The organism is Microbacterium sp. NPDC056569, from assembly GCF_042793475.1.
GTDB lineage: Bacteria > Actinomycetota > Actinomycetes > Actinomycetales > Microbacteriaceae > Microbacterium.
The window spans coordinates 1-41,213 of the sequence record NZ_JBHTUV010000024.1; the positions used below are offsets into that span (position 1 = coordinate 1).

The 41,213-nt window shown below is 70.5% G+C and carries 40 protein-coding genes; 22 read left to right on the forward strand and 18 right to left on the reverse strand.

Annotation, left to right across the window (positions count from 1 at the left end):
* Positions 1–141: 141 nt before the first annotated feature.
* A complete protein-coding gene (locus tag ACFQ7C_RS19615) occupies positions 142–1,188 on the reverse strand; it encodes a substrate-binding domain-containing protein (protein ID WP_378905400.1) in 1,047 nt (348 codons plus the stop codon).
* Between the two features lie 313 nt (positions 1,189–1,501).
* Here ACFQ7C_RS19615 and ACFQ7C_RS19620 point away from each other — a divergent pair, with 313 nt between their 5' ends.
* From ACFQ7C_RS19620 to ACFQ7C_RS19655, 8 genes are all read left to right on the forward strand, one after another.
* Positions 1,502–2,977 carry a sugar ABC transporter ATP-binding protein gene (locus tag ACFQ7C_RS19620; protein ID WP_378905403.1) on the forward strand — a complete coding sequence of 492 codons (1,476 nt, stop codon included), beginning with the start codon at positions 1,502–1,504 and terminating at the stop codon, positions 2,975–2,977.
* A complete protein-coding gene (locus tag ACFQ7C_RS19625) occupies positions 2,974–4,038 on the forward strand; it encodes an ABC transporter permease (protein ID WP_378905406.1) in 1,065 nt (354 codons plus the stop codon). Before ACFQ7C_RS19620 ends, ACFQ7C_RS19625 begins: the two co-directional genes overlap by 4 nt.
* Before the next feature lie 80 nt (positions 4,039–4,118).
* Positions 4,119–5,300, forward strand: coding sequence for an ROK family transcriptional regulator (locus tag ACFQ7C_RS19630; RefSeq protein ID WP_378905409.1), 1,182 nt, complete (start codon positions 4,119–4,121; stop codon positions 5,298–5,300).
* Positions 5,301–5,560: 260 nt separating this feature from the next.
* Positions 5,561–5,800 (forward strand): Sec-independent protein translocase subunit TatA, encoded by a 240-nt coding sequence (gene tatA, locus ACFQ7C_RS19635; RefSeq protein WP_378905412.1) that lies wholly within the window; start codon positions 5,561–5,563, stop codon positions 5,798–5,800.
* A gap of 58 nt (positions 5,801–5,858) precedes the next feature.
* On the forward strand, positions 5,859–6,611 hold the full coding sequence (tatC, locus tag ACFQ7C_RS19640; RefSeq protein WP_378905510.1) for a twin-arginine translocase subunit TatC: 753 nt from the start codon (positions 5,859–5,861) through the stop codon (positions 6,609–6,611).
* Positions 6,608–6,979 (forward strand): Sec-independent protein translocase TatB, encoded by a 372-nt coding sequence (locus ACFQ7C_RS19645; RefSeq protein ID WP_378905415.1) that lies wholly within the window; start codon positions 6,608–6,610, stop codon positions 6,977–6,979. The genes tatC and ACFQ7C_RS19645 overlap by 4 nt, the downstream gene beginning before the upstream one ends.
* A gap of 199 nt (positions 6,980–7,178) precedes the next feature.
* Positions 7,179–8,333, forward strand: coding sequence for a sugar phosphate isomerase/epimerase family protein (locus ACFQ7C_RS19650; RefSeq protein ID WP_378905418.1), 1,155 nt, complete (start codon positions 7,179–7,181; stop codon positions 8,331–8,333).
* Positions 8,334–8,469: 136 nt separating this feature from the next.
* Entirely contained in the window at positions 8,470–11,223 is a 2,754-nt protein-coding gene (locus tag ACFQ7C_RS19655) for a PQQ-dependent sugar dehydrogenase (protein ID WP_378905421.1), read from the forward strand.
* Between the two features lie 121 nt (positions 11,224–11,344).
* Here the strand turns inward: ACFQ7C_RS19655 and ACFQ7C_RS19660 are convergent, their stop codons facing one another.
* Positions 11,345–12,349, reverse strand: coding sequence for an acyl-CoA thioesterase (locus ACFQ7C_RS19660; RefSeq protein ID WP_378905424.1), 1,005 nt, complete (start codon positions 12,347–12,349; stop codon positions 11,345–11,347).
* A gap of 98 nt (positions 12,350–12,447) precedes the next feature.
* Here ACFQ7C_RS19660 and purU (ACFQ7C_RS19665) point away from each other — a divergent pair, with 98 nt between their 5' ends.
* The gene (gene purU, locus ACFQ7C_RS19665; RefSeq protein WP_378905427.1) at positions 12,448–13,323 is read left to right on the forward strand and encodes a formyltetrahydrofolate deformylase; all 876 of its coding nucleotides are present in this window, start codon (positions 12,448–12,450) and stop codon (positions 13,321–13,323) included.
* 33 nt (positions 13,324–13,356) lie between these two features.
* On the opposite strand, the gene ACFQ7C_RS19670 is transcribed toward purU (ACFQ7C_RS19665), so the two are convergent.
* The 10 genes from ACFQ7C_RS19670 to ACFQ7C_RS19715 form a co-directional block, all read right to left on the reverse strand.
* Positions 13,357–14,148, reverse strand: coding sequence for an IclR family transcriptional regulator C-terminal domain-containing protein (locus tag ACFQ7C_RS19670; RefSeq protein ID WP_378905429.1), 792 nt, complete (start codon positions 14,146–14,148; stop codon positions 13,357–13,359).
* 136 nt (positions 14,149–14,284) lie between these two features.
* The gene (locus ACFQ7C_RS19675; RefSeq protein ID WP_378905432.1) at positions 14,285–15,457 is read right to left on the reverse strand and encodes a thiolase family protein; all 1,173 of its coding nucleotides are present in this window, start codon (positions 15,455–15,457) and stop codon (positions 14,285–14,287) included.
* Between the two features lies 1 nt (position 15,458).
* Entirely contained in the window at positions 15,459–16,160 is a 702-nt protein-coding gene (locus tag ACFQ7C_RS19680) for a 3-oxoacid CoA-transferase subunit B (RefSeq protein WP_378905435.1), read from the reverse strand.
* Entirely contained in the window at positions 16,157–16,927 is a 771-nt protein-coding gene (locus tag ACFQ7C_RS19685) for a 3-oxoacid CoA-transferase subunit A (protein WP_378905438.1), read from the reverse strand. The genes ACFQ7C_RS19680 and ACFQ7C_RS19685 overlap by 4 nt, the downstream gene beginning before the upstream one ends.
* A gap of 272 nt (positions 16,928–17,199) precedes the next feature.
* Positions 17,200–17,601 (reverse strand): 4-carboxymuconolactone decarboxylase, encoded by a 402-nt coding sequence (gene pcaC, locus ACFQ7C_RS19690; protein ID WP_378905441.1) that lies wholly within the window; start codon positions 17,599–17,601, stop codon positions 17,200–17,202.
* On the reverse strand, positions 17,598–18,377 hold the full coding sequence (locus tag ACFQ7C_RS19695; protein WP_378905444.1) for an alpha/beta fold hydrolase: 780 nt from the start codon (positions 18,375–18,377) through the stop codon (positions 17,598–17,600). The genes pcaC and ACFQ7C_RS19695 overlap by 4 nt, the downstream gene beginning before the upstream one ends.
* On the reverse strand, positions 18,374–19,774 hold the full coding sequence (locus ACFQ7C_RS19700; protein WP_378905447.1) for a lyase family protein: 1,401 nt from the start codon (positions 19,772–19,774) through the stop codon (positions 18,374–18,376). Before ACFQ7C_RS19700 ends, ACFQ7C_RS19695 begins: the two co-directional genes overlap by 4 nt.
* Positions 19,764–20,339: a protocatechuate 3,4-dioxygenase subunit alpha gene (gene pcaG, locus ACFQ7C_RS19705; protein ID WP_378905450.1), complete on the reverse strand. Its 576-nt coding sequence runs from the start codon at positions 20,337–20,339 to the stop codon at positions 19,764–19,766. Before pcaG ends, ACFQ7C_RS19700 begins: the two co-directional genes overlap by 11 nt.
* Complete coding sequence (gene pcaH, locus ACFQ7C_RS19710; protein ID WP_378905453.1) at positions 20,339–21,208, reverse strand: protocatechuate 3,4-dioxygenase subunit beta; 870 nt, start codon at positions 21,206–21,208, stop codon at positions 20,339–20,341. The genes pcaG and pcaH overlap by 1 nt, the downstream gene beginning before the upstream one ends.
* A gap of 196 nt (positions 21,209–21,404) precedes the next feature.
* Positions 21,405–22,163, reverse strand: a complete 759-nt coding sequence (locus tag ACFQ7C_RS19715; protein ID WP_378905456.1) for an IclR family transcriptional regulator — start codon at positions 22,161–22,163, stop codon at positions 21,405–21,407.
* Between the two features lie 143 nt (positions 22,164–22,306).
* Between ACFQ7C_RS19715 and ACFQ7C_RS19720 the strand changes: the two genes are divergently transcribed.
* From ACFQ7C_RS19720 to ACFQ7C_RS19730, 3 genes are all read left to right on the forward strand, one after another.
* A complete protein-coding gene (locus tag ACFQ7C_RS19720) occupies positions 22,307–23,059 on the forward strand; it encodes an IclR family transcriptional regulator (RefSeq protein ID WP_378905459.1) in 753 nt (250 codons plus the stop codon).
* Positions 23,060–23,307: 248 nt separating this feature from the next.
* Positions 23,308–24,492, forward strand: coding sequence for a 4-hydroxybenzoate 3-monooxygenase (locus ACFQ7C_RS19725; protein WP_378905462.1), 1,185 nt, complete (start codon positions 23,308–23,310; stop codon positions 24,490–24,492).
* 172 nt (positions 24,493–24,664) lie between these two features.
* Positions 24,665–25,891: an MFS transporter gene (locus ACFQ7C_RS19730; protein ID WP_378905464.1), complete on the forward strand. Its 1,227-nt coding sequence runs from the start codon at positions 24,665–24,667 to the stop codon at positions 25,889–25,891.
* Positions 25,892–26,047: 156 nt separating this feature from the next.
* Here the strand turns inward: ACFQ7C_RS19730 and ACFQ7C_RS19735 are convergent, their stop codons facing one another.
* Positions 26,048–26,512 carry a MarR family winged helix-turn-helix transcriptional regulator gene (locus ACFQ7C_RS19735; protein WP_378905466.1) on the reverse strand — a complete coding sequence of 155 codons (465 nt, stop codon included), beginning with the start codon at positions 26,510–26,512 and terminating at the stop codon, positions 26,048–26,050.
* Between the two features lie 93 nt (positions 26,513–26,605).
* On the opposite strand from ACFQ7C_RS19735, the gene ACFQ7C_RS19740 reads away from it, so the two are divergent.
* The 6 genes from ACFQ7C_RS19740 (at position 26,606) to ACFQ7C_RS19765 (ending at position 32,197) form a co-directional block, all read left to right on the forward strand.
* Entirely contained in the window at positions 26,606–27,535 is a 930-nt protein-coding gene (locus ACFQ7C_RS19740) for an SDR family NAD(P)-dependent oxidoreductase (RefSeq protein ID WP_378905469.1), read from the forward strand.
* A gap of 51 nt (positions 27,536–27,586) precedes the next feature.
* Positions 27,587–28,474, forward strand: coding sequence for an amidohydrolase family protein (locus ACFQ7C_RS19745; RefSeq protein WP_378905472.1), 888 nt, complete (start codon positions 27,587–27,589; stop codon positions 28,472–28,474).
* A gap of 1 nt (position 28,475) precedes the next feature.
* Positions 28,476–29,666, forward strand: a complete 1,191-nt coding sequence (locus tag ACFQ7C_RS19750) for an acyl-CoA dehydrogenase family protein (protein ID WP_378905475.1) — start codon at positions 28,476–28,478, stop codon at positions 29,664–29,666.
* Positions 29,667–29,690: 24 nt separating this feature from the next.
* Entirely contained in the window at positions 29,691–30,143 is a 453-nt protein-coding gene (locus ACFQ7C_RS19755; RefSeq protein ID WP_378905478.1) for a MaoC family dehydratase, read from the forward strand.
* A 72-nt stretch (positions 30,144–30,215) separates the two neighbouring features.
* On the forward strand, positions 30,216–31,739 hold the full coding sequence (locus ACFQ7C_RS19760) for a long-chain fatty acid--CoA ligase (protein WP_378905480.1): 1,524 nt from the start codon (positions 30,216–30,218) through the stop codon (positions 31,737–31,739).
* On the forward strand, positions 31,736–32,197 hold the full coding sequence (locus ACFQ7C_RS19765) for a DUF3237 domain-containing protein (RefSeq protein WP_378905483.1): 462 nt from the start codon (positions 31,736–31,738) through the stop codon (positions 32,195–32,197). Before ACFQ7C_RS19760 ends, ACFQ7C_RS19765 begins: the two co-directional genes overlap by 4 nt.
* A 196-nt stretch (positions 32,198–32,393) precedes the next feature.
* On the opposite strand, the gene ACFQ7C_RS19770 is transcribed toward ACFQ7C_RS19765, so the two are convergent.
* The 5 genes from ACFQ7C_RS19770 to ACFQ7C_RS19790 all read right to left on the reverse strand — a co-directional run bounded on the left by ACFQ7C_RS19770 (position 32,394) and on the right by ACFQ7C_RS19790 (position 36,748).
* Positions 32,394–33,221 carry a PaaX family transcriptional regulator C-terminal domain-containing protein gene (locus tag ACFQ7C_RS19770; protein ID WP_378905486.1) on the reverse strand — a complete coding sequence of 276 codons (828 nt, stop codon included), beginning with the start codon at positions 33,219–33,221 and terminating at the stop codon, positions 32,394–32,396.
* Positions 33,218–34,021 (reverse strand): ABC transporter ATP-binding protein, encoded by an 804-nt coding sequence (locus tag ACFQ7C_RS19775; protein WP_378905489.1) that lies wholly within the window; start codon positions 34,019–34,021, stop codon positions 33,218–33,220. The genes ACFQ7C_RS19770 and ACFQ7C_RS19775 overlap by 4 nt, the downstream gene beginning before the upstream one ends.
* Positions 34,014–34,838, reverse strand: coding sequence for an ABC transporter permease (locus ACFQ7C_RS19780; RefSeq protein WP_378905492.1), 825 nt, complete (start codon positions 34,836–34,838; stop codon positions 34,014–34,016). Before ACFQ7C_RS19780 ends, ACFQ7C_RS19775 begins: the two co-directional genes overlap by 8 nt.
* On the reverse strand, positions 34,835–35,662 hold the full coding sequence (locus ACFQ7C_RS19785; protein ID WP_378905495.1) for an ABC transporter permease: 828 nt from the start codon (positions 35,660–35,662) through the stop codon (positions 34,835–34,837). The genes ACFQ7C_RS19780 and ACFQ7C_RS19785 overlap by 4 nt, the downstream gene beginning before the upstream one ends.
* Before the next feature lie 96 nt (positions 35,663–35,758).
* A complete protein-coding gene (locus ACFQ7C_RS19790) occupies positions 35,759–36,748 on the reverse strand; it encodes an ABC transporter substrate-binding protein (RefSeq protein WP_378905498.1) in 990 nt (329 codons plus the stop codon).
* A gap of 391 nt (positions 36,749–37,139) precedes the next feature.
* Between ACFQ7C_RS19790 and ACFQ7C_RS19795 the strand changes: the two genes are divergently transcribed.
* The 4 genes from ACFQ7C_RS19795 to ACFQ7C_RS19810 all read left to right on the forward strand — a co-directional run bounded on the left by ACFQ7C_RS19795 (position 37,140) and on the right by ACFQ7C_RS19810 (position 41,121).
* The gene (locus tag ACFQ7C_RS19795; RefSeq protein WP_378905513.1) at positions 37,140–37,982 is read left to right on the forward strand and encodes a methylenetetrahydrofolate reductase; all 843 of its coding nucleotides are present in this window, start codon (positions 37,140–37,142) and stop codon (positions 37,980–37,982) included.
* Positions 37,979–38,854, forward strand: a complete 876-nt coding sequence (purU, locus tag ACFQ7C_RS19800) for a formyltetrahydrofolate deformylase (protein ID WP_378905501.1) — start codon at positions 37,979–37,981, stop codon at positions 38,852–38,854. The genes ACFQ7C_RS19795 and purU (ACFQ7C_RS19800) overlap by 4 nt, the downstream gene beginning before the upstream one ends.
* A gap of 86 nt (positions 38,855–38,940) precedes the next feature.
* The gene (locus tag ACFQ7C_RS19805; RefSeq protein ID WP_378905504.1) at positions 38,941–40,347 is read left to right on the forward strand and encodes an aminomethyl transferase family protein; all 1,407 of its coding nucleotides are present in this window, start codon (positions 38,941–38,943) and stop codon (positions 40,345–40,347) included.
* A 192-nt stretch (positions 40,348–40,539) separates the two neighbouring features.
* On the forward strand, positions 40,540–41,121 hold the full coding sequence (locus ACFQ7C_RS19810) for a PadR family transcriptional regulator (protein WP_378905507.1): 582 nt from the start codon (positions 40,540–40,542) through the stop codon (positions 41,119–41,121).
* Positions 41,122–41,213 lie beyond the last annotated feature (92 nt).

Below are 41,213 nucleotides of genomic sequence, written 5' to 3' on the forward strand. Positions count from 1 at the left end.
CCACGGCGAGCGCGACAACGAGGGCGATGATGACGCCCAGAAGGATCAGCGAACGCCTTCGCTGCTGCGCGGCGCGGGCGGGGGCGCGCCGGGGGGGGGCGCCCCCGGGGGGGGGGGCCCCCCGCAGGTCTGTCGTCTGGCTTACTCGAAGGAGAGGCCGATGTACTCGTCGACGTTGTCCTTCGTGACGACGGGTGCGTCGAGCACGATCCGGTTCGGGATGCTGGGCGTGATCAGGTCGCTCATGGTCTTGCTCTGCGCGACCAGGCGGGCCAGCGCCACACCATCGGCCGCCTGCGTCGACGGGTAGATGACCGTGGCCTTCAGGACGGTGTCATCCGCCTCGATGGCCTCCATCGCGCTGCGGCTGCCGGCGCCACCGACCATGAAGAACTCGTCACGGCCGGCGGAGTCGATCGCCGCCAGGACGCCGACGCCCTGGTCGTCGTCGTGGTTCCACAGCGCATCGATCTGCGGGTTGGCCGCGAGCAGCTGCGAGGCGGCGGCCTCACCGCCGGCGACCGTGAAGTCGGCGGCCACACGGGCCGAGACCTCCAGGCCGCAGTCCTCGAGCGCGTCGGCGAAGCCCTGCGAGCGGTCCTGCGTCAGCGGCAGCGAGTCGATGCCGGCGATCTCGGCGACGACGGCGTCCGGGTTGTCGCCGAGCTCCTCGCAGATGTACGTGCCGGCGCTGACGCCCATGCCGTAGTTGTCGCCGAGGATGGTGGCGCGCGCCGCGAACGGGCTGGAGAACTCGCGGTCGACGTTGATGACGGGGATGCCCGCCTCCATCGCGGCGATGGCGGCCTCGGTGAGGGCGGCTCCGTCGGTCGGCAGGAGGACGATCGCGTCCACGCCGTCGTTGACGAACGTCTCGACGGCGGCGATCTGGGCGATGGGGTCGTTCGTACCCTCAGCGACGCGCAGCTCGACGTCGTCGAAGCTGTCGGCCGCGGCCTGAGCGCCCGAGTTGATCGCGCCGAGCCAGCCGTGGTCGGCGGCGGGGCCCGAGAAGCCGATGACGACCGTGTCGCCCGACTCGGCGTTCTCCTCAGTGGTCGTGCCCTGGTCGACGACGTTCTCCTCGTCGGCGCCGGAGCCCGTGCAACCTGCGAGAAGTCCGATGGCTGCGATGACGGCGGTTCCGGTGAGTGCGAGCCGAGTACGCGCCTTCAGGTGTGTGCGCATGTTTCCTCCTTGAATGTGATGCAGCTTGGCCGCGTGGATCCGCCGGGCTGGCTGTCCGCATCCGAGGGGGTCCACGCTGACGAGGATCACGATAACAGAAGTGTTCAGGGATTTACCATCTTTTGTTTTTTGCTCGTCAGAAGTGTCCTGCAGTCCCTGGTCCGGCGGAAGATCGCGGCTATTCAGAGAGGGCGGGCCCGTGACACCCACGAGCCGGGTTTTCGCTTCGGCCCTCGCGGGCGAGTCGCGTCCGTGTTATGTTCAGCGAGTGATCAAAGTTGACCAACAATCGGCATTACTCGACGTACGAGGCGTGACGAAGTCCTTCGCGGGGGTTCACGCGCTGCGCGGCGTCGACCTGCAGGTCCTCCCCGGAGAGGTCCACTGCGTGCTCGGCCAGAACGGCGCCGGCAAGTCGACGCTCATCAAGACCCTCGCCGGTGTGCATCGGCCCGACAGCGGCGAGATCGCCTGGCTGGGCGAGTCCGTCGAGATCCCCGATCCGCAGTCCGCCATCGAGCTGGGCATCGCGACGATGTACCAGGAGCTCGACGTGGTCGACGGCCTGACGATCGCCGAGAACATCTTCCTCGGGCACGAGCTCGCCCGCGGCGGGTTCACCAAGCGCTCCGAAGCCGCGAAGCAGACGCGAGAGCTCCTGCGCCGCCTCGGGCACCCCGGCCTGTCGCCGCACGCGGAAGTCGGGAGCCTGAGCGCCGCGAACAAGCAGATCGTCAGCATGGCGCGCGCACTGTCGCACGACATCAAGCTCATCATCATGGACGAGCCCTCCGCGGTGCTCGACACCGAGGAGGTGAAGAACCTCTTCCATGTCGTGAACGAGCTCACCTCCGAGGGCATCGCGGTCGTCTACATCACCCACCGCCTCGAGGAGATCCGCCAGATCGGCGACCGCATCACGGTCCTGAAGGACGGCCGCACGACCGCGGTCGGACTCCCCGTCGCCGACACCCCGACGTCGGAGCTCATCCGCCTGATGACCGGCCGCGAGGTCGAGAACGTCTTCCCCGCCCCGGTTCCGGTTCCCGCCGACTCGCCCACGGTGCTCGAGGTCGAGGGTCTCGCCCTCGCGGGCGCCTTCGAGGACGTCTCGTTCACCGTCCGCGCCGGCGAGATCGTCGGACTCGCCGGCCTGGTCGGGTCGGGCCGCTCGGAGATCCTCGAGACCGTGTACGGCGCACATCGCGCCACGGCCGGCACCGTGAAGATCGCCGGCAAGGCGCTGCGCCGCGGCTCGGTCGTGCACGCCGTCCGCGCGGGCGTCGGCCTCTCGCCCGAAGAGCGCAAGAGCCAGGGGCTCGTGCTGGACGAGCCCATCTTCGTCAACGTCACGCTCTCGTCGATGTCGCGGTTCGCCAAGGCCGGGTTCCTCGACGAGCGCACCGAGCGCAAGATCACGCGCGAGCAGATCGACGCGCTCGAACTGCGCCCCGCAGACCCCGATCGGGCAGCGATGACCCTGTCGGGCGGCAACCAGCAGAAGATCCTCCTCGCACGCTGGCTCGTCCACGGCACCCGGGTGCTCCTGCTGGACGAGCCCACCCGAGGCGTCGACGTCGGCGCCCGTGCCGAGATCTACGCGCTGATCCGCCGGCTCGCCGCGGCCGGCAACGCCGTGGTGATCGTCTCCAGCGAGATCGAGGAGGTCCTCGGCCTGGCCGACACCGTCCTCGTCGTCGCGGACGGCCGCGTCCTCAAGACCCTTCCCGCCTCCCAGATCGACGAGCACGGTGTGCTCGATCTCGTCATGAAAGGAACCGCCGCGTGAGCGAGCAGACCACTCAGGGGACCGCCGACGTTCCCACAGCCTCGGAGGCGCCGCCTCCCGCCGGCGCTCCGGGCACCTCCGGCAAGTCCGCCTTCCAGCGCATCATGTCCGGCTCGGTCGGCCGCAACCTCGGTCTGGTGGCCGCTCTGCTGCTGCTCGTCATCGTCGGCGCCGTCACCGCGCCGGACACCTTCCTCAGCGTCAGCAACACCCTCACGATCCTCCGGCAGGCGTCGATCATCGGCGTCGTGAGCATCGGCATGACGCTCGTGATCATCTCCGGAGGCATCGACCTCTCGGTCGGATCGGTGATCGGCCTCGCATCGGTCGTCGCGACCCTCGCCGCCGTGCAGGACCTCGCCGACCAGATCCACTGGGTCCTGATGATCGTGCTCGCTCTGCTGGTCGGCCTGGGTGCCGGCCTCATCAACGGCGTGATCATCGCCTACGGCAAAGTCGTCGCCTTCATGGCGACCCTGGCGATGCTTGTCGCCGCGCGAGGCCTCGCCGAGATCCTCGCCGAGCGCCGCACACTGCAGGTCGGCAACCGCGACCTGATCAACTTCCTCAACGCCGACGTCATCGGCGTCGACATACTCATCTGGATCTTCGCGATCGTGGCCACCCTCGGCTGGGTGATCCTCAACCGCACGACCTTGGGCCGTCGCACCGTCGCGATCGGCGGCAACCGCGAGGCCGCGCGCCTGGCGGGCATCAACGTCAAGCGCCACACCATGTGGCTGTACGCGATCGCGGGTCTGTGCGCCGGCATCGCGGCCGTCATGTACCTCGGACGCACCACCGCGGGCACCTCCACCCACGGCACGCTCCTCGAGCTGGACGCCATCGCGGCCGTCGTCGTGGGCGGCACGCTGCTCGTCGGCGGGCGCGGCACCATCACCGGCACCGTGTTCGGCGTGCTCATCTTCGCCACCCTCACGAACGTCTTCGTTCAGAACAACCTCAACTCGTCTGCGCAGGCGGTCGTGAAGGGCATCATCATCGTGGTCGCCGTTCTGCTCCAGCAGCGGTTCGCCAAGCCCACCGGACGATCGAGCTAGGCGAGGAAAGCCGCCGGGTCCGGCAGAAGTCGGCGGACTTCTGCCGGACGACGACATGATGTACTGAGAGGGTGACCCGAATGACCATTGATTCGCCGGGATCGGCGATGGGTGTGAGCCAGCTGTTCCAGCTGCTGCGAGACGGCGTGCCCCGCACGAGAGCCGAACTCGCCAAGTCGACGGGTCTCGCGCGATCGACCATCGCCGCGCGCGTCGACGAACTCATGCGCATCGGCCTGATCACCCCCGTCGCGGACGGCGTCTCGACCGGCGGGCGCCCTCCGTCGCAGTTCGCGCTGAACCCGGCGGCCAAGGTCGCGGTCGCGGTCGACATCGGCGCCTCCCACGCGACGGTCGCGATCACCGATCTCACCGGCGCCGTCATCGCGGAGCACTCCGAGGCGCTGGACATCAGCCTCGGGCCGGAGCCCGTCCTCGAGTGGGTCGTCTCCGGCGCGAAGGACCTTCTCGACCGAAACCATCGCGCCGTCGCCGACATCGCGGCGGTCGGCATCGGGGTCCCCGGTCCGGTCGAGCACGAGACGGGCCAGCCCGTCAATCCTCCGATCATGCCCGGGTGGGACCACTTCGACATCCCGGGATGGGTGCAGCAGCACCTGCCGGTGCCCGTCCTCGTCGACAATGACGTGAACATCATGGCGCTCGGCGAGCGGGCCGTCGCCTGGCCGAACGTCGAGCACCTGATGTTCGTCAAGGTGGCGACGGGCATCGGCTCGGGCATCATCTCCGGTGGTCTGCTGCAGCGGGGCGCCCAGGGCATCGCCGGCGACATCGGGCACGTCCAGGTGGCGAGAGGCACCAACGTGCCGTGCCAGTGCGGCAACCGCGGCTGCCTGGAGGCCCTCGCCTCCGGCCCGGCCCTCGCGAGGGCGCTGCGCGAAGACGACGTCGAGGCGTACACCGGCCGCGATGTGGTCGACCTGGTCAAACGCGGGAACATCGACGCGATCCAGGCCGTCAGGCAGGCCGGACGAGACATCGGCGAGGTGCTCACGGCCTGCGTGAGCCTCATGAACCCTTCGGTCATCGCCATCGGCGGCTCGATGGCTCAGGTCGGCGAGCACCTCATCGCGGGAGTCCGCGAGGTCGTGTACACGCGCTCCACGCCGCTCGCGACCAAGCACCTCTCGATCGTCCAGTCGATCGCCGGTGAGAAGGCCGGTGTGATCGGGGCGAGCATGCTCGCCGTCGAGCACGCCCTCTCCCCCGAGGCGCTCAGCGCCGGCCTCGCCCTGAGCTGATCCGCAACGCCGAACGGGCACGCCGACCGGCGTGCCCGTTCGGCGTGCCTTCGCCTCCTACTCCCTTCTGTCGATTCACGAGCAAAAGTCGCATTAGAGCTTTCACATTATTGAAATGGGTCGCGCATCTTGTTTCCGGAGGAAGCGGGCCATTAGGCTCCGAGCACAACTAATGGCTTTTGGGGGAATGTCACAGGTTGTGCGCTGAGGTCGCACGCCGCCTGGTGAGCCCCCGACATGACGCCCAAGGGAGGGCAATCATGCTCCATGGACTCGGTGGCTGGCACCTGATCATCCTTCTCGTCGTCATCCTGCTGCTGTTCGGGGCCGCCAAGCTTCCTGCGCTGGCGAAGAGCGTCGGCCAGTCGGCGCGGGTCCTGAAAGGCGAGATGAAGGCGATGAAGGCCGAGAACGCCGACGACGCGCCGCCCGCCGCGCCGGCGCCGGACCGGGCGCAGACCGCGTCCGGGGCGCCAGGGTCCCTCCCCACCGCCTCCTGAGCCCGCCGTGGTCGCGATCGACCGTCCCGTCGCGCGCCGCGCCCGGGACGACAAGCGGATGACGCTCGGCGGTCACCTCGCGGAGCTGCGACGCCGCCTTCTCATCGCGGCGGTCGCGCTCGTGGCGGGGATGGTCGTCGCGTTCGTCCTCACGGACCCGATCATCTTCGTGCTCACCGAGCCGATCCGCGTCGTCGCGGCGTCTCGCGGAGACGAGTTCGCGGTGCTGAACTTCGAGACGGTCACGAGCGCCTTCGATCTGCGGCTGCGGATCGCGTTCTCGGTCGGCCTCCTCATCTCGGCGCCGGTCTGGCTCTGGCAGGTGTGGGCGTTCCTGGTGCCGGGGCTGAGCAGGCGCGAGATCCGCAACACCGTCGGCTTCCTCTCGGCCGCGATACCGCTGTTCTTCGCCGGCTGCGTCACGGGCCTACTGATCATGCCCCACATCGTCGAGATGATGGCGACGTTCGTGCCCGAGCAGGGAGCCCAGTTCTACACGGCGAGCTTCTACTACGACTTCATCTTCAAACTGCTGATCATCGTGGGCATCTCGTTCGTGCTGCCCGTGTTCCTCGTCGCCCTCAATCTGGCCGGCGTGGTGTCAGGACGGACGATCGTGAAGGGATGGCGGCTCGCCGTCGTCGTCGCCGCCGTCTTCGCGGCGCTCGCCACTCCGGCGGCCGACGTCGCGTCGATGCTGATGCTGGGGGGTGCGCTCGTCGTGCTGTTCTTCGCCGCGGCCGGGCTGTCGCTCCTGTTCGACCATCGCAGGAGCCGGCGACAGGCGGCCGGGGAGCGTGAGTTCGCATGACGCTCGGACTGACGCTCGAGAAGCTGATCCTGATCGCCTTCATCGCGGCGATGTTCATCGGACCGGCGAGGCTGCCCGTGTACGCCGCAGCCCTCGCCCGGGCGGTGCGTCGCGCCAAGGCGTACGCCCGCGACATGAGCGGCCGAGTCAAGGACGAGCTCGGGCCCGAGCTCACGGAGGTCGACTGGAGGTCGCTCGATCCGCGCCGGTACGACCCCCGGCGCATCGTGCGCGAGGCGCTCTGGGATGACGAGGCGTCGCCTGACCCCCGATCCGCCGTCGGCGCCGGCCGTCCCCCGCGCGAACCGGCGGAGGACGCCGGCCGGCCGCCGAAGCTCCAAGATGTGGGTGCGGACCTTTTGCCATGAGTTTGACGAAAGTTGTTCGAGTGACTAGAAATTGCCTGTTGCCCAGCAGGCATCATCTGGCCATACTGAGCAACAAGGTCGGACACGGATCCGACGACAAGACCTCGCCGCGTCAGATGACCGCGGCAAGGGACAGTGCTCCGAATCGCACTGTTCGCGGGCGTGACGCCCGACTCACCCCAGGAAAATGCAAGGGAGCATGATGGACGAGATCACCTATCAGGCCCAGGAGGACGCCCGCGTCCTCGGAGGCAAGCTCGGCCTGAGCCGTCGGCAGCTGCTGGCGGCGACGACGGGTATGGCCGCCGCCGCCGCGTTCGGGCTCGGCACCGGCCACGCCCACGCAGCGGCTCCTGCCGCAGCGTCGGGTGTCGCGGCGAAGGGCGGAAACGGCGTGCTCGTGCCCCCGGGCAAGCGCGGCATCATCCTCTACACCGTCCGCGACGCGATCAGCCGCGACCCGAACACGACCGACCTGCCGTCGGGCTTCAAGGAGGTCCTGCAGGAGCTCGCGCGCATCGGCTACAAGCAGATCGAATTCGCGGGCTTCAACCAGCACGCGAACGCCGAGGGCGGCAACCTGAACAGCGTCGCCGGCGCCCAGCTGCTGCGCACGTGGCTCGACGACAACGGCCTCGAGGCCGAGGGCAACCACGGTTCGATCCCCTCCACGATCACGGACGCGACGCTCGCACAGTTCGACGCCGCCTGCGAGATCGCGAACATCCTCGGGTTCGGACACATCGGCACCGGCAGCGACCCGACCAACAGCGCGAGCCTCCCCGCGTGGCAGGCCGCGGCCGACCGCTGGAATATCCTCGGCGAGCGCGCCGCGACCCACGGCCTGAAGCTGTACACCCACAACCACGACGCGGCGTACAACTTCCTGCTCGACAGCGGTCCGCTCGACGCGCAGGGCAACCCCACCCTGTCGAGCGGCATCCGTCGCCTGGAGTGGTTCCTCCAGAACACCGACCCGAACTACGTGTGGCTCGAGATGGACATCTACTGGGCGCACGTCGCCCAGTACCGGTTCCGCTCGTTCACCGCGGCGAACGGGCAGGTCGTGGAGGACATCTTCGACCCGGCCGGCCTGGTCGCGGAGCAGTCGAACCGCTTCCCGCTCTTCCACGCCAAGGACGGCCTGTTCACGCCGCAGGGGTACTCGATCACGCCGTTCGGTCAGGGCAACATCGACTTCACGACGTTCTTCCAGCGCGTGGGCGCCAAGGGCTACCACAACTCGATGTACGAGCAGGACAACGCGTCATCGGTGCCGGCTCCGGCCGCCCCCGACCTGTCGCTGCGCAACGCCGCGTCGTCGTACGCCCACATGGCGTCGCTCCGCGGCTGAGCACCGACCGCGCGCCGGCTGATCACCCCGGCCGTCGTGCAGGGGGTGGGCGGCTCCGGCCGCCCGCCCCTCCGGTCCCCCCAGGACCGCCACTCCAGACACGGATCCCGCCACCCTCATCCGACTGGAGCAGTACATGCGCAACGCAGCGCCACGTGCCGTGGCATTGGCGACGGGACTTCTCGTCGCCGCATCTCTTGCCGTCGCCTCGCCGGCGACGGCCCACGAAGGCCATGACCACGGAGACGAGATCTCCGCCACCACCTGGGCGAACTACGAGCGGACCACGCTGTCCAAGGACGTCGGCGAGGCCATCGACCTCGCCGTCCTGCCCGACAAGCGGGTGCTGCACACCACTCGCGGCGGCCAGGTGCGCCTGACCGACCCCGCACAGGGCACGACGACCGTGGTCAACACGATCGACGTGTACTCGAACTCCGAGGACGGCCTGCAGACCGTCACCCTCGACCCCGACTTCGAGGACAACAAGTGGGTGTACCTGTACTACGCCCCGCGCGAGATGGTCGCCCCGTACCCGGCCACGACGGCCGCCGGCTCGGCGCCCAACACCCTCCCGGCCGGGGCCGACGTCTCGTACTGGAACCAGTGGCTCGGCTACAACCAGCTCAGCCGGTTCAAATGGGACGACGCCGCCGGCGCACTCGATCTGTCGACCCAGCAGGACATCATCCGCGTCGAGGTCCAGCGCGGCCAGTGCTGCCACGTCGCCGGCGACGTCGCGTTCGACAAGGACGGCAACCTGCTGCTGGCGACGGGTGACAACACCCCGGCCGGCACCCCGGGCGCCAACGGGTTCGCTCCCATGAACGACCGCGTGGGCTACAACCCCGGCCTCGACGCACGCCGCGGTTCGGGCAACACGAACGACCTCCGCGGAAAGATCCTCCGCATCGACGTGCAGGCCGACGGCTCGTACGCGATCCCCGCGGGCAACCTGTTCGCGCCGGGCACGGCGAACGCGCGCGCCGAGATCTTCGCGATGGGCCTGCGCAACCCGTTCCGCATCGACTCCGACCCCGAGACCGGCGCCATCACGTGGGGCGACTACGGCCCTGACGCGGGCACCGCGAACCCGCAGCGTGGCCCGATGGGCTACGTCGAGTGGCAGTCGACGACCGTTCCGCTCAACGGCGGCTGGCCGTTCTGCCACGGTCCCAACGCGAACTACAACGACTGGGACTACGAGCTGCTCGTCCAGGGCCCCTGGTACGACTGCGAAGGCACCCTCGTCAACAACAGCCCGTACAACACGGGTCTGTCGACGCTCCCCAGCGCGACCGCACCCCAGCTGTACTACGGCGACCAGCCGACGCACCAGCCGTGGCCGGAGTTCGGCGCCGGCGGGCAGGGCCCCATGGGCGGACCGACGTACCGCTACGACGAGGACAACGAGGCGACGACCAAGTTCCCGGCGTACTGGGACGGCAAGACCTTCATGGCCGAGTTCTCGCGCGACCGCATCTACGCCTTCACTCAGGACGACCCCGACGGCGAGGTGACGCGCATCCAGGACTTCCTGCCGAACGCCGCGCTCACGGCTGCCGGCATGCCCGTCTGGGACAACCCGATCGACATCGAGTTCGGCCCCGACGGCTCGCTCTACGTTCTCGACTACGGCGACGGCTTCTTCCGCCCGAACCCCGACGCGGGCCTGTACCGCGTCGACTACGTCGAGGGCACGAAGGGCCCGCGCGTCGACCTCACCGCCTCGAGGACGTCGGGCCAGGGGCCGCTCTCGGTCGACTTCTCCGCCGCCGGCTCGACGCACCCCAACGGGCTCGCGCTGAGCTTCGCGTGGGACCTCGAGGGCGACGGGACCTTCGTCCCCGGTGAGGCGACCGCATCGCACACCTATACGGAGGACGGCCAGTACGCCGCCCGCGTGCAGGTGACCGACACCGCGGGCCGCGTGAGCCTCGCGTCGGTGACGATCACGGTCGGCAACACCGCTCCGGTGGTCAAGATCGTGACGCCCGCCAACGGCGCGTTCACCGACTGGGGCGACAAGGTCGCGTTCGAGGTGCAGGTGACGGATGCCGAGGACCAGACGATCGACTGCAGCCGCGTGCTGTGGAGCTACGGTCTGGGCCACGACAACACCCACACGCACCCGCTGTTCACGGGCACGGGCTGCACCGCGGTGATCGAGACCGCACTCGAGGCGGGTCACGGCGAGACCGAGAACATCTACGGTCAGATCGGCGCTTCGTACACGGACGGCGGGGGCGCGGTCGCCCCGGCCCTCGTGGGTGACGACGCCGTGCTGCTGAACCCGCGCGACCTCGAGGCCGAGCACGCCGACGCCCGCACCGGCGGGACGTCCGTCGCTGAGGACGAAGGCGCCTCCGCGCACGGCAAGCTGAACGGGCTGGTCGCCGGTGAGTCGATCACCTACGACCCGATCAACCTCGGCGGGATCACCGGCATCGAGCTGCGCGCGGCCGGCACGGGCACGGTCGAGCTGCGGTGGAACGACGCGAGCGCCGCGCCGTTCGCGACGCTCTCGGTGAACTCGGCCGGATGGACGTCGGTCGCAGTTCCGCTCCTGGCGGCTCCGGAGGGCACGGGCAGGATCGTCGTCACGTCGGCGGGCGGGCTCGAGCTCGACAAGTTCACCTTCACGACGAAGCTGGAGGACCTGAAGCCGGCCCTGGCCGCGCTGAAGGCCGACGGGAGGGTGACCAACGGCGCCGTGACGTCGCTCGGCCTCCGCCTCGACCGCGCCCTGGCCGCACAGGCCGCAGGCGACAGCGCGAAGGTGCTCAGCGAGCTGACCTTCGTCCAGAGGCAGCTCCCCGAGCGGGTCGAGAACCTCGACGCCCGCGCGATCCTGCTGCGCAACGTGGCGGCGGTGATCGCGAACCTGTAGCGATCACCTCGCCGATGGGCCAGGTGCGGCCGGAAACTTACCTTGGCGGGATCCGCCGGCCGCACCTACCAACACAGCCGGGCCGTGTCCTCGGGGACACGGCCCGGCCGCAGGTCCGAGGTCAGGGCTCCAGCGTGAGGGAGGCCGCGATCGGCACGATCTCCTCGCGCAGCGCCATGATCTCGCGGACGTGCTGCTGCAGGCGCTCGTCCTCGGCGAGCTCGGGCGTCCACGGCGGGACGGGCCGGGCGACCCCGTCGGACCCGGGGACGACGAAGACGCTGAGGCACTGCGTCGTGAGCGTGCGGTCGTCGGGCGTCCGCGGGTCGGCGGTCCACACGCGCGTGCTGACGTGCATGCTGTGCCGGCTCGTGTAGACGATGCGCGCGTCGACGTCGACGAGGTGCCCGATGACGACGGGCGCGAGGAAGTGGATTCCGCCCGAGTAGACGCCGATCGCGGCGCTGGCGTCCTCGCCGTCCTTCGCCCAGGCCGCGGCGACCGCGTAGCCGGCCTCGTCGATCCAGCGCATGACCGTGCCGCCGTGCGCTTTGCCGCCGAAATTCACCACTCCCGGCGGCGCGAGGAACCGGAGCGTCGTGCGCGGGGCGGTCGAGGCATCCGTGTAGTCCTCCGCCAGCATGAGGCGCTTGATCTCGGCGCGCGACTCGATGCGCTCGAGCGCCCCCTCGGCCAGCTTGCGGTCGGAACGGGTCACCGGCCGCCATGCCGGCACCTCGGTGGGCCGCCCGTCGGCGCCCTTGGCGACGAAGATCAGCATGCAGGTCGTCGCCGGCGTGTACAGCCGCTCGCTGACCTCGGCCGACGAGACGGTGACGACCACGTGCATGCTCGTGCGGCCCGTGTAGACGATGCGGGCCTGCACCTCGATGAGGCTTCCCGGTGCGATGGGCCGACGGTGGCGCACGTTCCCGACGTAGGCGGTGACGCAGTACGCGCCCGCCCAGCCGACGGCGCACGCGTACCCGGCCTTGTCGATCCACTCCATGACGCTTCCGGCGGCGACGGAGCGGCCTCCGGCGGCGGTGTCGGCGGGGACCGCCATGAACCGCAGGGTGATGCGGTCGTCGCGGGCCGCAGCCCGTGACCCGGAAGCGGTGCTCATGCCGTCAGGGTACGGGCGGCAGCATCCGTCTGTCTCGTGCATGTCACGCGGGCGGGCACCAAGAAGCGGCGTTCCTTCCCACAGGGCAGAATCGAACAATGGCCGCCTCCCTGCACCTGAACCCCGACCACGCCTGCCTCATCGTCCACGGCAGCGACCGGCCCGGAATCGTGGCGGCGGTCTCGGCGATGATCACGCGCATCGGCGGCAACATCGTCGCGTTCGACCAGTACTCCGACAACCCCGAAGGCGGTGCGTACTTCCAGCGGGTCGTGTTCCATCGGCCGGGCTTCGCGGCAGACCGCCCGCACATTGAGGACGAGATCGCAGAGACGCTCGACGGGTTCGACCTGGAGTGGTCGCTCACCGACCAGTCGGTGCCCAAGCGCATGGCGATCCTGTCGTCGAAGCAGGACCACTGCCTGCTCGACCTGCTCTGGCGCCACCGCCGCGGCGACCTCCCGGTGACCGTGCCGATGGTGATCTCGAACCACACCACCTCCGCCGAGGACGTGCGCTCGTTCGGTGTGCCGTTCTTCCATGTGCCCGGCGTCCCGGGGCCCGACAAGTCGGCGTCCGAGGCGAAGATCCTCGAGCTGCTGCGCGGGAACGTGGACTTCGTGGTGCTGGCCCGCTACATGCAGATCCTGTCGGGCGACTTCCTCAAGGAACTCGAAGTGCCGGTGATCAACATCCACCACTCGTTCCTGCCCGCCTTCATCGGGGCCGAGCCCTATAAGAAGGCGAAGGAGCGCGGCGTGAAGCTCATCGGCGCAACCTCGCACTACGTCACCGACGACCTCGACGAGGGCCCGATCATCGAGCAGGACACCGTCCGCGTCACCCACGGCGACTCGGCCGCCGAGCTCGCGCGCCGCGGCGCCGACGTCGAGCGCCAGGTGCTCTCCCGCGCCGTGCTGTGGCACGCCCAGGACCGCGTCATCCGCCACGGCAACCACACGATCGTGTTCTGAAACGGATGCCGCGGCCCGCGGCATCCGCTCCCGTCAGACCAGTCGCAGCTCGGCGTCGATGGCGGCGGCGGTCTCCCGCAGCGCGGGCAGGTGGCGCTCGAGCACGTGCTCCACGCTGTCGCGCGTCGCGCTCGTCGACACGTTGACGGCGGCCACCACGTCACCACGACGATCGTGCAAGGGCACGGCGACCGACCGGAGGCCGGGCTCCAGCTCGCCGTCGACGAGGGCCCAGCCCTGCGCGCGCACCCGGTCGAGCTCGCCGCGCAGCTCGGCCGCATCGGTCACGGTGCGCTCGGTGAGCGACGGGAGGACGGATGCTGCGAGCAGCGCGTCGAGCGCAGCATCCGGCATCCCCGCCAGCAGCACGCGCCCCATCGAGGTCGCGAACGCGGGGAACCGCGTGCCGATCGTGATGCGCACGCTCATGATGCGCCGGGTCGGAACGCGCGCGATGTAGACGATGTCGCCGCCGTCGAGCACGGCGGCCGAAACGCTCTCGTCGACCTCGCGCGACAGCCGCTCGAGGTGCGGCTGCACGATCTCGGGGATCGAAAGGGCGGAGAGGTAGCTGAACCCGAGCTCCAGCACGCGCGGGGTCAGCCCGAAGGTCCTGCCCACACCCGACCCGGCCGATCCGCGGACGTAGCCGAGCTCCTCGAGCGTCCGGAGGAAGCGGCCCGCGGCGGCCCGCGTGATGTCGGCGCGCCGGGCGACCTCGCTCAAGGTGAGCTCGGAGTGGTCGGCATCGAACGCCCGGATGACCGCGAGCCCCCGCACGAGGGACTGGATGGTGTCGTTGGTGCGGGCCGCGTCGTCGGTCACCGGCTCACCCTATCCGCCTCGCCGCCGCCCATCCGCCGGCGCGTGGCGCAACGGCTGCAGTCCCCTGCACCCGCTGCGTCGCGTGACGCAGCGCTCGCCGGAATCTGCAGCAGTCGTGCCACCAGGGAGCCCCGGTTCAGCGCTCGAGCACGACGGCGAGCCCCTGGCCCACGCCGATGCAGATCGCGGCGACCGCGACCCCGCCGCCGCGGCGGGCGAGCTCGTGCGCGGCGTGGCCGATGATGCGGCCGCCCGAGGCGCCGAGCGGGTGGCCGATCGCGAGGGCGCCGCCGTGGATGTTGAGCTTGTCGGGATCGAGCTCCGGCCAGCCGGCCAGGCACGCGAGGGACTGCGACGCGAACGCCTCGTTGAGCTCCACGAGGTCCACGTCGGCCCACGTGCGGCCGGCGCGCGCGAGCGCCTTGTTCGCGGCCTCGATCGGCGCGATGGGGAACTGGTCGGGGTCCACGCCGTGCGCGGCGCGGCCGGTGATGCGGGCGAGCGGCTCGGTCGCAAGCACGCCCTCGCGGCCGAGCAGCACCGCGGAGGCGCCGTCGTTGATGGGCGAGGAGTTGCCCGCCGTGACAGTGCCCTCGCCGTCGGCGGCGAACAGCGCCTTCAGCCCGGCGAGCTTCTCCACCGACGTGTCGTCGCGGATCCCCTCGTCGCGCGCGAGCTCGGCGCCGGGCACCTGCACGGTCTCGGCGTCGTAGACGCCCGCCGCCCACGCCTCGGCGGCGAGCCGGTGCGAGCGCACCGCGAACTCGTCCTGCGCGTCGCGCGAGATGCCCCACTCCCGGGCGATCAGCTCCGCGGACTCCCCGTTGGAGATCGTCCACTGCTTCGGCAGCCTCGGATTGGTCATGCGCCACCCGATCGCGGTGTTCCACAGCGTCTGGTTCCCGACGCTCGGCCACGGCCGCGGCGACTTCTCCACCACGTACGGGGCGCGGCTCATCGACTCGACACCGCCCGCGAGCACGACGTCGACGTCGCCGGCATCGATCGCACGCGAGCCCTGCACGACCGCCTCGACCGACGAGGCGCACAGCCGGTTGACCGTGACGCCCGTCACCGTGGTCGGGAGGCCGGCGAGCAGCGCGCCCATGCGCGCGACGTTGCGGTTGTCCTCCCCGGCCTGGTTCGCGTCGCCGAAGATCACATCGTCGATCCGGGCGGGATCGAGCCCGGTCCGCTCGAGGGTCGCCTTCATGACGACGGCGGCGAGGTCGTCGGGCCGCACGCCCGAGAGGGCGCCGCCGGCGCGGCCGAACGGCGTGCGGACGGCGTCGTACACGTAGGTCGTCATGTCATTCACCTTCCCGGATGCCGCGGGCCGAGGCATCCGCAGATCTCGATGCTTCCGTCAATTCCAGGCCCGTGAGCTCGGCGAGGAGCTCGACGGTGTTGTCGCCGAAGGCCTCGCGCACGGCGAAGCCGTCGGGCGTGACGTCGAAGACGGCGTGGTCGGTGTAGACCCGCGTGACGCAGCCGACGCCGGTGAGCGGGTAGGTGCACGCCTCGACGAGCTTCGACTCGCCGGTCTTGGTGAGCAGGTCGGTCATGACGTAGACGTTCTTGGCGCCGATGGCGAGGTCCATCGCGCCGCCGACGGCGGGGATGGCCCCGGGCGCGCCCGTGGACCAGTTCGCCAGGTCGCCGCCCTGCGACACCTGGAAGGCGCCGAGCACGCACACGTCGAGGTGCCCGCCGCGCATCATGCCGAACGAGTCGGCGTGGTGGAAGTACGCGGCCCCGGCGAGCGCGGTCACGGGCTGCTTGCCGGCGTTGATGAGGTCGGGGTCGATCTGGCCCGTCGCGGGCGAGGGGCCCATGCCGAGCATGCCGTTCTCGGTGTGGAGGATGATCTCCTGCTCCTGCGGCAGATAGTCGGCGACGAGCGTCGGGGCTCCGATCCCGAGGTTGACGTACGAGCCCTCGGGGATGTCCTGCGCGATGCGCGCGGCCAGCTGCTCGCGGGAGATGCGCGTCGCCGTCGTCGGTTCGGTCACTGGTCGACCTCCTTGCCGGTCGCTGAGCCTGTCGAAGCGCCCGCGAGCGCGCGGCCCTCGATGTCCACTCCCCCGGCGAACGCGCCGCCGTCGAGCCACGCGCGCTCGCCCACGGCGACGACGCGGTCGACGAAGATGCCGGGCGTCACCACCGCCTCGGGGTCGAGCGAGCCGAGCGGCATGATCTCGTCGACCTGCACGATCGTGGTGGTCGCGGCCGCCGCCATGATCGGCCCGAAGTTGCGCGCGGTCTCGCGGTACACGAGGTTGCCCCACCGATCGGCGCGGTACGCGCTCACGAGGGCGTAGTCGGCCTTGATCGGGTACTCGAGCGCGTAAGAGCGGCCGTCGATCTCGCGGATCTCCTTGCCCTCGGCGAGCTCGGTGCCCACGCCCGTGGGCGAGAAGAAGGCGCCGATGCCGGCGCCAGCCGCGCGGATGCGCTCGGCGAGGTTGCCCTGCGGCACGAGCTCGAGCTCGATCTCGCCGGCACGGTACAGTCCGTCGAACACCCAGGAGTCGTGCTGACGCGGGAAGGAGCAGAGGATCTTGCGCACCCGCTTCTTCGCCAGCAGCGCAGCGAGCCCGACGTCGCCGTTGCCTGCGTTGTTGTTGATGATCGTCAGGTCCGTCGCGCCCTGCGCGATGAGCGCGTCGATGAGCTCCACGGGCTGTCCGGCTCGGCCGAAGCCGCCGATCATGATGGTCGCCCCGTCACGGATGCCGGCCACGGCCTCCTCGACGGAGCCCACGGTCTTGTCGATCACGTACTCGCCTCCTTGCTGTTCGCTCTGCGAACACATGTACGCTGTGCGATCCATTCTACGCGCGACGCGGATATTTCGGAAGCCCTGAGCCGCAGCATCCGTCGTCCGCACGGGTTTGGGGCGCAGCGTTCGCAGTCGGGGCGCACGGCACGCGCCCCGAACGCACGTTGCACGCCCCAAACCCCACCAAGACCGGTTGAGGACACGACATGGAACGGACGAGGGCGCGAATCGGATGCTGCAGATCCGGCGTCTTTCCCGGGTGTCGCCTCTCAGGAGTCCTGGGCGAAGACGTCCTTCGCGATGCGGAACGCGGTATTCGCCGCGGGAACGCCGCAGTACAGACCGGCCTGCAGGATCACTTCCTTGATCTCGTCGACCGTCAGACCGTTTCGAAGGGCCGCCCGCAGGTGCATCGCGAGCTCCTCGTGGTGCCCGAGTGCGATGAGCGCCGTGAGCACCGCGACCGACCGCGACCGGCGATCGAGCCCGGGGCGCGACCAGATGTCACCCCACGCGACGCGGGTGATGAAGTCCTGGAAGTCGGCGGTCAGCTCGGTCGTCCCGGCGATCGCGCGGTCGACGTGCGCGTCCGAGAGCACGTCGCGGCGCACCGCCATGCCCTGGTCGTAGCGCTCCTCGTCCGTGAGGCCCTCGCCCTCCGGGCGGGTCACGCCGCACGCTCCGCGGCAACGGCGTCGAAGAAGTCGAGCAGCACCGCGGCGGTCGCCGCCGGCGAGTCGGCGGGCGCCAGGTGCGAGGCATCCGGGATCCCGATCGCCTCGCCGTGCTGCACACCGGCGGCGATCTCCCGAGCGGATGCCTCGGGCGTGACCGCGTCGTGATCGCCCCACACCGCGAGCACCGGCGTGGCGATCTCGCCCAGCCGCTCGCGCACATCGAAGACGGCGAGCGCGTCGCAGCAGCGGGCGTAGCTCTCGTCGTGTGTGTTCTGCAGCACGTGGAGGAGCCGCCCCGTGAGGTCGGGATCGCGCTCGATCGAGCCCGGCGCGAACCACCGCTGCGCCGAGCCGATGATGAGGCTCGACGTGCTCTGCGCGCGCACCTGCGCCGCCCGCTCGTGCCAGCCGTCGGGCGTGCCGATCTTCGCGCCCGAGCACAGGATCACCGCGGCGTCGATGCGCTCGCCGTGACGCAGCAGCAGCTCGAGCCCGACGGCGCCTCCGAGCGAGACCCCGGCGTAGAGGAACGGCCCGTCGACCGCGGCCGCGACCGCGTCGGCGAGCTGGGCGATCGTGAACCCCTCCGTCGACGCGGGCGCGGCGCCGTGGCCGGGCAGGTCCCACAGGGCGACGCGGTAGCGCTCGGCGAGCGCCGGGACCACGCGGTCCCACAGCAGCGTCGACGTGCCGAGCGACGGCCCGAGCACGACGAGCGGCGCACCCGCGGGACCGACGGTGGTGCCGAGTGCGATGGCGGGGACGGTCATGCGTCCTCCTCTGCGGTCGACGCGACCGCCTCGTCGACGAAGCGGCCCGCGAGTCCGGTGTAGCGGGCGGGGTCGAGCAGATCGGCGACGAACGCCTCGGGCGTCGCGTCGCGCTCGGCGGCGACGGCGACCACCTCGGGTGACGCCGCGAGAAGCCCGGCGAGGTCGCCGCCCGCCGCTGCCTCTGTCACGAGCTCCGAGACGCGTGACGCACCGAGCACGGGCCCGAGCACGATCGACAGCCGCTCCGCGACGATGAGCCCGCCGGTGGCCGCGAGGTTGCGGGCGACGGCATCCGTGTCGACGTGCAGGTCGGCGACCAGCGTCGCGGCGTGGGCCGTCGCACCGAGCGCGAGGCGCAGCAGTTCCCGGAGCGTCGGCCACTCCGCGTGCCAGGCGCCGTCGGGACGCTCGTCGACGGCGAGCGCCGATGCGAGATGCAGGGTCGCGCCCAGCTGCGGTGCGCGCAGCGCGGCCGAGCGGATGAGGACGGATGCTGCGGGGTTGCGCTTCTGCGGCATCGCCGACGACCCGCCGCCCGCTCCCTCGGCGAGCTCGCCGATCTCGGTGCGGCTGAGGGTCGCGACGTCGGCGGCGATCTTGCCGACGGCGTCGATCGCCTGCACCAGGGCGTCGCCCAGTTCGGTGATCGGCCCGCGCGCGGTGTGCCAGGGGGCGTCGGGCGCGGCGAGCCCGAGTTCGTGGGCGAACGCCGCGGGAAGCGCGGCAGCCCGCTCCGGCCCCGCGAGCTCGGCGAACGACGCGAGCGTGCCCGCGGCACCGGCCAGCTGTGCCGGGAGCCGGCGCTGCGCCTCTCCGACCCGCTCCGCGGCACGCTCGACCGCGCGCAGCCAGCCGGCCGCGCGCAGTCCGACGGTCGTCGGCACGGCGTGCTGCGTAAGGGTGCGCGCTGCGGCGACCTCGTCGCGTCGCGAGCGTGCGAGAGAGCGCAGCGACACCTCGGTGTGCACGAGCGCCGCGATGATGCGGCTCGTCGCCGCCCGGGCCACCAGCATCGTGGCGGTGTCGAGGATGTCCTGGCTCGTCGCGCCCCGGTGCACCCAGACGCGCGCGTCGGCGCCGACCCGCTCCTTGAGCAGCCCCACGAGCGGGATCACGGGGTTCCCGCCCGCAACGGCCGCGGCGGCCAGCGCCGTGCCGTCGACGCCGTGGTCGCGGCATCCGCGGAGGGCGCCCTGCCAGCCGAACTCCGTCTCGATCTCGTCGACCGCCCCATCGGGCGCGAGGCCGACCTCGCGCCACGCCCGCGCCAGCGCGACCTCGGCCGTCACGAGCGCGTCGAGGTACGCGGCATCCGTCACCGTCTCGTCGTGACTGACGGTCACGGGCGAGAGCAGGCCCCCGTCGAGTGCGGGCCGGTCACGGTCAGAAGGCAAGGAACACGGTCTCCTTCTCGCCCTGCAGGTGGAGGTCGTGGTGCAGGTTGCCGTCCGGCAGGCGCGTCGCGATGAGCGTAGCGCGCTCGTCGGCGTCGAGCGAGGACAGCAGCGCGTCGGCCGCGAACAGCTCCTCGTGCTCGGGCAGGTAGATGCGCGTCACGAGCTTGTCGGGAAGCCCGCGGGCGAACACGATCACGGAGTAGAACGGCGCGCCCCCGTCGATCGGCCCGGGGTTGCGGGTCCAGAACTCGTAGCGGCCGACATCCGTCGTGGCCGCGCGGCCGAAGCCGGTGAACGAGTGGTCGTCGCGGCGGAAGGCGCCGTGCGCCCGCGGGACGCGGCCGTTCTCGTCGGCGCTCCAGATCTCGATGACCGCGTCGGGGATCGGATTGCCGGCGCCGTCGAACACGGTGCCGCCGAGCACGATCGAGCCCGGACTGTGCGGGAACACCACCTGGTGCTTCTTCTCGTAGTCCAGGCCGAAGGCGAAGAACGGACCGACCGTCTGCCCGCCGGTGGCCTCGTGGGTCTTGGGGCCGAGATCCCGGGGCGTGCGCGCCATCAGTGCTCTCCTTCTTCGGGCTCGAACCAGGTCGCGTCGGGGCCGTCGACGACGATGTCGAAGCGGTAGCCCATCGAGAACTCGGGCACCGACAGGTCGTGGTCGTACAGGCCGATGAGGCGGTCGCGGTCCTTCTGACGCCAGATGGTGTTGTAGATCGGGTCGAGCGGGAACAGCGGGTCGCCCGGGAAGTACATCTGCGTCACGAGGCGCTGCGTGAAGCCCGAGCCGAAGATCGAGAAGTGGATGTGCGCCGGCCGCCACGCGTTGACGTGGTTCTTCCAGGGGTAGGCGCCGGGCTTGATCGTCGTGAACTTGTAGTACCCGTCGTCGTCGGTGACGATGCGGCCGGCGCCGGTGAAGTTCGGGTCGAGGGGGGCGGGATGCTGATCCCGCTGGTGGATGTAGCGCCCCGCGGCGTTCGCCTGCCAGATCTCGACGAGCTGATTGGGGACCGGACGCCCCCAGGAGTCGAGCACGCGGCCCTCGACCGTCATGCGCTCGCCCTGCGGCTCGCCGATGTGCTGCAGCGTCAGGTCGGACTCGATCGCCGCGACGTCGCGCTGGCCGAAGGCCGGCGACCACAGTTCGATCGTCTCGGGATCGACGAGCTTCGGGTTCTTGGTGGGGTGGCGCAGCAGGCTCGAGCGGTACGGCGGGAAGTCGTGCAGGCTCATGTTGAGCCGCTCCCCGGCCGCCTCGCGCCGCGCGGCGGCGGCGTGGTAGTCGACGATCTCCTGCGTGATCTCGCGCTGGGTGAGCTGATCGGGCGAGGCCAGCAGCGACTCGGGGGCCGCCGCCGTCTGCTCGAGCACCACCGACGACGAGAACGCCTCCTCGCTCCGCGGATCGGGCTGCGTCGCACTCATCAAGGTCTCCTTCGACGACTCGGGTCGTCCCAGGGTCGCACCCTCGAGTGTCCTCCCCGCCCCGGATTCCCACTCAGCGGGAATCACGGATGCTGCGGCCCGCGGCATCCGTCATCCGAAGCGCAGCGGCGCCACAACTCTGTCGCGGCTGTGCACATCTGTGGCGCCACGACAGGAAAATGGCGCCCCGCGCCCCTCAAGCCACGCGGAGGTCGTGGTGGAGGTCCTTCGCGGCCTGCACCACCAGCGGGCCAAGCCGCCGCTCGTCCGCGCGGGCGAGGTGCACGACGAGTCCGAGCGCGACCGGCGGCAGGCCCTCCACGCGCGGCAGCGCGGCGGCGACCGAGACGTTGCCGAGGGTCATCTCCTCGCGGGTCGTCGCGTACCCCAGCGCCCGGGTGCGCGCGATGTCGGCGCGGAGCTCCTGCTCCGTCGTGATCGAGTTCACCGTCTCGCGCTCGAGCGGCGCCTCGAAGTACTCGCGCAGCCACCCCTCGTCGCGCGTCGCGAGGAGGGCCTTGCCGACACCGGTCGTATGCAGCGGCCCACGTCCGCCCATGCGGCTCAGCGTCGGGATGGACTGGCGCCCGGTGAGACGCCCGACGTAGAGGGCCGTCGAGGTCTGGGGCGTCGCGCCGTCGAGCACAGCGAGGTGCACGTTCTCGCCCGTCGCCTCGTAGAGCCGCCCCATGTGCGGCAGCGCCGTCTCGCGCAGCCGCAGCGAGAGCGGCGAGAGCTCGCCGAGCTCCCACAGCCGCGGCCCGATCGCGTACGTGTGTCCGGGCCCTCGGGTGAGGAGCCCTTCGGCCACGAGCGTCGCGAGCAGGCGGTGGAGGGTCGACGTCGCCAGGCCCGTGCGAGCGGCGAGGGTCGCGGCGGTGACCGCCGGCTCGTCGTCGGTGAAGCACCCGAGCACGCGCAGCGTGCGCTCGAGCACCCCTTCGCCGTCGACCATGCGTCCTCCCCGTGCGACGTTACCGGTGCAGGGTGTTCGCAAGTCCTCAGAGTCATGCGGGATCCCCACGCCGACCCGCGTCTCGTGCCGGGGTGCGCCCGATTCTGAGGAGTTGAGCCTCACGCCTGTGGGACAGTGGGCGCATGGCCAACTCGCCCTCCGGCGACTCGATGACCGACCGCATCGTGCGGGTGCTCGAGACGTTCACCGCCGAGCGCTCGATGCAGTCGGCCGCGGAGATCGGCCGCCGCGCGGGGCTGCCGTCCTCGACTGCGCACCGGATCGTCGATGAGCTCGTCGACGCCGGCCTGCTCGAACGCGACGAGGACCGCCGCGTGCACCTCGGCATGCGCCTGTGGGAGCTCGCGCTCCGCGGCTCGACGGCACTGCGCCTCCGCCAGGCCGCGCTCCCCCACATGGAGGTCGTGCAGGCGCGCATCCGCGAGCACACCCAGCTCGCCGTGCTCGAGCAGGACGAGGCCCTCTTCCTCGAGCGTCTCTCCCATCCGGACGCCGGCGCCAACATCACCCGCATCGCCGGCCGCCTCCCGCTGCACGCCTCGTCGTCGGGCCTCATCCTGCTCGCGCATGCCCCGTCCGCCCTGCGCGAACGGGTTCTCACCGGGCCGCTGCGCGCCCTCGCTCCCGAGACCGTGACGGATGCTGCGCGCCTCCGCCGCCTCCTCGCCGAGGTGCGCCGCGCCGGAGTGGTGGTGGCGCCCGGCTCGATCGAGGCCGTGTCGACCGGCGTGGCCGTGCCGATCCGCGATGCCGGCGAGGTCGTCGCCGCGCTGTCGATCGTGCTGCCGCGCGAGACCGACCCGGCGGCCGCGATCCAGGCGCTGCGCGAGGCCTCGGCGGGGATCGAGTCCACTCTCCGGGCCGACCGCCGCTGAGCCGGGGCACGCCCGCGACTCTTTCGCCCGGTCTGCGCCAGTCCTCAGTCGAGGAGCGTTGCCGGGCCGGGCTGAGGTCCGGAATCCCGCCGCGGCTCCCCATCTCGGCTCTGCCTCTCGGCTGAGGCGCCAGGCGGCGGCACACAGGGAACGACCATCTCCCATTCAACGGGAATCTCGCGGTCCGGAAGTACGGCGGGGTCACACTGGGCGGAGGCATCCGTTCCCGAACGTCGAAGGAGACGTCCATGTCCACGATCCGCACCCGCGTTGCCATCATCGGCGCCGGCCCGGCCGGTCTGCTGCTCTCGCACCTGCTGGGGATCGCCGGCATCGAGTCGGTCGTCATCGACCAGCGCTCACGCGAGGAGATCGAGACGACGATCCGCGCCGGCATCCTCGAGCAGGGCACCGTCGAGGTGCTCGACTCGTCCGGCGCGTCGAGCCGCGTCCGCACGGTGGGCAACCGCCACGACGGCATCGAGCTGCGCTTCGCCGGCGCCGGGCACCGCATCGACTTCGCCGACCTCGTCGGCCGGGGCGTGTGGCTGTACCCGCAGCACGAGGCGCTCAAGGATCTCATCGCGGTGCGCCTCGACAAGGGCCAGGACCTCCGCTTCGGCGTGACCGCGCTGCGCGTCGAGGACGCAGCATCCGATCGTCCGCGCGTCGTCGCGACCGACGCCGACGGCGCGCCCCTGGAGATCGAGGCCGAGTTCGTCGTCGGCGCCGACGGCTCGCGCAGCGTCGCGCGCGAGGCGGTCACCGGCTCGTCGACCGGCGGGTACTTCCGCGAGTACCCGTTCGCGTGGTTCGGCATCCTGTGCGAGGCGCCGCCGAGCGCCGACGAGCTCATCTACAGCAACTCGCCCGACGGGTTCGCGCTCATCAGCCAGCGCAGCGCCACGGTGCAGCGGATGTACTTCCAGTGCGACCCCGACGCCGACCCGAACGCCCTCAGCGAGGAGCAGCTGTGGGAGGAGCTGCAGAAGCGCGTGCCCGGCACGACCCTCAAGGAGGGCCGGATCTTCCAGCGCGATGTGCTGCGGTTCCGCAGCTTCGTCGCCCATGAGCTGCTGCACGGCCGCGTCGCGCTCATCGGTGACGCCGCACACACCGTGCCGCCGACCGGCGCGAAGGGCATGAACCTGGCCGTCGCCGACGTGCTCGTGCTCGAGCGGGCTCTCCGCGCCCTGCTCCTCGAGAACGACGACCGCCTCATCGAAGCGTTCCCCGAGAAGGCTCTCCACCGCATCTGGAAGGCGCAGCACTTCTCGTGGTGGATGACCAGCATGCTCCACGTCGCGCCTGACGCGTCGGACTTCGACCGCCTCCGCCAGCTCGGCGAGCTGCAGTCGGTCGTCGAGTCCGAGGCCGGTCGCCGCTTCCTCGCCGAGGCGTACACGGGGTGGCCGCTCGAGGGCCTCACCTGACGCGGCGGTTCCCGGCGTGAGTCCGGTTTGGGGCGCATCGCGTGCAGGCGGGGCGCACGCCGCGCGCCCCGAATGAACGCGACGCGCCCCAAGCCCCGACAATCGCCGGCATTGCCGCTGAACGGGAATGAACGGATGCCGCGGCCCGGCCCTCGGCTATAGTCCGGTGCCTATGGCCTCACCGTCGCGGACCGCACCCTCCGAGCCGTCGCGCACGGGATCGGTCGCGATGCTGCTCGCGGCCGTGTGCCTGGTCGCGATGAACATGCGGCCGGCGATCACGGGGCTCGGTCCGCTCCTCGACCAGATCGGCGCCGACACCGGCATGTCGGTCTCGGCGCTGGGCCTGCTCGCGGCGGTGCCGCTCGTCGCGTGGGCGCTGTTCTCGCCGCTCGCGCACGACCTGAGCCGCCGCTTCGGGCAGCCGCGGGTGCTGCGGTGGTCGCTGCTGGTGCTGCTCGTCGGCACCCTCGTGCGCTCGATCCCGGGCCCGGTGGCGAGCCTGTGGATCGGCACGGCGATCATCGGCATCGGGATCGCCGTCATCAACGTGCTCATGCCGGCCGTGGTCAAGCGCGAGTTCCCGGGCCACGTCGCCGCCGTGACCGCGGCCTACACCGCGCTGCTCGCGGGCCTGGGCGCGGTCTCGTCGGGCGTGGTCGTGCCGATCTCGCACCTCGAGCTCGGCGGCGATCCGGCCGGCTGGCGCTTCGCGCTCCTCGTCACGGGCGCCGCGCTCCTGCCGTTCGCGATCGCCGCGTGGTGGTGGGCGCACCGCGGCGCCGGGCGCGCGCACGACCGGTCCTCGGCGCCGCGCGGCCGCACCGGCATCTGGCGCGACCCGATCGCGTGGCTCGTCGCCGCGTACATGGGCCTGCAGGCATCGATGTTCTACATGTTCGTGACGTGGCTCGCCCCGCTGTCGATGTCGATCGGGCGTTCCGAGGTCATCGCCGGCATCGACGTCATGGTCTACCAGCTGTTCTCGCTCGCCGGCTGCCTGCTGCTGCCGCTCGCGCTGCGGGGCGGCCTCGAGCGCTGGGCGCCGGCGCTCATCCCGTCGCTGGCGATCGTCGGCGTCGCCGGTCTCATGTTCGCGCCGGACGCCGTGCTGGTGTGGGGTTCCCTCATCGGACTCACCGGAGGCGCGACCCTCGCGATGTCGCTCACGCTCATGGCGCAGCGCGCCCGCGACCACGACACCTCCGCGGCACTGTCGGGCATGTCGCAGTCGGTGGGCTACGTCATCGCCGCGCTCGGCCCGGTCGCCTTCGGCGCCCTGCACAGCCTCACCGGCGGCTGGACCGCGTCGCTCGCACTGGTGCTCGCCGTACTCGTGGCCCTCACCGTGGTGGGCGTGTTCGCCGGCCGCGATCGCTTCGTGCTCGAGCGCCGCTGAGCTCAGCGCCGCGATCCGGTGGCGCAACACACGGAATCGACGCGCACGCCCCGCGTGCCGTGACCCGCGAGCCCTCGGCCTGACGCCTGCGTCCATGTTCAGGTGGCGGAGGCGCGGGGTGACCCTCGAACGCCGGACGGATGCTGCGGCCCGGGCTCACTCCCCGGGAAAGGCGAGCGTCCGCAGCAGCGTGGCGAGCGTCGCGCGCTCGGACGCCGACAGCTCGGCGTGTACGCGCTCTTCGGCGGCCCGGGCCGACTCCCGCGCCTCCCCGACGAGCGCGCGGCCGGCGTCCGTCGCGACGACGACGTTCGCGCGCCGGTCGGCGGGATCGGGCCGCCGTTCGACGAGGCCGCGGGTCTGGAGCTCGTCGACGAGGCTCACGACCTGGCTCGGGTCGAGCCGGAGGAACTCGGCGAGCTCCCGCTGCGACGGCCGTGCCCCTCCTGACGTCAGGACCAGCACCGAGTACGAGCGCGCCTTCAGCCCGTGCTCGGCGAGCGCGGCGTTGCCCGCGGCGAGCGCGATGGCGTTCGCACGCGCGAGCAGGAAGCTCACGTCGTCGGTCAGCGCCGACGCCCGCAGCCCCTCGGGGGTGACGATGTCAGCGGTCTTGGGCATGTCCCCGATGCTAACCCAATTCATGGACGAACGTAATGATTGACTTTCTCAACAGTTGGCACTTCAATGGATCCGACACGAAGGAGTTCACGCATGTCTTCGCACGCACCGCTCGACGGCAAGGTCGCCATCGTCACCGGCTCGGGCCGCGGCCTCGGCCTCGCCTACGCCCAGGAGCTCGCCCGCCAGGGCGCCGCCGTCGTGATCAACGACGTCGACGAGTCCACCGCCGCCGAGGCGGTCGCCACGATCACCGCAGAAGGCGGCCGCGCGGTCGCCGTGGCCCTGCCGGTCGGCCCCACCGAGACGGCGCGGCAGCTCGTGCAGACCGCGGTCGACACCTTCGGGCGGCTCGACATCCTCGTCACCAACGCCGGTGTGCTGCGCGACACCGTGCTCTGGAAGATGAGCGACGACGACTTCGACACCGTCATCAACGTCCACCTGCGCGGCACGTTCACGTGCGTGCGCGAGGCCGCGAGCTGGATGCGCGAGAACGAGGTCGCCGGGCGCATCATCTGCATCGGCTCACCGACCGGCCAGCGCGGCAACTTCGGCCAGACCAACTACGCCGCCGCCAAGGCCGGCATCGTCGGCATGGTGCGCACGTGGGCGCTCGAGCTCAAGCGCGCCGGCATCACCGCGAACGCCGTGATCCCCGTCGCCGCGACCGCGATGACGGCGACCGTGCCGTACTTCGCCGCCGCCGTCGAGGCCGACGCCGCCGGCGAGCCCATGCCCGACTTCTTCCGCCACGACCTCGGGTTCGGCACGTCGGACGACGTCGCGGGACTCATCGCATATCTCGCATCGGATGCTGCCGCCGCCGTCACCGGTCAGGCCATCGGCATCGGCGGCGACCGGCTCCAGGTGTGGTCGCACCCCGAGGCCGTTGCGACCGCCTACAGCGAGGGCGGCTGGTCGTACGACGACCTCGCCACCGGCTTCGCCGAGGCGGCGGGCCCGCTGCAGACAGTCGGCGAGAAGTTCCCGCCGCTCCCCGAGGAGCTGCAGCGCTCGTGACCCGCTGATCCGTTTCGTCTCGCTTCGCTCGCTCAACGACCGGAAGGTGCCATGACCCGCTACGAATCCGCGATCGACCTCGACGCGATCACCGCGATCGATGTGCACGTGCACATCGAGGTCGACCACCACGGGCACTCGTCGCTGCCCGACGATCTCCGTGACGCGGCGGCGAAGTACTTCAGCACCGACGGGCCCAACCCCGACCTCGACGGCGTCGCCGCGTACTATCGCGAACGCTCCATGGCGGCCGTCGTGTTCACGGTCGACGCGCGCACGAACTTCGGCCACGCGCCGATCTCGAGCGCCGACATCGCCGAGGGCGCGGCGCGCAACAACGACGTGCTGATCCCGTTCGGCTCGGTCGACCCGCTCGCCGCCACCGCGGTGGATGACGCGCGGCGCCTCATCGAGGACCACGGCGTGCGGGGCTTCAAGTTCCACCCCACCGTGCAGGGCTTCGACCCGTCCGACCCGACGTACTCCCCGCTGTACGAGACGCTGCAGGACGCGGGCGTCGTGGCCCTCTTCCACACCGGGCAGACCGGCATCGGAGCGGGCCTGCCCGGTGGCCGTGGACTGCTCCTCGGACTGTCGAACCCGATGCTGCTCGATCCGGTCGCGGCCCGGTTCCCCGACCTGCAGATCATCATGGCCCACCCGTCGGTCCCCTGGCAGGACGAAGCCCTCTCGGTCGCGACCCACAAGCACAACACGTGGATCGACCTGTCGGGCTGGAGCCCGAAGTACTTCCCCGAGTCGCTCGTGCGGGCCGCGAACTCGTACCTCAAGAAGCGCGTGCTCTTCGGCTCGGACTTCCCTCTGCTCACGCCCGACCGGTGGATGACGGATGCCCGCACCGCCGGCTCCTTCAAGCCCGAGGTGATGCCGGGCATCCTCAAGGACAACGCCGCCCGCCTGCTCGGACTCGGCGGCTGACATGCCCACCCTCGAGGCGGATGTGACATTCGGGTTCGACCCGTACGCGATCGCGGCTGCGCATCTCAGCCCCGCCGCGCGGGCGGCACTCGGGCGTCTTCAGCAGAAACTGGAGCGCAGCATCCGTCCCCTCCTCGCCGAGGCGTGGGAGACCGCGACCATGCCGGCCGAGGTGCTGGAGGCCCTCATCCCGCTCGACCTCATGCAGCCGGACGGTGTGGATGCCGCGGAGGCGGCGTCGAGTGTGTTCTCGGGCTTCCGCAACTATGTGCTCGCGCGCACCGACGTGTCGGTGGCGACGCTGTACAACGCGCAGTCGGGGCTCTTCCGCACCGCGATCGCGCTCGGCGGATCGCCCGCGCAGGCGGCGGAGCTCGATCCGCGCGTGCGCAGCTTCGAGCTGAAGGGCGTCTTCGCGCTCACCGAGCCCGAGCACGGCTCCGACATCGCCGGCGGGCTCGCCACCACCGCGCGCCGCGAGGGCGACACGTGGGTGCTCGACGGCCGCAAGAAGTGGATCGGCGGGGCGGCGGCATCCGATGTGCTCGTCGTGTTCGCCCGCGACGTCGACGACCATGCGGTCAAGGCGTTCCTCGTGCCCACCGACGCGGCCGGCGTGCGGGTCGACGCGATCGGCGGAAAAATCGCCCTGCGCCCCATGCAGAACGCGGTGATCACGCTCGACGGCGTGCGGGTGACCGACGCCTCCCGTCTGGCGAAGGTGAACGGCTGGCGCGACGTCGCGCGGATCCTGCGCGCCATGCGCTCGGACGTGGCGTGGATCGCCGCGGGACTCCAGGCGGGCGCGCTCGACGCCACCGTGCGCTACGTGCGCGAGCGGCATCAGTTCGAACGGCCCATCGGCGGCTTCCAGCTCGTCCAGGAGAAGCTCGCCCGCATGCTCGGCAACGCCGTGGCATCGCTGGCGCTCGTCGCGCAGCTGTCGGCCCGGCAGGATGCGGGCGAGTACGCCGACGAGAACTCCGCGCTGGCCAAGATGCAGACCGCCCGCCTCGCGCGGGAGACCGTCGCCCTCGGCCGTGAGGTGCTCGGCGGCAACGGCATCCTGCTCGAGCACGACGTGGCCCGGTTCTTCGCCGACACGGAAGCCGTGTACTCGTACGAGGGCACGCACGAGATCAACGCCCTCATCGTCGGCCGCGCCCTCACCGGCGCTTCGGCCTTCACCTGAACCGTCCCACCGAAGGAGAACCCCATGACCACCACCGTCGACTACGCCGACGTCGCAGGACTCACCGGCACCGACCTCGGCTTCACCGAATGGCTCGAGGTCACGCAGGAGCGCGTGAACCTCTTCGCCGACGCCACCGACGACCACCAGTGGATCCACGTCGACCCGGAGCGCGCGGCCGAAGGTCCGTTCGGCGGCGCCATCGCGCATGGCTTCCTGTCGCTGTCGCTGACCGTGAAGTTCTGGTCCGAGCTGTTCGACGTCACGGGCGTGACCACGCGGGTCAACTACGGTCTCGACAAGGTGAGGTTCGTGTCGCCGGTCAAGGTGGGCGCGCGCGTGCGCGGCGGCGCGGTGATCGCCGAGGTCACCGAGGTGCCGGGCGGCTACCAGTTCGCCGTCGACCAGACCATCGAGATCGAGGGCGGCGGAAAGCCCGCCGTCGTCGCGCGCGGCCTGTACCGCTTCTACGCCTGACACCCCCGGTCGCCGCGCGAGGGAGCGCAGCGACCGAGACGAAAACGCCTCGAGGGAGAGGACACCGCAACGATGCACGAGGGGATCGGGTTCTGGCTCGCCAAGCGGCGCCTGAAGGACCCCGACAGGACCGCCGTCGTCTTCGGCGACGACGAGCTCACGTACCGCGAGCTGGCCGACGCCGCCGACCGGGTGGCCGCCGTGCTCTGGCACCGCGGCATCCGCCGCGGCGACGCCGTGGCGTACATCGGCGAGAACAGCCCGCAGTTCCTGGAGGTCATGTTCGGGGCCGCGCAGCTCGGGGCGGTCTTCGTGCCGGTCAACACCCGTCTTGCCGCCCCCGAGGTGCAGCACCTGCTCGTCGACTCCGGGGCGCGGGCCGTCGTGCTCGACCCGGAGTTCCTCGAGCGGGCGATGCCCGGTGTCGAGGCCGGCCGGGTCGCGCACGTCATCGTCACCGGTGACGGCCTTCCCGAGCACCCCGGCCTCGCACGGCTCACCGCCGCCGCACCCGGCGGGCACACCGTCGCCGACGTCGACCTCGACGACCCAGCCGCGATCGTCTACACCTCGGGCACCACGGGGCGCCCGAAGGGCGCGGTCCTCACCCACGGCAACCTGACGTGGGTCGCGCTCAACTGCATCGTGGACTACGACGTGGTGTCGACCGACGTGTCGCTCATGATCTCGCCGCTCTTCCACGTCGCCTCGCTCGGCATGGGCGCGCTGCCGGTGATTCTGAAAGGCGCGACGCTCGTGCTGGAGAAGGGGTTCGAGCCGGGCCGTGCGCTGGCGCTCATCCAGGAGCGCGGGATCACGATGCTCAGCGGCGTGCCCACCACCTATCAGCTGATGGCCGACCACCCGTCGTGGGCGTCCACCGACCTGTCGAGCCTGCGCAAGCTCACGTGCGGCGGATCGGCGGTGCCCACCCGCATCCTCAACGCGTACGAGGAGCGCGGGCTGTCGTTCTCGCAGGGCTACGGGATGACCGAGACCTCGCCCGGCGCGACGTCGCTCTCCCCTGCGATGACCCGCGAGAAGCAGGGCAGCGTGGGCCTGCCGCACTTCTTCACCGACGTGCGCATCACCGACGAGCACGGCGACGTCGTCCCGCGAGGAACGGTAGGCGAGATCGAGGTCGCGGGTCCGAACGTGTTCCTCGGCTACCACGGACTGCCCGAGGCCACGGCGGCCGCGTTCACCCCCGACGGGTGGTTCCGCTCCGGCGACCTCGGCTACCTCGACGCCGACGGCTACCTCTACATCTCCGACCGGCTCAAGGACATGATCATCTCGGGCGGCGAGAACATCTACCCGGCCGAGGTCGAGAACCTCATCGCCGACATCGAGGGCATCTCGGGTGTCGCCGTCGTGGGCGTGCCCGACGAGCGCTGGGGGGAGGTTCCGTGGGCCGTCGTCACGCTCCGCGAGGGCGCCGAGGTCGACACCGAGGTCGTCCGCGCGCACCTCGACGGCCTGCTCGCCCGCTACAAGCTGCCCAAGAACGTCGTCGTGGTCGAGGACCTGCCCCGCACGGCATCCGGCAAGGTCCGCAAAGCCGACCTCCGCGCCCGCTATGGAGAGAGGCAATGACGCACGAACCGCCGGTGCCGTCTCTCGAGCGCGCCTTCGAGGTCGTGGCCGACCTCGGCCCGCTCGAGGACCACGGCATGACCCGCTCCGGGCACCGCCGCATCATCCCGGTGATCGGCGGCACGATCACGGGCTCGTTCACCGGCACGATCCTGACCGGCGGCGCCGACTGGCAGACCGTGCGCGCCGACGGGTCGATCGAGATCGACGGCCGGTACAGCGCGCGCGGCGACGACGGGTCCCTTCTCTACATCCGCGCCCAGGGTGTGCGCAGCGGCGACCCCGCCGTGCTCGAGGCACTGCTCCGCGGCGACGACGTCGACCCGGCGGACTACTACTTCCGCGCGGCGCTCACGCTCGAGTGCGCCGCGCACCCCGAGCTCGAGCGCGCTGTGTACCTGGCCTCGTACATCCGGGAGGCGAACCGCGTGCGGTACGTCGCCTACCGCGTCGCCTGAGCCCCGTCCCGCGGTCGCGCCTCCCCGCCCGGGGCCGCGCCGCCCCACCCCGCCCCAGCCTTCTTCAACAGGTCAACCGCGCTTCCACAGGAGGTTTGGCGCCAGATCGGTCTTGCAGAACCCCGGTTGACCTGTTCAGCGCAGCAGCGCGAGCCCGCGGACCGACCCGCGCAGGCACGACCGCGCGCCGCGCGGATCAGGCCACGAGACCGGCGAAGTCGCGCACCGCGGGGAAGGCGAACTCGCGGTGCCGCCGCGTGAAGACCTCGAACGAGCGATCCGCGGGCCAGTCCGCGCCCATGTACTGCTGAGGCAGGCGCGGGTCCGCGCGCAGGAGCGCGAGCCAGTCTGCGACGAGCAGGGTCCGCCCGGTGACGGCCGGGAGATCGGATGCCGCATCCTCACGCTCCCAGTGCGCGATGAACTCCTCGTGGGCGGCGCGGATGCCCTCGACGTCCCAGGCGAAGCGGACGGCCTCCGCCATCGGGAACCCGTCGAGCTCCATCGCCGTGAAGGCGTTGACCGAGCCGGGGGGCAGGTCAGGGATGATCGCCCCGAGCGCCGCGGCCAGATCCACCGCGCCCGGCGCGATCCACAGACCGTCGCGCAGCACGGCGAAGCCCGACCAGGTGAGCGCCGCCCGCAGCCGGTGACGCAGGTCGCGCAGGTGCTCCGGCACGCTGAAGGTCACCAGGGTCCAGCCCTCGCCCTGCGGCTCGAACGGCGCCGGGCCGTTGACGCGACCGGATGCCTCGCGCAGCACCTCGCTGCCGTGCGTCGTGAGCTCGAACCCGATTTCACGACCCAGACGGCGACGCTCCAGCATCCCGCTCTCGACCATGCGGTCGAGGTTCGTGCGCACCGCCGACGCCGCGACGCCGGCAGTCTCGAGGACGCCGATCAGCACGCTCGCTCGCAGCGGCTCGAAGTAGCGGTCGCACACGAACTCGCCGAAGAACGCCAGCAGCAGCTGACGCGGCTTGCGCGTCAGGACCGACGCGTCGGCGGCGGGAAGCGCGCTCACGCGGCCTCCGGGCGCACGGCCTCGCCGCGCTTCGCGCGCTGGATCTGCTCGTAGACGTGCGTGCGCAGTTCGGTGAACCGCGGCAGCGCCCGCGTCGTGATCTGGTCGCGCTCGGCGGCGAGGTCGATCGCGAGGTCCTCCTGCACCCAGGTCGGGGACTTCGACAGCACGATGACCCGCTCGCCCAGGTACACGGACTCATCGATGTCGTGCGTGACGAACAGGATCGACATCCCGCGTTCGCGGTGCAGCGTGCGCACGAGATCCTCGAGGTCGGCGCGCGTCTGGGCGTCGACGGCGGCGAAGGGCTCGTCCATGATGAGCACCTCGGGCTGATATGCCACGGCGCGGGCGATCGCCACGCGCTGCTGCATGCCGCCGGACAGCTGCCACGGGTAGCTCCCCTTCGCGTGGTCGAGGCCCACCGCCGCCAGCGCGTCGTCGACCAGCCGGTCGCGCTCGGCGCGGGCGAGCTTCTTGTGCTTCAGCGGCAGCTCCACGTTTCCGCGCACGGTCAGCCACGGGTACAGGCTGCGGCCGTACTCCTGGAAAACGAGGGCCATGTTCGGAGGGGGTGCGGTGACGCGACGCCCGCCGAGCTCCACCACGCCCGACGTGGGCTTGAGCAGGCCGGCGATGCACTTCAGCAGCGTCGTCTTGCCGCATCCGGACGGGCCGACGATGCACACCAGCTCACCGGCATCCATCCGGAATCCGATGTCGCCGATCGCCTCGACGTTGCCGGTCGACGATTCGTACACCTTGCGCAGGTGCTCGACGTTCAAGAGCGTCTCAGGCACGCTCCACCTCCTTGATTCCGTGATACCAGCGCAGCACGCGTCGCTCGACGAGACCGAAGATCGCCGCGAGCAGGATGCCGATGAGGCCCAGCAGCAGGATGCCGCTCCACATCTCGGCGATGAGGTAGTTGCGCTGGAAGAAGACGATCTGATAGCCCAGCCCGGACGACGAGTACGCCAGCTCCGAGATGACCATGAGGATCAGGGCGATCGAGAGCGACTGCCGCACCCCGGCCATGATGCGGGGACTGGCTGCGGGGAGCACGAGATAGCGCAGACGCTCCCACGAGGTCAGCGCGAAAGAACGTGCGGTCTCGGTCATCACCGAGTCGGTCGCTCGGACGCCCTCGATGGTGTTGAGCAGGATCGGCCACACCGAGCCCACGACGATCACCACGATCTTCATCGCGTCGGTCGGGCCCATCAGCACCACCACGATGGGCAGGAGCACCGGCGGCGGCACCGCGCGGAAGAACTCCAGCATGGGCTCGAGCAGCTCGCGGAGCCACCTGTTGAGGCCGATGAACGTGCCGGCGACGATGCCGACGACGATCGAGACGACGATGCCGATGGCGAGGCGGCCGAGACTCGGCAGCACGTCGGTGACGAAGGCCGGGCCGACCCACGTGTCGACGAAGGCGTCGAGGATCTCCATCGGCGCGGGGAAGAACTTCGCCGGTGCGAGCGTCGCCCAGATGCCCCAGATCACCAGCAGGACGATCGGCAGGCCGATGGCGTAGAGCGTGTTCTCACCGATCTTCGCCCAGACCCGCGATCGCCGGCGAGGGGTCACGACGGTGCTTGTGTACAGGGTCACAGCACTTCCTCCCCTCGCACCGACTGGTGCCACGCGAGCGAGCGCCGCTCGATCGCGCGGAAGACGAGGTTGATGAGGAGTCCCAGCAGGCCCGTGACGATGACGAGGGCGTACACGGCCGGCCAATCGCCCGCAGACTGCGCGAAGACGATCTCGCGCCCGAGACCGGGATTGCCGATGAACATCTCCGCGGTGATCGCGAGGATCAGCGCGACGGCCGCTGCGAGGCGCAAGCCGGTCATGAGGTACGGCAGCGCCGTCGGGAAGACCAGGTTGACGATGCGCGACCCGGGCGACAGCCCGAAGCTGCGCGCCGTGTCGCGGGCGACCGTGTCCACGTCGGCGACGCCGTAGAGCACCTGGATGAACACCTGCCAGAAGCTGGCGTAGACGATGATGACGAGCGCGGATTCGATGCGCAGGCCGAACAGGAGGATCGCGAGCGGGATCAGCGCGACTGAGGGGATCGGCCGCAGGAACTCCACGGTCGTGTGGGTCGCCCGGCGGAGGAAGGGAACGAGTCCGATGATGGTGCCGAGGACGGTCGCCAGCACGGTCGCGATCACCAGGCCGATGCCCCATGCGGTCATCGTGCGTCCGACGTTGCGCCAGAACTCCAGGTCGCGCATCTGCTGACCGAGCTCCGCGAGCGTCGTGGTCGCGGACGGGAAGAAGCGCGGATCGACGATCCCCAGCGTGGGCAGCAGCTGCCAGGTCAACAGGAACCCGAGGATTCCCGCGACGCCCAGCGCGATCTTGCGCAGAGTGCGCAGCTGCCGCGGGCTCCGCGTCACGCGGGCGGGCACGGCGTCGGCGGTGGCCATGAGGGTCCGATCAAGTGGAGGCGACAGTTTCGGAGAGGCGGGCGCGGGAGGACCGGATGCCTCGGGCCGAGGCATCCGTCCCCTCACATCGTGCGCCTACTGCTGCTGGAGCAGTCGGTCGTAGTCGGGCTCGGCGTCGATGTAGGCGAACTCGACGGCGAGAGCGCCGAGGTCCTCGATGCCGGCGCCGTCGAGATCCCACGTGAAGGTGGGGAGCGTGATGCCTGCCGCGGCCTCCTCCGGGATGTCGAGATTGGTCGCGATCGCGGCGCGCACGGCATCCTCGTTCTCGGCCGCCCAGTCCAGCGCCTCGGCCATCGCCTCGGAGTACGCCTGCACGAGCTCAGGATCCTCGTCGATGAGCGACTGCGTCGTGATGTTCGTGAGCACGGAGAGCCCCGGGATCGTCGCCTGGTACGGCTGCACGACCGACACTCCGCCGTCACCGACGATCATCGCGCGGAACGGGTCGGGCGCCCATGCGGCGTCCATGGTGCCCGCCTCGAGCTGTGCCGGCACGTCCGGGAAGGCGACCTCGACGAACTCGATCGTCGAGGGGTCCCCGCCGTCGTCCTGCACGGCCTTGCGGATCGTGAGGTCGCCGGCGGCGCCGATGGTGTTCACCGACACCTTCTTGCCCGCGAGATCGGCGGGTCGCATGATCCCCGCATCGCCCAGCGCGACCACCGCGTTGACGTCGGTCCCGTCGGCGAGGCTGTTGGCGTAGTTCCCGACGACCACGACGCCGAGGTCCTGCTGGTCGGCGCGGATCGGACCGAACGGCTGGCCGATGGCGAACTGGATGTCGCCGCTGAGGAGCGCAGGGATCGCGTTCGCACCGCCCTGCGCGGGGACGACTTCGATCTCGAGCCCGTGCTCCTCGAAGATCCCCTCGTTGATCGCGGCCCACAGCGCGCCGGTCTCGGCGATGGGCAGCGCCGCGACGCGGACTTTGGTCATCTCGCCCGAGCCGGCGTCGCCGGTGGAGGTGGAGGCGGGCTCAGGATCGGCGGCGGAATCGGTGCAGCCGCTCAAGGCGAGCGCGGCGGCGGCGAGAACGCCGAGGGTGGCAAGACTCTTCTTCATTGACGGGCCTCTCGTGACGGTGCGGGTGCGCCGGCAGCCGGGTTCCGTCCAACGAAAGTCGGAGTCCTCACGGCGGCGTGCCGGACATAAGTCATCGTCCGCCAGACGGATGTCATTGTCAACAGTTTCGTGACGCCCGTCACAAATATCTTGAACTCACGGGCGCAGCATCCGTTCAACGGAAGCGCGCCCAGCGCTGCCGCGCGGCGGCACGGAGGATGGCAGAGCACGTCAATCATTGGCTATTGCCATTACCTATGTGCATAGGTAATCTGACATCACTCCCCGCGGTGCGAAGACGCCCGCGCCGAGGAAAGGACCTCGATCAGTGGCACACCAGACTCCCGTCTCGCCGAAGGCCGCAGCCCTCGTGGAGGGCTTCTCGCTCGAGATGACCGGCAAGGACATCGCCGGTCTCGAAGAGGCCCGCGACATGATCCCGCAGGGGACGAAGATCAACGTGACGTTCCTCGGCAACGAGGATCTCGAGATGCGCGTGGCGGCGGCGAAGGCCGTCAAGGAGATGGGCTTCGTGCCGGTCCCCCACCTCTCGGCCCGCCGGCTGCGCTCGCAGGACGAGCTCGAGGAGTTCCTCGGCCGGCTGCAGGAGGTCGGCGCCACCGAGCACGTGTTCGCGGTCGGCGGCGACCCCGCCGAGCCCGAAGGCCCCTATCCGGACTCGCTCACCGTGATCCGTTCGGGTGTGCTGCAGAAGTTCGGCGTGCGCGAGGTATCGATCGCCGGCTACCCCGAGGGACACCCCGACATCCCCGACGACGTGCTGTGGCGCCACCTCGACGAGAAGGCGCTCGCACTCGCTCAGGAGGGGCTGGATGCCGTGATCCTGACCCAGTTCGCGTTCGACACCGCTCCCGTCATGGGGTGGATCGACGCGGTGCGCGAACGCGGGATCGACGCGCAGATCCGCATCGGCACCCCCGGCCCCGCCGGCGTCAAGCGGCTGCTGGGCTTCGCCCGCCGCTTCGGCATCGGCGCGAACGCCATGATCGTGAAGAAGTACGGCTTCTCGCTCACGAACCTCATGGGCACCGCCGGACCCGACCGCTTCGTGTCGGACCTCGCCACGCTGCTGGCCGACCCTTCGACGGGCTCCGGGGCCGAGGATGGTCGCGGCGACGTGAAGCTGCACTTCTACACATTCGGCGGCCTGATGGCGACCTCGCAGTGGGCGCGGGAGTTCGTCGCGGCGCAGTCCTCGGGGGCTCGCCGATGACGACCCACCTCGAGGTCCGGCGCGATCATGCCTGTCTGATCGTGCACGGGCCCGACCGGTCGGGCATCGTCGCCGCCGTGACGGCCCTGGTCGCCCGCAACCAGGGCAACATCGTGACGCTCGACCAGTACTCCGACAACCCCGAGTGCGGCGAGTTCTTCCAGCGCGTGGTGTTCCACCGGCCCGACCTGCAGGCCGCTCTCCCCGAGATCGAGGCCGACCTCGACGAGACGCTCGAGCCGCTCGGCCTCCAGTGGCGGATCACGGACCAGTCCATCCCCAAGCGCATGGCGATCCTCGCCTCGACGAGCGACCACTGCCTGCTCGAGCTGCTGTGGCGTCACCGCCGCGGCGAGCTGCCGGTCACGATCCCGATGGTGATCTCGAACCACACCAACACGGCGGAGGACGTCCGCAGCTTCGGCATCCCCTTCTTCCACGTCCCCTCGCAGGGACCCGACAAGTCCGCCGCCGAGGCGAGGATCGTCGAGCTGCTCAAGGGCAACGTCGACTTCGTCGTGCTGGCCCGCTACATGCAGATCCTCTCCGACTCGTTCCTCGATGAGGTGGGGGTGCCGGTCATCAACATCCACCATTCGTTCCTCCCCGCCTTCATCGGCGCGGCGCCCTACCGCAAGGCGAAGGAGCGGGGCGTCAAGCTCATCGGCGCGACCAGCCACTACGTCACCGAGGACCTCGACGAGGGACCCATCATCGAGCAGGACGTCGCCCGGGTCACCCACGCCATGACCGCCGGCGATCTCCAGGCCCGCGGAGCGTACGTCGAGCGCGCGGTGCTCTCCCGCGCCGTGCAATGGCACGCCGAGGACCGTGTCATCAGACACGGCAACCACACCATCGTCTTCACCTGACTCGCCGGTCGCCGTGCCTGTCGCAACCCGCGGGCCGCAGCATCCGTCATCACAACCACACAACCCACGAACAGAGAGGTTCCCCCATGGCGAAGAATCTGCAGGAGCTGCTCGACGCGCAGAACGCCGTCGATATGCTGCGCAACTCGCAGATCGGCTCGTACATCTACCCGGTGGTCCCCGCGGACTTCCAGAACTGGATCAAGGAGCAGCGGGCATGGCGTGACACCGCCGTGCTCTACGACCAGTCGCACCACATGGACAACGTGTTCCTCAAGGGGTCCGACGCGATCAGGCTCATCTCCGACACGGCGATCAACTCCGTCGCGACGTTCCCGGTGAACCGCGCCAAGCAGTACGTGCCGACGACCGCGTCGGGGCACGTCATCGGCGACGGCATCCTGTTCCACGAGGCCGAGGACGAGTACGTCTACGTCGGCCGCGCGCCGGCGTCGAACTGGCTGCTCTACCACGGCGAGACCGGCGGGTACGCGAACCTCGACATCACCGTCGACCGCCGCTCGCCCTCGCGCCCCTACGGCGACGCGGTGAGCCGTCGCTACTACCGGTTCCAGATCCAGGGTCCCGCCGCATGGAACGTCATCGAGAAGCTCAACGGCGGCCCGCTCGAGCAGTTGAAGTTCTTCAGCATGGCGGAGATGCAGATCGGCGGCGTGAACGTCCGGACGCTCCGTCACGGCATGGCCGGCGCCCCGGGTCTCGAGGTGTGGGGCCCGTACGAGGACCACCACCGCGTGCGCGACCTCATCGTCGAGGCCGGCGTCGAGTTCGGCCTCGTCCCGGTCGGCTCCCGGGCGTACCCGTCGAACACGCTGGAGTCGGGCTGGATCCCGTCGCCGCTGCCGGCGATCTACTCGGGCGAAGAGGAGCGCGGCTACCGCGAGTGGCTCGGCGTCGACAGCTACGAGGCGACCGGCACGCTGGCCGGCTCGTTCGTGTCGGACGACATCTCGGACTACTACCTGACCCCATGGGAGCTCGGCTACGGCTCGTTCGTGAAGTTCGACCACGACTTCATCGGACGCGACGCCCTCGAGCAGATCGACCCCGAGACGCAGCGGCGCAAGGTCACCCTCGCGTGGAACGCCGAGGACGTGACGAAGATCTTCGCGTCGCTCCTGGACACCGAGAACGAGAGCTACAAGTTCTTCGACCTGCCCCTGGCGAACTACGGGTCGGCCAACTACGACTCCGTGACGGACGCCGACGGCAACGTCGTCGGCTTCTCGATGTTCACCGGCTACAGCGCCAATGAGAAGCGCGCCCTGTCGCTGGCGACCGTGAACCCCGACGTTCCCGAGGGCGCCGAGGTGACGGTGGTGTGGGGCGAGCCGGACGGAGGCACCACGAAGGCCTCCGTCGAGCCCCACAAGCAGCTCGAGGTGCGCGCCGTCGTCAGCCCCGTGCCGTACTCGACGGTCGCCCGCCAGACCTACCACGGCGGCTGGCGCACCCAGTACCAGCCCGCCTGAATCCGGTCCCGCCGTACCGGTCCTCGAGCGAGCGAGGAACGCGGTCGTCGAGCGAGCGAGGAGCGAGCGAGACGAAGCGCAGAGTCGAAGCGCGCCTGAGCTCTCCGAAGGCTCAGGCGCGTTTCGTGTCCCTTCGCTGCCTCGATGACCGAGAGGGTCCCGCTACCCTCGGGCGAGGAAGGAGAGCACCTGATGAGTCTGCGCTACGCACTGCTGGCGATCCTGCGGGTGGGCCCGCTGTCGGGCTACGACCTGCAGAAGCAGTTCCACCAGTCGGTCGGCCACGTGTGGCACGCGCCCGACTCCCAGATCTATCCCGAGCTGCGCAAGATGGAGGAGCTCGGCCTCATCGAAGGCGAGGAGCAGACGCGCGGCGAGCGCGGCACACGTCGGATGTACCACGTGACGGATGCCGGTGAGCAGGCGTTCCTCGAATGGATGAGCTCTCCCCTCGACTACCAGCGCGTGCGTGACCCCGCCCACCTCCGCGCGGCCTACCTCGAGGCGGCGACGCCGGCCGATGCCCGCGCGTTCCTCGAACGGCACGTCGCCCAGTGGGAAGGTGAGCTGGCCCAGTGGGAGGGCGAGCTCGAACGCATCGACGCCGTCGCCAACCCCATGCTGGTCCGACGCCTCGCCGTGACGGCGGACGCCGACCGCGAGCGCACCATCGCCTACAAGCGTTTCGCGTACGAGGGTCTCGTGGAGCGCGCCCAGGGCGAGATCGCCTGGGCCCGCCGCGGGCTCGAGCTGGTGGACCGCCTGGAGCCCTGAGCCGCGGCCCGTCCGCTGCGAGGGCGATTCCGCGAGAGTGCACCGGGTGGACGAGAGGGTGGGAAGCACCCACACTCTCGTCCACCCGGTGC

Coding starts and splice junctions, on each gene's coding strand:
- ACFQ7C_RS19615 (WP_378905400.1), bottom strand. CDS start 1,188: ATGCGCACACACCTGAAGGCGCGTACTCGGCTCGCACTCACCGGAACC.
- ACFQ7C_RS19630 (WP_378905409.1), top strand. CDS start 4,119: ATGACCATTGATTCGCCGGGATCGGCGATGGGTGTGAGCCAGCTGTTC.
- tatA (WP_378905412.1), top strand. CDS start 5,561: ATGCTCCATGGACTCGGTGGCTGGCACCTGATCATCCTTCTCGTCGTC.
- tatC (WP_378905510.1), top strand. CDS start 5,859: ATGACGCTCGGCGGTCACCTCGCGGAGCTGCGACGCCGCCTTCTCATC.
- ACFQ7C_RS19645 (WP_378905415.1), top strand. CDS start 6,608: ATGACGCTCGGACTGACGCTCGAGAAGCTGATCCTGATCGCCTTCATC.
- ACFQ7C_RS19650 (WP_378905418.1), top strand. CDS start 7,179: ATGATGGACGAGATCACCTATCAGGCCCAGGAGGACGCCCGCGTCCTC.
- ACFQ7C_RS19655 (WP_378905421.1), top strand. CDS start 8,470: ATGCGCAACGCAGCGCCACGTGCCGTGGCATTGGCGACGGGACTTCTC.
- ACFQ7C_RS19660 (WP_378905424.1), bottom strand. CDS start 12,349: ATGAGCACCGCTTCCGGGTCACGGGCTGCGGCCCGCGACGACCGCATC.
- purU (WP_378905427.1), top strand. CDS start 12,448: ATGGCCGCCTCCCTGCACCTGAACCCCGACCACGCCTGCCTCATCGTC.
- ACFQ7C_RS19675 (WP_378905432.1), bottom strand. CDS start 15,457: ATGACGACCTACGTGTACGACGCCGTCCGCACGCCGTTCGGCCGCGCC.
- ACFQ7C_RS19695 (WP_378905444.1), bottom strand. CDS start 18,377: ATGACCGTCCCCGCCATCGCACTCGGCACCACCGTCGGTCCCGCGGGT.
- pcaG (WP_378905450.1), bottom strand. CDS start 20,339: ATGGCGCGCACGCCCCGGGATCTCGGCCCCAAGACCCACGAGGCCACC.
- pcaH (WP_378905453.1), bottom strand. CDS start 21,208: ATGAGTGCGACGCAGCCCGATCCGCGGAGCGAGGAGGCGTTCTCGTCG.
- ACFQ7C_RS19715 (WP_378905456.1), bottom strand. CDS start 22,163: ATGGTCGACGGCGAAGGGGTGCTCGAGCGCACGCTGCGCGTGCTCGGG.
- ACFQ7C_RS19720 (WP_378905459.1), top strand. CDS start 22,307: ATGGCCAACTCGCCCTCCGGCGACTCGATGACCGACCGCATCGTGCGG.
- ACFQ7C_RS19725 (WP_378905462.1), top strand. CDS start 23,308: ATGTCCACGATCCGCACCCGCGTTGCCATCATCGGCGCCGGCCCGGCC.
- ACFQ7C_RS19730 (WP_378905464.1), top strand. CDS start 24,665: ATGGCCTCACCGTCGCGGACCGCACCCTCCGAGCCGTCGCGCACGGGA.
- ACFQ7C_RS19735 (WP_378905466.1), bottom strand. CDS start 26,512: ATGCCCAAGACCGCTGACATCGTCACCCCCGAGGGGCTGCGGGCGTCG.
- ACFQ7C_RS19740 (WP_378905469.1), top strand. CDS start 26,606: ATGTCTTCGCACGCACCGCTCGACGGCAAGGTCGCCATCGTCACCGGC.
- ACFQ7C_RS19745 (WP_378905472.1), top strand. CDS start 27,587: ATGACCCGCTACGAATCCGCGATCGACCTCGACGCGATCACCGCGATC.
- ACFQ7C_RS19750 (WP_378905475.1), top strand. CDS start 28,476: ATGCCCACCCTCGAGGCGGATGTGACATTCGGGTTCGACCCGTACGCG.
- ACFQ7C_RS19755 (WP_378905478.1), top strand. CDS start 29,691: ATGACCACCACCGTCGACTACGCCGACGTCGCAGGACTCACCGGCACC.
- ACFQ7C_RS19760 (WP_378905480.1), top strand. CDS start 30,216: ATGCACGAGGGGATCGGGTTCTGGCTCGCCAAGCGGCGCCTGAAGGAC.
- ACFQ7C_RS19765 (WP_378905483.1), top strand. CDS start 31,736: ATGACGCACGAACCGCCGGTGCCGTCTCTCGAGCGCGCCTTCGAGGTC.
- ACFQ7C_RS19785 (WP_378905495.1), bottom strand. CDS start 35,662: ATGGCCACCGCCGACGCCGTGCCCGCCCGCGTGACGCGGAGCCCGCGG.
- ACFQ7C_RS19790 (WP_378905498.1), bottom strand. CDS start 36,748: ATGAAGAAGAGTCTTGCCACCCTCGGCGTTCTCGCCGCCGCCGCGCTC.
- ACFQ7C_RS19795 (WP_378905513.1), top strand. CDS start 37,140: ATGACCGGCAAGGACATCGCCGGTCTCGAAGAGGCCCGCGACATGATC.
- purU (WP_378905501.1), top strand. CDS start 37,979: ATGACGACCCACCTCGAGGTCCGGCGCGATCATGCCTGTCTGATCGTG.
- ACFQ7C_RS19805 (WP_378905504.1), top strand. CDS start 38,941: ATGGCGAAGAATCTGCAGGAGCTGCTCGACGCGCAGAACGCCGTCGAT.
- ACFQ7C_RS19810 (WP_378905507.1), top strand. CDS start 40,540: ATGAGTCTGCGCTACGCACTGCTGGCGATCCTGCGGGTGGGCCCGCTG.